Source organism: Streptomyces asoensis, assembly GCF_016860545.1.
Classification (GTDB): domain Bacteria; phylum Actinomycetota; class Actinomycetes; order Streptomycetales; family Streptomycetaceae; genus Streptomyces; species Streptomyces asoensis.
On sequence record NZ_BNEB01000002.1, the window covers coordinates 514,776 to 571,118 of the forward strand.

Here is a 56,343-nt window from a genome sequence, read left to right on the forward strand (position 1 = left end):
GAGGAGGTCGTCGCGCACTACGCCAACATGGCCCGCGTCGAGCTGGAGGCCTTCGACGCCGCGGTCACCGACTGGGAGCTGCGCCGCTCCTTCGAACGTCTCTGAGCCACCCGCGACGCCCCCAGCCGCGAAGCCCTACCCGCGAAGCCCCGCCCGCGAAAGGCCCTTCCTTGTCCGGTCCCGCCCTCCTGGGCCCCTCCCCGTCCGCCGACCCGTACCCGCGCGAGCTGACCGTCCTCAACCCGGCCACCGAGGAGGTCGTCGCCACCGTCCCGGCCGCCGACGCGGCCGACGTGGACCGGGCGGTCGTCCGCGCGAGCGCCGCCCGGCGGACCTGGTCGGCCGCCGCCCCGGCCGACCGGGCCCGCCTGCTGCGCCGGTTCGCCGACGTCGTCGACGCCCACCTCGAGGAACTGGCGCTCCTGGAGGTCCGCGAGGCCGGACACCTCCTCGGCAACGCCCGCTGGGAGGCCGGCAACGCCCGCGACCTGCTGCTGTATGCCGCGGGCGGCGTCGAGCGGCTCCTGGGACGGCAGATCCCCGTGCCCGGCGGCTGGAACGTCACCTTCCACGAGCCGCTCGGCGTGGTCGGCGTGATCGCCCCCTGGAACTTCCCGATGCCGATCGCCGCCTGGGGAGCCTTCCCGGCCCTCGCAGCGGGCAACGCCGTCGTCCTCAAGCCCGCCGAGACCACCCCGCTCACCGCGCTCCGGCTGGCCGAACTCGCCCTGGAGGCAGGGCTGCCCGAGCACCTCTTCCAGGTGCTGCCCGGCCACGGCGCCGTCGCGGGGCGGGCGCTCGTCGACCACCCGGACGTGGCGAAGATCGTGTTCACGGGCTCCACCCGGACCGGCCGCGAGGTCATGGAACGCTGCGCCCGGCAGGTCAAGCCGGTCACCCTGGAACTCGGCGGCAAGAGCCCCAACATCGTCTTCGCGGACGCCGACCTCGCCTCCGCCGTCGACCCCTTCTCGTTCCTCGACAACTCCGGCCAGGACTGCTGCGCCCGCACCCGCATCCTCGTGCAGCAGTCGGTGTACGACGAGGTGGCCGATCACCTGGCGCGCGAGCTGGCCGCCGTGACGGTCGGCGACCCGGCCGACGGCGCGACCCGCATGGGCCCGCTGATCTCCCGGCAACAGGTCGACCGCGTACGGTCGTTCGTGCCGGACGGCGCCCCGGCGCTGCGCGGGACCGCCCCCGAAGGCCCCGGCTTCTGGTTCCCGCCGACCGTCCTGACCGGGGAGCGGCCCGACTCCGCCGCCGCCCGCGAGGAGATCTTCGGCCCCGTCGCGGTGCTGCTCCCCTTCACCGACGAGGCGGACGCCGTCCGGCTCGCCAACGACACCCCCTACGGCCTCTCCGGCTCCGTCTGGACCCGGGACATCGGCCGCGCGCTGCGCGTCTCCCAGGCCGTCCGCGCCGGGAACCTGTCCGTCAACTCCCATTCCAGCGTCCGCTACTGGACCCCCTTCGGCGGCTACAAGCAGTCCGGCGTCGGCCGTGAGCTGGGTCCGGACGCCCTGACCGCCTTCACCGAAACCAAGAACGTCTTCATCAGCACGGAGGGCCCCGCACAGTGACCGCAACGCCTGACGAGATCATCTGCCGCCGGCTGGTCGGCCGCACCGCCGTCATCACCGGAGCGGGCAGCGGCATCGGCCTCGCCACCGCACGCCGGCTCGCCTCCGAGGGCGCGCACGTCGTCTGCGGCGACGTCGACGAGACCCGCGGCAAGGCCGCCGCCGACGAGGTCGGCGGCACGTTCGTGAAGGTCGACGTCACCGACCCCGAACAGGTCGAGGCACTGTTCAGGACCGCCTACGACACCTACGGCAGCGTCGACGTCGCCTTCAACAACGCCGGTATCTCACCGCCCGACGACGACTCCATCCTGGAGACCGGCCTGGAGGCCTGGAAGCGCGTCCAGGAGGTCAACCTGACCTCCGTCTACCTGTGCTGCAAGGCCGCCATTCCGTACATGCGGCGCCAGGGCAGGGGCTCCATCATCAACACGGCGTCCTTCGTGGCCCGGATGGGCGCGGCCACCTCGCAGATCTCGTACACCGCGTCCAAGGGTGGCGTCCTCGCCATGTCCCGTGAGCTGGGCGTGCAGTTCGCACGGGAGGGCATCCGCGTGAACGCCCTGTGCCCCGGCCCGGTCGACACCCCGCTGCTGCGGGAGCTGTTCGCCAAGGACCCGGAGCGGGCCGCCCGCCGGCTCGTGCACATCCCCGTCGGCCGGTTCGCCGCCGCCGAGGAGATCGCCGCCGCCGTCGCCTTCCTGGCCAGCGACGACTCCTCGTTCGTCAACGCCACCGACTTCCTGGTGGACGGCGGGATCTCCGGGGCGTACGTGACCCCGCTGTAGGACGGCTCGCGCCGGCCGGCCTACAGGAAGGTGAGCCCCTCGCCCCGGTAGGTCGGCACGGTCGCCGTCACCGCGTCCCCCTCGACGAGGTGCAGCACGTCGAACCGCTCGCACAGCTCACCGGCCTTGGCGTGCCGGAACCACACCTTGTCGCCGATCAGCAGATCGTCGGCCGGGGAACCGAGCAGCGGCGTCTGCACCTCGCCCGGGCCCTCCTGGGGGTCGTACCGCAGTCCCTCCGGCAGGTAGGGCACCGGCAGCCGGTCGGGCCCCGCCGCCCCGGACGCCGGATACCCGCCGCCGAGGACGGTCACGATGCCCACCCCCGGCCGCCGGACGACGGGCTGCGCGAACAGGGCCGCCGGACGGCCGCTGAACGACGTGTAGTTGTCGAACAGCCGCGGCACGTACAGTCCCGACCCGGCCGCGATCTCCGTGACCGCGTCCTCCGCGGCGGTGTGCTGCACACTGCCCGTGCCACCGCCGTTGACGTACTCCAGGTCCGGTACGACGGCCCGCACCGCGCGCACCACCGCGGCCCGGCGCTCGGCGAGTTCACGCCGGGCGGTGGCCTGCATCAGCCGGATCGCCCGGGACCGGAAGGGCCGGCCGGCGACCGCGTCGCCTACGCCCGCGATGTGCCCCTCGTAGGCCATGATCCCCACGAGCCGGAAACCGGGCCGCCGGGACACCGCCCGTGCCACGTCGGCGACCTGCGCGGGGGAGTGCAGCGGCGAGCGCAGGGCGCCCACCCGCAGCCGCCCGCCGAGCAGCTTCAGCGAGGTGTCCAACTCCAGGCAGACCCGGATGACTTCGCGTCCCTCACCGCGCGCGCCGTCGATGAGGTCCAGCTGTGCGACGTCGTCGACCATGACGGTGACGGCGGCGGCCAGTTTGGGGTCGGCCGCCAGCTCGGCGAAGGCGCCGCGGTCGGCCGAGGGATAGGCCAGCAGGATGTCCTCGAACCCCGAGCGCGCCAGCCACAGGGACTCGGCGAGGGTGAACGACATGATCCCGGCGAAGCCGTCCTTGGCCAGGACCCGCTCCAGCAGGGTCCGGCAGCGGACGGACTTGCTGGCGACGCGGATCGGCTTGCCGCCGGCCCGGCGGACCAAATCCTCGGCGTTCGCGTCGAAGGCGTCCAGGTCCACGAGGGCGAGAGGGGCGTCGAGATGGGCGGTGGCCCGGTCGTAACGGGCCCGGTCGGCGGCGCGCGCAGTCATGAACGAAGCCTGCCAGACAGGATTACCGCAGGGTAGGGGGACGTTCCGGGCAGATGCCCCGGGCGTCACGGACTGGTTCCCGTTCGCGCGGCGACAAGCCGTAGAGTGACGCGCACGCAGGACGGAACGGCTCCGGCCGGGCACCCCCGTCGGGATGCCGGTCCGTCCGTATGGGTATGCGTGCCCGGACGGACCGCCGCGTCCGCACCGGGCGGCCCGGGCACGGGAGCGACCGCCCGCGTACGGAACGACGGCCCGGGGACGAGGAAACGGGGGGGCGCATGAGCACGGAAGCACGCCGCGCCTCCGTCCCGCCGCGTCCGGACGTGCCGCCCCAGCCCGCTGTCCCCCCGCGCCCGGCGGTCCCGCCCCGCCCGCCCCGCCCCCCGGCGGACCCGGACACCGGCGCCCAGGCCCCCGCGGACGCCCCCGGCGCCTCCGACCGCGCCCCCGCCCGCCGCGGCTCCGCCTCCCCGGACCCGGACACCACCGTCACCCGATCCGCCCCCCGCTCCACCGGCTCGCGGGCCCAGCACACGGACGCCATGACCCCGCCCCCGCCGCCCGCGTCGGCCCGCTTCCCCGACATCCCGCCGCAGCCGGCCCAGGCCCCGGGACGGGACGCCGGTACGGCCCCCGCGCCGGCGGAACGGCGTCCCGCGCCGCCCCACGACTTCCGCCGCGCCCCCCGCCCGGTCCGTCCGGCCGCCCGCCCCACGGCCCCGGACGAGCCCCGCCCCGGCGCACCCGCCACGGCCGACGGCATCCCCCCGAGCCGCACGGCCCCCACCCGCACCCCCGAGCCCGACGCCCCCCGCCCCTCGGGACCCGACGGCTCGGCCACCCGCCCCGCACCCCCGCACACCTCACCCCGCGCGGGAACAACGGCCCCCCGCCCGACCGACACCGACGCGTCCCGCACCTCGGGGTCCGGCGGCTCGGCCACCCGCCCCACACCCCCGCAGACCCCGCCCCGTGCGGGTCAGGCGGGAGCGACGGCCTTCCGTGCGGGGGCGGGCGGTCCCCGTCCGGCCGAGGTCGACGGGGACCGGAGCCCGCGGGCCGGCGGTTCGGACGGCCCGTTCGCTCCCTCCGACGTGTCCCGGCCCGTGGCAGGGGAGGACGGTCGTCGTTCCGTTCAGGGGGACGCATCCGTCCGCCCCGCCGGAACGGCCGGCGCCTCCGGGAGCACGTGGTCGCCGCTGCCCCGCGGCTGGGTGCCCGAGCCGAGCATCCGGGACACGGAGACCGAGACGGATGCCGCCGAGGGCGGCGGGCCGCGCGCCCGCTCCCGCACGGTCCCGGCGGCCGACGACGGGCCGGCGTGGAGCCCGGGCGCGCCCCTGCGGCACCCCGAGTTCGCCGCCCCGCCCGCGCCGCCGACCCCGCCCGCCACCCCCGCGCCCCAGGTCCCGCCGCGGCCCGCCACCGCCCCGGACCGGACGGACGGCCCCGATCCGGCCCTGTCCTGGAGCGCCCCCATGACGCCGGGCGGCGCCCCCGGTGCCACCCGGCCCGTGGTGACCTTCGCCCGCCCCGAGGGGTACCGCGACGCGCCCCGCCTCCTCGGCAGGCGGGGGCGCCTCGCCGCGGCCGCCGTCTGCGCCGTCCTGGGCATGGGACTCATCGGCGGCGCCGTCACCGGCAGCTGGCTCGTCGGGGACTCCGCGGACGCCACCGAGCGCAGTGCCTACGTCAGCGCCGGAGACCTGTGGCACAGCGTCCCGGTCGACCAGCTGTTCCCCCTCACCGTCGACGGACAGGGCGCGGGACCCGGCGGCGCCGACCGCACCTGGACCCGGATCGCCGTCGCCCCGGACAGCGGCTGCGCCGGCGCCTTCGACCCGCTGCTGCTCAAGTCCCTCGCCCCGGTCGGCTGCCGACGGCTCCTGCGCGCCACCTACACCGACGCCACGCAGAGCTACGTGACCACCGTCGGCCTGCTGTTCACCACGGCCGACGCGGCCGCCATGCGCGCGCTCGACGCCCGTTTCACCAAGGAGGGACTGGCCGGGCGGGCCGACCTGATGCCCAGGCCGTACGCGGCGAAGGACACCGTCGCGGCCGCCTTCGGCGACAAGCAGCGCGCCGCGTGGACGGTCTCCGTCCTCACCGACGCGCCCGTCGTCGTCTACGCGGTCTCCGGCTGGGCCGACGGCCGCGAGGCCGACGCCCCGCAGCCCGCCCCGGCGGCCACCGCGACCGGCGCGACGACGGCCCCCGCCCAGGCCGGTCTCGGCAACGAGGCCCAGGGCCTGGCCGACCGCATCGAGCGCAGCCTGCGCAAGACCGCCGTCACGCCCTCGGAGCAGCCCTCATGAGCATCCGTACGAGCCGTACGACCCGCAGGGCCGGGCTGCTGTGCTGTCTCCTCGCCGCCACCGTCGCCCTCGTGCCGCCCTCCACCGCGTACGCCGACGGCATCCGCGCCAAGCAGTGGGCCCTGGAGGCCCTGCACACCCAGGACGCCTGGCGGTCCACCAAGGGCGCCGGCATCACCGTCGCCGTGCTGGACACGGGTGTCGAGGCCGACCACCCCGACCTCGCGGGCAACGTGCTCGCCGGCAAGGACATGGTCGGCTTCGGCGCCGGGCCCGGCGACCGCGCGTGGGCCCGGCACGGCACCGCGATGGCCGGCATCATCGCGGGTCACGGCCACGGCTACGGCAACGCGGACGGAGTGCTCGGCATCGCACCCGAGGCGAAGATCCTGCCGGTCCGGGTGATCCTGGAGGACGGCGACCCCCAGCGCACCAAGGCCCGCAACACCCGCGGCAACGCCCTCGCCGAAGGCATCCGCTGGGCGGCCGACCAGGGCGCCGACGTCATCAACCTCTCCCTCGGCGACGACTCGGCCTCCGCCCACCCGGAACCCGCCGAGGACGAGGCCGTCCAGTACGCGCTGAAGAAGGGCTCGGTGGTCGTCGCCTCGGCGGGCAACGGCGGCGAGAAGGGCGACCACATCTCCTACCCGGCCGCCTACCCGGGCGTCATCGCCGCGACCGCGGTCGACCGCTACGGCACCCGCGCCTCCTTCTCCACCCGCCGCTGGTACGCGACGGTCAGCGCACCCGGCGTCGACGTCGTCATCGCCGACCCGGACCACAAGTACTACGAGGGCTGGGGGACGAGCGCGGCCTCCGCCTTCGTCTCGGGGGCCGTGGCGCTCGTCAAGGGCGCCCACCCGGGCCTGACACCGGCCCAGATCAAGCAGCTGCTCGAGGACACCGCCCGCAACGCCCCCACCGGCGGCCGCGACGACTCCCGCGGCTTCGGCTTCATCGACCCGGCCGCCGCGATCAAGGCCGCGGCGGATCTCGAACCCGAGGGCCTCCGGTCAGCGGCCTACGGCGAGCGCTACTTCGGCGCGGGGCCGGACAAGGCGAAGACGGACGACGACACGTCGAGCGGTGCGGGGCTGCTCGCGGGCGCCGCCGGGGGAGTCCTGCTGGCCGCGGCGGTCGTGCTGTGGCGGGGCCGCCGCGAGCGCACCGGGCACGAGCCCTACCAGACGCCCTGACCCGCTGGCCCGCCGACCGCTGGCCCGCCGACCGCCGACCCGCCGACCGCTGACCCGCCGGCCCGCCCGGCGGCCGCGACGGCTATCCGGCGGAGGCTTCCGAGGCGGCTGAGGCGGATACCGGCGCGGACGTGGACACAGTCGCGGGTGCGGACGTCGACGACGGTTCGCCGTCTCCCAGCAGCGCCGGGACCGCCGTCCGGGCCACCTGCTCCACCAGCGAGATGCCGGCCGCCTGCGTCGCGTTGCCGTTCGACAGCACGGCCACCAGGCAGTCGCGCCCGCCGGCGGTCACCCGGCCGATGCTGTTGATGTCCCACAGCCCTGTCGTGCTGCGGGCCAGCCAGCCGTTCTTCAGCGCCCACGAAGACCCGTCGGCCGCCGCCGACACCCCCCAGCGCTGATCCGCGGCGATCTGCCCCATCAGGCCCCGGACGTACGCGCGCGACGCCTCGCTCAGCTCCGAGTCGTCCCCGAAGACCTGCCGCAGCAGGGTCAGCTGGTCGGCGGCCGTGGTCTGCGTCAGCCCCCACAGCATGCCGTCACCGCCCGTGGTGCCCGTCAGCCCCAGCCGCTCGTTCGCGGCGTCGAGCCCGCCGGCCTCGCCGATGATCCGCCACAGCGCCGACGCGGAGTCGTTGTCGCTGTTCTCGATCATCGCCGTGGCGTACGTCTTCTCCGCCGCCGTGAGACGCCGGTCCGCGTCCTGCGCCTGGAGCAGCAGGGCCGCGAGGATGTCCACCTTGACGATGCTCGCCGTGTCGAAGGCGCCGTCGCCGTAGGTGGCCGCGGCGCCGGAGTCCAGGTCGAGCACGGCCACGGACACGGCCGCGCCGTCGGGCACCGTCACCGACTCCAGTGCGGACGCCAGCAGCGCGTCGTCGTCCCTCTCCGGTGCCGCCACCGAATCCACCGTCGCCTCCCCGCTCCCCGCTCCGGACGCCGACGGCGTCACGGACGACGACGATACGGCCCCCGGGCCCGGCCCCGCCTGGGCCCGCACGTAGACGGTGCCGCCCGCGGTCGCGCCGAGGACGGCGACCGTGGTGAGCGCGGTGTACAGCAGGGGGCGGCGCCGGGAGGTGCGCGCGCGACCGCGGCGTGCTCTGGAGGACTCCATGACCGCCGATGGTCGGGGCCGCGACTGTGCACGCCGTGGGACGCGGATGAGAGACCCGTCAGGGATGTCTGAGAATCCCGTGAAAGCCCGGCACCGCCGCGTTCCGGGCCCCGCACGAGCGCGGCGGCCTCCCCCCGATAGGGTCGACGACCGTGGCGAACAAGAACATCCCCGACCCCGGCTTCTCCGACGACGACGGCTCGGCCGACCCGAGGCTGAGCGCGGCGCTCTCCGCCTGGGCCGAGGACCGCACCGCCGTGGGCCCGGTCCTCGCCGCCCTCGAAGGAGCCCGGCTGCTCGTGCCGGTGGTCGCCGTGCTCGGCGAGGTCGAGGAGGACGAGAACGGGCTGCGCCGCGAGAAGACCAGCGACATGGCCGTCCCCACGCTGAAGGCCGGCGCCCGCACCGCGCTGCCCGCCTTCACCTCGACGGAGACCCTGGCCCGCTGGGACCCCGAGGCCCGTCCGGTCGCCGTCCCCCTGCACCAGGCGCTGCGCGCCGCCGCGCACGAGAAGGCGGACACGGTGGTCCTCGACCTGGCCGGACCGGTGACCTTCGAACTGAGCGGACCGGCCCTGCTGGCGCTCGCCGAGGGCCGTACGTCGGCCGACCCCCTCGCCGACCCGGCCGTGGTCGCGGCGGTACGGGCCGCGGTGGCCGCCGAACCGGCGGTGCTCATCGCGCACCTCGGGCCCGGGCAGGCCGACGGCACGCTCGCCCTCGTCCTCGACCCGGCCGCCGTCCCCGCCGAGGCCGTCCGGGCGGTGGCCGGGCGGCTGGCCGCCGACGAGACGCTGAGGGCCCGCCTGGTGCGCGGTCTCGACCTGGCAGTCCTGCCGGCCGGGACGACGCCTCCGGGCGAGCCCCTGTACAGAAAGATCTGAGCACCCGGACCGATGCCGGACCGGTGCCGGCCGCGGCCCGGCCGGATCAGGGCCGGGCCGGGGTGCCCGCGTCAGCCGTAGATCGGGCCCGTGTACTTCTCGCCCGGGCCCTGGCCCGGCTCGTCCGGGACGAGGGAGGCCTCGCGGAAGGCCAGCTGGAGCGACTTCAGGCCGTCGCGCAGCGGGGCCGCGTGGAAGGAGCTGATCTCGGTCGCGCTGCCGTCCAGCAGACCGGCGAGGGCGTGGATCAGCTTGCGGGCCTCGTCGAGGTCCTTGTACTTGTCGCCCTCCTCGGTGAGCCCCAGCTTCACGGCGGCTGCGCTCATCAGGTTGACGGCGACCGTCACGATCACCTCGACCGCGGGGACCTCCGCGATGTCGCGGGTCATCTCGTCGAAGTCGGGGTTGCCGGGCGTCCCGGCGGGGCCGGCGGGGGAGGTCTCACTCATGCCCCACACGATAGGCGCAGCTCGGCCGGGGCCTCCTACCGAGGCTCGATTGGCCGTTCCTGGCGCGGACTGGTAATCTCGTGTAACGACCGGTCGGACACGCGTGCCCCTCAGCAGGCGGTTCCGGCCCACAAGTGGAGGCTCCGAACTCCCACCCGACCGCCCCCAGGGACGGCGGGTCACCCCGGTCAGGCGGCCACCATCGTTCCGTACGGACGATGGAGTCGCCCGGTAGTGCGCCCCGCGATCCTCGCGGCGGTGCTCCGGTAGTGCTTGGAGCCCCGCATGTGATCGTTCGGGGCATTTTTTGTGCTTCGGCGTGGTTGACGAGACTACCGAACACAGACGTTACGCGGCCGTCCGCCAGACCGCCGTGTGGTGCTACCAAGGAGGATCCATCAGCACCGAGCCCCGCATCAACGACCGGATTCGCGTTCCCGAAGTGCGACTTGTCGGTCCCAGTGGCGAGCAGGTCGGCATCGTGCCGCTTGCCAAGGCCCTGGAGCTTGCGCAGGAGTACGACCTCGACCTGGTCGAGGTGGCGGCGAGCGCACGCCCGCCGGTCTGCAAGCTCATGGACTACGGGAAGTTCAAGTACGAGTCGGCCATGAAGGCCCGTGAGGCGCGCAAGAACCAGGCGCACACGGTCATCAAGGAAATGAAGCTCCGGCCGAAGATCGACCCGCACGACTACGACACCAAAAAGGGTCACGTCGTCCGGTTCCTCAAGCAGGGCGACAAGGTCAAGATCACGATCATGTTCCGTGGTCGCGAGCAGTCCCGGCCGGAGCTCGGCTACCGACTGCTTCAGCGTCTCGCGTCGGACGTCGAGGACCTCGGCTTCATCGAGTCGAACCCGAAGCAGGACGGCCGGAACATGATCATGGTTCTCGGCCCGCACAAGAAGAAGACCGAGGCCATGGCCGAGGCGCGCCAGGCGCAGGAGGCCCGCAAGGCCGAGGCGAAGGCCAACCCGGGTCGTTCGCAGAACGCCGCGGACGCCGACGCCGTGAACGCCGAGGGTGACGTGGCCGCGGCCGACGCCGAGGCCCCTGCCGAGGCTTCCGCCGAGGCGTGATCCACGGGGTGCGAGTCCCGCGGACATAACCGATACAAGCGACGTTCCACCGTGCCCGGTTTCACGACCGGGCACCGGAACGCCACCGACGAGGAGAGAACGGCGCTATGCCGAAGAACAAGTCGCACAGCGGTGCCAGCAAGCGCTTCAAGATCACCGGCTCCGGCAAGGTGCTCCGTGAGCGCGCCGGCAAGCGCCACCTGCTCGAGCACAAGTCGTCCCGCGTGACGCGCCGCCTCACCGGCAACGCCGAGATGGCCCCGGGCGACGCCGCGAAGATCAAGAAGCTTCTCGGCAAGTGACGTCGGGCGCGTGTGACACGCGCCTGATGTCGGACCGGGACCCCATCTATTTCCGGGTCGTGTGAGTACCCCCCACGGCCCCGCTACAAGGAGTCAAACAAGTGGCACGCGTCAAGCGGGCAGTCAACGCCCACAAGAAGCGCCGGGCGATCCTCGAGGCGGCCTCCGGCTACCGCGGTCAGCGTTCGCGCCTGTACCGCAAGGCCAAGGAGCAGGTCACCCACTCGCTGGTCTACAACTACAACGACCGCAAGAAGCGCAAGGGCGACTTCCGCCGGCTGTGGATCCAGCGCATCAACGCCGCTGCCCGCGCCAACGGCATCACCTACAACCGCTTCATCCAGGGTCTGAACGCCGCGAACATCGAGGTGGACCGCAAGATCCTCGCCGAGCTCGCCGTGAACGACGCCACCGCCTTCGCCGCGCTGGTCGAGGTCGCGCAGAAGGCCCTCCCGGCGGACGTGAACGCGCCCAAGGCCGCGTGACGCTGCGCCGGCCCAGGCCGACGTGACCGAAGGACCCGCAGGTTTCAGCCTGCGGGTCCTTTGTCGCTGACGCACCCCGAGGCCGTCGTTCGAGTGACGGCCGTCCGTGGCCGGTCGCGCAGTTCCCCGCGCCCCTGAAAAGCCCCTTACCGAAGGTGAACGAGTACATGTCCCCCGCCAGCCCCGAGCTGATCTCCTCCCGTTCCCCCCGTGTCGCGGCCGCCCGTCGGCTCGGGCGGCGGAACTTCCGGGGCAAGGAGCGGCTGTTCCTCGCGGAGGGGCCGCAGGCCGTGCGGGAGGCGGCCGCCCACCGGTCCGCCGGCGGGGCGACCCTCGTGGAGCTGTTCGCCACCACCGAGGCGGCAGAGCGGTACGCCGACATCATCGCCGGGGCCCGGGCCGCCGGCGCCCGGGTGCACCTCGCCGCCGAGCAGGTCATCGAGGACATCTCCACCACCGTCACCCCGCAGGGGCTCGTCGGGGTCTGCCGGTTCCTGGACACGCCCTTCGAGGAGATCCTCGCCGCCCGCCCGCGGCTCGTCGCCGTGCTGGCCCATGTGCGCGACCCCGGCAACGCCGGCACCGTCCTGCGGTGCGCGGACGCCGCCGGCGCCGACGCCGTCGTCCTGACCGACGCCTCCGTCGACGTCTACAACCCCAAGGCCGTGCGCGCCTCCGTCGGCTCCCTCTTCCACCTGCCCGTGGCGGTCGGCGTCCCCGTCGAGCACGCCGTGGCCGGGCTCAAGGACGCCGGGGTCCGGGTCCTCGCCGCCGACGGCGCCGGGGACGACGACCTCGACGACGAGCTGGACAACGGCACGATGGGCACCCCCACGGCATGGGTCTTCGGCAACGAGGCCTGGGGCCTGCCCGAGGAGACGCGCGGCCTCGCGGACGCCGTCGTACGCGTCCCGATCCACGGGAAGGCCGAAAGCCTGAACCTCGCGACCGCCGCCGCCGTATGTCTCTACGCATCGGCCCGTGCACAGCGCGCCTCCGGAGGGTGCCGCTCCGTCACCGAGAGCTAGTAGGGTGACCAGCTCGGGGGCCCCTCAGCCGTCTGAGAGGTGGGGTACGGGGAATGAGCGTCGGCACGAGCGGTACACGGGATGCGCAGGCCGCACCCGACGGCTCCGCGCCCCCGCCGGCCGGTGATTTCACCGGCCTCGGCATCGACCCCGACGATCTGCCCGACGGGCTCGTGGTCGCCGACGAGCAGGGGCTCGTCGTCTGCTTCAACGCCGCCGCCCGGCGCATCACCGCCGTCCGCGCGGAGGACGCCCTCGGCCGGCGGCTCGACAAGGCCCTGCCGCTGGAGGACCTCGAAGGCCGCCGCTGGTGGCAGCTCACCGATCCCTACGGCGGCCTCGCCATCCGGGTCGGCCAGCCCGAGCGCAACCTGCTGCTGCCCGGCGGGCGCGAGGTGCTCGTCTCCGTGCGGTACGTCCGCAGCGAACCCACCGGACCCGTCCGCCGGGTCGTCGTCTCGCTCCGCGACACCGAGGCCCGCCGCCGCACCGAACGCAGCCACGCCGAACTGATCGCCACGGTCGCCCACGAGCTGCGCTCCCCCCTCACCTCGGTCAAGGGCTTCACCGCCACCCTGCTCGCCAAGTGGTCGCGGTTCACCGACGACCAGAAGCGGCTGATGCTGGAGACGGTCGACGCCGACGCGGACCGCGTCACCCGCCTCATCGCCGAGCTGCTCGACATCTCGCGCATCGACTCCGGGCGGCTGGAGGTGCGCCGCCAGCCCGTCGACATGGGCGCGGCCGTGGGACGCCACATCCAGGCGTACGTGGCCGCCGGACAGCCCGCCGACCGCTTCCTGCTGCGCCTCGAACAGCCGCTGCCCGCGCTGTGGGCCGACCCCGACAAGGTCGACCAGGTCCTCAGCAACCTGCTGGAAAATGCGGTGCGCCACGGCGAGGGAACCGTCACCATTGACGTCACGCCCGCCCCCTCTCCCCGCGAGGGGGAGGAGACCGGCACGTCGGTCACCGTCAGCGACGAGGGCGCAGGCATCCCGGAGGAGTCCATGAACCGCGTCTTCACCCGCTTCTGGCGGGGCAGCAAGCGTGGTGGTACCGGCCTCGGGCTGTACATCGTCAAAGGCATCGTGGAAGCCCACGGCGGCGTCATCACGGTCGGCCGCGCCCCGGGCGGCGGCGCCGAGTTCCGATTTACGTTGCCCGTGAGCGTTCCCGCGTATCTCGTCTGAGATCCGCCCGGGCCGCCCGCGGGCGCATACGTCCACCTCCACCCCGTTAGACTCGGCCTCTGGCACCTTTGTGTCCCATGGACGGCCCTCTGACCTCTGAGCGAGTCGGTGACGGGGACCTTCAGCTCGGGGGCACCTCCCAGCGGTAGCTGGGGGACAATCGGAAGCACGGGAAGAGATGTCGGCACCGAATAAGTCGTACGACCCGGTAGAGGTCGAGGCCCTGAAACCGGAAGAGATCGAGCGCATGCGGGACGAGGCGCTCGCCGCCTTCGCCGCCGCGGACTCGCTCGACGCGCTCCAGGAGGCCAAGGTCGCCCACACCGGCGGCACCTCCCCGCTGGCCCTCGCCAACCGCGAGATCGGCGCCCTGCCCCCGCACGCCAAGGCGGCCGCCGGCAAGCTGGTCGGCCAGGCCCGGGGCGCCGTGAACAAGGCCTTCGCCACGCGCCAGGAGGAGCTCGAGGCCGAGCGCGACCAGCGCGTGCTGGTCGAGGAGGCGGTGGACGTCACGCTGCCGTACGACCGTGTACCGGCCGGCGCCCGCCACCCGCTCACCACGCTCTCGGAGCGCATCGAGGACGTCTTCGTGGCCATGGGCTACGAGGTCGCCGAGGGCCCGCAGGTCGAGGCCGAGTGGTTCAACTTCGACGCCCTCAACATCGGCCCGGACCACCCGGCCCGCGGCGAGGCCGACACGTTCTTCGTGCAGGGCCCGCAGGGCGGCACCGAGTCCGGTGTCGTGCTGCGCACCCACACCTCGCCCGTCCAGATCCGTTCGCTGCTCGGCCGTGAGCTGCCGGTGTACGTGATCTGCCCCGGCCGTGTGTACCGCACCGACGAGCTGGACGCCACGCACACCCCGGTCTTCCACCAGGTCGAGCTGCTCGCCGTGGACGAGGGCCTGACCATGGCCGACCTCAAGGGCACCCTGGACCACATGGTCCAGGCGCTGTTCGGCGAGGGCATGAAGACGCGGCTGCGGCCGAACTTCTTCCCCTTCACCGAGCCGTCCGCCGAGATGGACATGGTGTGCTACGTGTGCCGCGGCGAGTCCGTCGGCAACCCCGACCGTCCCTGCCGCACCTGCTCCAGCGAGGGCTGGATCGAGCTCGGCGGCTGCGGCATGGTCAACCCCAAGGTGCTGGCCGCCTGCGGCGTCGACCCGGAGAAGTACAGCGGGTTCGCCTTCGGGTTCGGCATCGAGCGGATGCTGATGTTCCGCCACAACGTCGAAGACATGCGAGACATGGTCGAGGGTGACGTCCGGTTCACCCGGCCGTTCGGGATGGAGATCTGATGCGGGTCCCGCTTTCCTGGCTGCGGGAGTACGTCGACCTGCCGGCCACCGAGACCGGTCGTGACGTGCAGGCCAAGCTGGTGTCGGCCGGCCTCGAGGTCGAGACCGTCGAGCAGCTCGGCGCCGGCCTCAAGGGCCCGCTGGTCGTGGGTCAGGTCCTGACCATCGAGGAGCTGGAGGGCTTCAAGAAGCCGATCCGGTTCTGCACCGTCGACGTCGGCACCGCCAACGGCACCGGTGAGCCCCAGGAGATCGTCTGCGGCGCCCGCAACTTCGCCGTCGGCGACAAGGTCGTCGTGGTCCTCCCGGGCGCCGTCCTGCCCGGTGACTTCGCGATCGCCGCGCGCAAGACGTACGGCAAGACCTCCCACGGCATGATCTGCTCCGGCGACGAGCTGGGCATGGGCGACGACGGCAGCCACGGCATCATCGTGCTGCCGCCGGAGACCGAGGTCGGCAAGGACGCCATCGAGCTCCTCGAACTGGTCGACGAGGTCCTCGACATCGCCGTCACCGCCAACCGCGGCGACTGCCTGTCCATCCGCGGTGTCGCCCGCGAGGCCGCCATCGCCTACGGCCTGGCGCTGCGCGACCCGGCGCTGATCGACGTACCGGCGCCGAACGCCTTCGGCTACCCGGTGCAGGTCTCCGAGCCGATGGGCTGCGACCGCTTCACCGCGCGCACCGTCAGCGGTCTCACGCCCGAGGCGCGCTCGCCGATCTGGCTGAAGCGCCGCCTCCAGAAGGTCGGCATGCGCCCGATCTCGCTCGCCGTCGACATCACCAACTACGTGATGATGGAGCTCGGCCAGCCGCTGCACGCCTATGACCGTTCGCTGGTGCAGGGCACCATCGGGGTGCGCCGTGCCGGTGAGGGCGAGCGGATCGTCACCCTCGACGGGGTGACGCGCGAGCTGCACGCCGAGGACCTGGTGATCACCGACGACCGCGGCCCCATCGGCCTCGCGGGTGTCATGGGCGGCGCCGACACCGAGATCGCCGACCACGACGCCGCCGAGAACGGGGGTGCCTCCACGACCGACGTCGTCATCGAGGCGGCCCACTTCGACGCCGTGTCGATCGCGCGCACGGCCCGCCGGCACAAGCTGTCCTCCGAGGCGTCCCGGCGCTTCGAGCGCGGTGTCGACCCGCAGGCCGCCGCGGCCGCCGCCCAGCGCACGGTCGACCTGCTGGTGCTGCTCGCGGGCGGTACGGCCGACGCGGGCGTCACGGAGATCATCGCCCCGTCCGCCCCGCACACGATCAGCGTCCCGGCGGACCACCCGGACAAGGTCGCGGGTGTCGTGTACGGCCGCGAGACCGTCGTCCGCCGGCTCCAGGAGATCGGCTGCGACGTCTACGGGCAGGACGAGCTGATCGTCACCGTCCCGTCGTGGCGGCCCGACCTCGCCGAGGCCAACGACCTGGCGGAGGAGGTCATCCGGCTGGAGGGCTACGAGAACCTGCCCTCCACGCTGCCCAAGCCGCCTTCCGGCCGCGGGCTCACCCACCGTCAGCGGCTGCACCGCAGGGTCGGCCGCGTCCTCGCCGGGGCCGGCTACGTCGAGGCGCCGAACTACCCGTTCATCGGCGAGCAGGTCTTCGACCAGCTCGGTCTGGACGCGGACGACCCGGCCCGCCGTGTCGTGAAGCTCACCAACCCGCTCAACGACGAGGAGCCCGCGCTCCGTACGTCGCTGCTGCCGGGGCTGCTGGCCGCCCTGCGGCGCAACGACGGCCGCGGGTCGCACGACCTGGCGCTCTTCGAGACCGGGCTGGTGTTCCTGCCGCACGAGGAGCAGCGCGTCGCAGGGCACCTGCCCGTCGACCGCCGCCCCACCGACGAGGAACTCGCTTCGCTGGACGCCGTGCTCCCCGCGCAGCCGCGCCATGTCGCCGTCGTCCTCGCGGGCGCCCGCGAGCAGGCTGGCTGGTGGGGCAAGGGCCGTCCGGCCGACTGGGCCGACGCGGTCGAGGCGGCGCGGTCCGTCGCCCGGGAGGCCGGTGCCGAACTGACCGTCCGCGGCGGGCAGTACGGTCCGTGGCACCCGGGCCGGTGCGCCGAGCTGGTGGTCGTCGTCGACGGCGCCGAGCGCGTCGTCGGCCACGCCGGTGAGCTGCACCCGCGGGTGCTGAAGGCGCTCGGGCTGCCTTCGCGCACCTCCGCGATGGAGCTGGACCTGGATGTCCTGGAGCAGGTCGGCGACGACACGCCCCAGGCGCCGGGCATCTCGGCGTTCCCGGTCGCCACGCAGGACGTCGCGCTCGTCGTCGACGCGTTCGTGCCGCACGCCGAGGTCGAGGCCGCGCTGCGCGAGGGTGCCGGTGAACTGCTGGAGGGCATCCGGCTGTTCGACGTGTACGAGAACGCCGAGCAGCTCGGTGACGGGCGCAAGTCGCTCGCGTACGCGCTGCGCTTCCGGGCGGGCGACCGGACGCTGACGGTCGACGAGGCGTCGGCGGCGCGGGACGCGGCGGTCGCCCTGGCGGGCGAGCGTACGGGAGCGGTGCTGCGCGGCTGATGCAGGGCGCGGCCCCACGCACCTTCGCGTGCGGGCCGCGCACTTCCCTGCGGGGCACTTGAGGGGGATGCGCCAGGCCGGCCACGTCCCGCCGCACCCGTTCGCGCAGTTCCCCGCGCCCCTGAGGGGGTGGGTCCGGCCGTCCGCGTTTTGCCTGCGGGTCCGCTGTGGCTGTTCGCGCAGTTCCCCGCGCCCCTGAGGGGTCACCCTGCCCCCGTCGAGAGCGCCCCTCAGGGGCGCGAGGAACTGCGCGATCAACCCCCGCGTACGCGCGCATGAAGTCCGGGCGGCAGGCCCACCCTCCCCAGGGGCGCGGGGAACTGCGCGTACTTGAAGTCGGGGCGGCAGGCCCACCCCGTCAGGGGCGCGGGGAACTGCGCGAAAGGCAGGGGGGATACCCACCCGCACAGGGCACCCGCCGAACCCGCGGAGCGAAACGCCGGGCCGTCGTTCTTGAGGGGGAGCCGACGGCCCGGCGGACCTCTCGCGAGGCATTCCAGTCAAGCCCCCGCGAACACTGCGCGACAGCGCGCGCACGCTACGGATGCGCGTACTCCGTTCACACCCCGTGTGAAGACGCACCCACTACGCTGACCGGGACCGAGGTACCGGGGGGCACCCATGCAGCCCAACACTCTGCTCGACGCGATCCTGGACGAGGCGGGCGTGTCGCATGCCGGCCTCGCCGCCCACGTCAACCAGGCAGGCCGGGCCCGCGGACTCGCGCTGCGCTACGAGCACACGGCGGTGGCCAGATGGCTCAAGGGCCAGCGCCCCCGGGGCCAGGTGCCCGACCTGATCTGCGAGGTGCTCGCCGCGCGACTGCACCGGCCGGTCACCCTCGACGACATCGGTCTCGGCGTACCGGGCGAGCCGTCCGCCCCGCACGGCACCTCGCTCTCCGGCTTCGTCGAGCGGGCAACCGCCTTGTGGCGTTCCGACGAGCAGCAGCGCCCGCACCTCCTCGGAGCCCCCGCCGTCACCGGCACGCCGGCCGTGATGCCGGTGTGGGAGTGGGAGAACCCGCCCGAGGACGTGGACGTCTCCCGCGGCGGCCGGCACCGCGTCACCCCGTCCGACATAGAGATGCTGCGGGCCGCCCGCGCCCACTACGAGCAGCTGTACCGCAAGGCCGGCGGCATCGCGACCCGCAGCCGTATCGTCGGCTTCCTCAACGCGGAGGCGGCGCCGCTGCTGCGCGGCAGCTACACCGACGAGACGGGACGTCAACTGCACCGCGCCACAGGCGGGTTGGTCGCGGTCGCCGGAATCTGCGCGTACGACTCGGACGCGCACGGCCTGGCGCAGCGCTACTTCCACCAGGCGCTCAGGCTGGCGAAGGCCAGCGGCGACCGGGGACTTGGCGCCTACGTCATCGCGCTGCTCGTCAACCAGTCGCTGTTCATGCGGGAGTACCGGCAGGCCGTCGCCTTCGCGGAGGCCGCGCTCCGGGCGGCGGGCCGGCACATCACCCCCGCGCTCTCCTCGGATCTGTACGCGATGCAGGCCAAGGCGTACGCCCACCTCGGTGACGGTACGAGCGCCCTGTCGTGCATCCGGCGTGCCGAGACCGCCGCCGACCGCATCCGGCCCGGACGGGAGCCCGACGAGACCGGCTATGTCCAGCCGGGCCTGGTCAACGTCCAGGTGGCGGAGGCGCTGCTCAGTCTCGGCGACCTGACCGCCGCCGCCGAGCACGCCGCCGCCGCCGTCGGCACCCCGGCGCACGACCGGGGCCGCGTCCACCGGCTCGCCATGCTGAGCACGATCGAACTGCGCCAGGGCAACACCGACAAGGCGGTGGTCACCGCGGTGCAGATGGCCGAACAGGCCCGGGGCATGGAGTCGCAGCGCCTGCGCGACAGACTCCGGGCCGTGCGCGAGCACCTGGTGCGCAGCGACTGCGCGGGCACGGCCGAGGCCGCCGAACTCATCGACGGGGCCCTGCGCGTACCGCTGTAGCCGGTCCGGCCGGCTGTCCGGCCACCGCACCGAGAACCGGCCGCCGGGCCGACGCTGCATAGTTCCTGCTGCGATATTGCCACTCACTCGACGGAAGGTGGCAGAACCGTGCAGTGGACGAAACAGAACGAACAAACTGTGTATGAAAACCGCTGGTTCAGCGTCAATCTGGCAGATGTGGAGCTGCCCGACGGCCGGCACCTGGACCACTTCCTCATACGGCTGCGGCCGGTGGCGGTGGCGACGGTCGTCAACCAGGCCGACGAGGTCCTGCTGCTGTGGCGGCACCGCTTCATCACCGACAGCTGGGGGTGGGAGCTCGCGGCGGGCGTCGTCGAGGACGGCGAGGACATCGCCCGCGCGGCCGCCAGGGAACTCGAGGAGGAGACCGGCTGGCGGCCGGGGCCGCTGCGCCACCTGATGAGCGTGGAGCCGTCCAACGGGCTCACCGACGCCGTCCACCACATCTACTGGTCGGACGACGGCGAGTACGTGGGACACCCGGTGGACGACTTCGAATCGGACCGCCGGGAGTGGGTCCACCTCGGGCTCGTCCCCGGCATGGTGGCGAGGGGGGAGGTCCCGGCCGCCAACATGGCGGCCGCCCTGATGCTGCTGCACCACCTCAGGCTCGCCTGAACGACGGCCGCCGCACGGCCGCTAGTGGGCCAGCGCCTGCCAGACCGTGGCGACCAGTGCCCCCAGGGCGGTCAGGGCCGCGACCGAGGGCAACGGCCAGCGCGTGTGTTCGAGCGAGATCATGCGGGTGTTCAGCTCGTCGAGTTCCTTGGCGGTCTCCTCGGTGCGGTGCGTCAGCAGGGCGAGTCCGCCCTCGACGCGGGCGTACGCCACGTCGAGCCGACGCCGTAACTCCGCGAGTTCACCATGGACGACGGGATGCTCGGGATCGGCACTCACGGGTCCGCTCCTTTCCGTAGTCGTCTCACATCCCTTGCATGCACATGATGAGTGAACCCGCCCGCCCGGTCCGCAGGGAGAGTGTGCGTGCGGCATATGCGGGCCCGGGGCGCACACGGCGTGTGAACGCCGCGGGCCCGGCGCTCCGAGGAGTGCCGGGCCCGCGGGTGGACAGGCGCGTGCGATCAGTACGCGTAGAAGCCCGAGCCGGTCTTGCGGCCCAGCCGGCCCGCGTCCACCATGCGCTGGAGCAGCGGGGGAGCGGCGTAGAGGGGCTCCTTGTACTCGTCGTACATGCTCTGCGCCACCGAAGCGACGGTGTCCAGGCCGATCAGGTCGGACAGCTTCAGCGGACCCATCGGGTGGGCGCAGCCCATCTCCATGCCGTTGTCGATGTCCTCGCGGCTGGCGATGCCCGTCTCGAACATCCGGATCGCGGAGAGCAGGTAGGGGATCAGCAGGGCGTTGACGACGAAGCCGGACCGGTCCTGGGCGCGGATCGCGTGCTTGCCCAGCACCTTCTCGGCGAAGAGCTGCGCCCGGCTGAGCGTGCCCTCGGAGGTGGTCAGCGCCGGGATCAGCTCGACGAGCTGCTGCACCGGGGCCGGGTTGAAGAAGTGGATGCCGACCACGTGGTCGGGCCGCGAGGTGGCGACCGCCAGCTTCACCAGCGGGATGGAGGAGGTGTTGGAGGCGAGGATGGCGTCCGGGCGGGTCACGACCTGGTCGAGGACCTGGAAGATCTCGGTCTTGACCTGCTCGTTCTCGACCACCGCCTCGATCACCAGATCGCGGTCGGCGAACTCGCCGAGGTCGGTGGTGAAGCTGAGGCGCGCGAGCGCCGCGTCGCGCTCCTCCTCGGAGATCTTGCCCCGCTCGGCGGCCTTGGCCAGGGAGTTCAACAGCCGGGTACGGCCGATCTCCAGAGCCTCGCCGGTGGTCTCGGCGACCTGGACGTCCAGGCCGGCGCGGGCGCAGACCTCGGCGATGCCCGCTCCCATCTGGCCGCAGCCCACCACTCCGACCCGTGAGAGATCTCCCGCTGGGGTGCCCGTCACATCGTCCCTTTCGCCGCGCTGACTCTGATGGCAGGTGCAGGGGCGCCGGGTTCCGGCCGCCCTGCTCCGATCGTGCACGTTACTAGCAAGTATCGATGATCGATCGCCGGGGTGGAGGCATGCTGGAGCCCGAAACGATCCGTGACCGAGCGGATCCGCAGAGTGTGTGGGGATGTGTGCGATGGGGCGACTGACCCGGCGGGCGTTCGCGCTGGCGGCGCTGACGGCGTTCACCACGACGGGCGCGGCGGCCGCTCCCGCGGGGGGCCGGCGGGCGGCAACCGAGATGCGGGGGATGTGGCTGGCCACGGTCGGCAACCGCGACTGGCCGTCACGGTCCGGTCTGAGCGCCGCCGCGCAGCGCGCCGAGCTGATCGACATGCTGGACCTGGCGGTGAGCCGGCGGCTCAACACGGTGGTCTTCCAGGTGCGGCCCACCGCCGACGCGCTGTGGCCCTCGCCGTACGAGCCGTGGTCGCAGGTCCTCACCGGCACGCAGGGCAGGTCGCCGGGGTGGGACCCGCTGGGCACGGCGGTCACCGAGGCCCACGCGCGGGGCCTGCAACTGCACGCCTGGTTCAACCCGTACCGGATCGCCACCCATGACGACCCCACGAAGCTCGTCGCCTCGCATCCGGCGCGCAGGAACCCGCAGTGGGTCGTCCCGTTCGGCGGCAGGCTCTACTACAACCCGGGTCTGCCCGAGGTCCGCGCCTTCGTGCAGGACGCGATCATGGACGCGGTGAAGAAGTACCCGCTGGACGCCGTGCACTTCGACGACTACTTCTACCCGTACCCGGTGGCCGGCCAGACCTTCGACGACGAGGCCGCCTACGACACCTACGGCGGTGCCTTCTCCAGCCGGGCGGCCTGGCGGCGCGACAACATCGACAAGCTGGTGCTGGAGACGGCCGCCCGTATCAAGGCGGTACGGCCCACCACCCAGTTCGGGATCAGTCCGTTCGGAGTGTGGCGCAACGCCTCCACCGACTCGCGCGGCTCGGACACCCGCGCGCTCCAGTCGTACGACGACATCCACGCGGACACCCGTAAGTGGGTCCGCGAGGGCTGGCTCGACTACGTCGTCCCGCAGCTCTACTGGAACATCGGGCTGTCGGCCGCCGACTACGCCGAACTCGTGCCCTGGTGGGCCGAGGTGGCCAAGGGCAGCCGTACCCGCCTCTACATCGGCGAGGCCCTCTACCGGGCGGGCGACCCCACGCAGCCTGCGGCCTGGCAGGACCCGGCCGAACTCACCGCCCATCTGGAGCTGGCCGCGGCTCACCCCCAGGTGCGCGGGCATGTCTTCTTCGCCGCGAAGGACGTGCGCAAGGACCCGATCGGCGCGATGGCCCGGGTGGTCGCCGAGCACTACCGCGAGCCGGCCCAGGCCCCGCGCTGATCGCGTGGTCGGTCCGCTCGATCCACCGCCGTCCTAGCGTTGTTCCTCGGCCATGCGGTGCCGGATCTCCGTGTCCGGGCCGGGCGAGCAGAGGCCCTCGTGCCCGTCCGTGAAGCGGACGCGGTACGGGGGACTGCCTCCCTGGCCGAGTACTTCGACGATCTCGCCGACCTTGTCGTGTTGCCCGACCACCCTGCCGTGCTGGACAAGCTGGTCGCCCGTGGTTGCGCGCATCTGCGAGGCCTCCTCACCGGGTGCCGGAGCGGCGGTGCCGGCGCTAGCCGCGGGCCCGCTGGGTGACGGCGATGCAGACGAGCACGGCAGCAGCCGTCAGCGGGGCTGCGGGCGTGAGGCGCTCGCCCAGCAGCAGCACCGACCACACCAGTGTGAGCAGGGGCTGCGCCAACTGCAACTGGCTGGCCTTGGGAATGCCGATGGCGGCCATGCCCCGGTACCAGACGACCAGGCCGAGGAACTGCGAGCCCGCCGCCACCCACAGCAGCCCGGCGACGCTGTGCGCGGTCAGCCGGACGGGCTCGTGGGCCAGGGCGAGTGCGGCGGCGGGCACGGTGAGCGGCAGGCAGAACACCAGGGCCCAGCCGATGACCTGCCAGCCCGGCATGACCCGGGCCAGCCGACCGCCCTCGGTGTAGCCGGCGGCGCACACCAGCAGCGCCCCGAAGAGGTACAGGTCGGCGCTGGTCAGGGCGCCGCCGCTCTGCTGCACGGTGAACGCCACCACCGCGGCGGCGCCCGCGAGGGCCGCCGCCCAGAAGGTGCGGGAGGGGCGGGTTCCCATGCGCAGGGCGGACAGCAGCGCGGTCGTCAGCGGCAGCAGACCCACCACGACGGCGGCGTGCGCGGTGGTGGACGTCCGCAGCGCGAGCGTGGTGAGCAGGGGGAAGCCGACGACGACACCGGCGGCCACGACGGCGAGCCCCGCCCAGTGCCGGCGGGCGGGCGGCGCGACACGCAGGACGAGCAGACAACCGCCGGCGATCAGGGCGGCCAGGACGCTGCGCACCGAGACCAGCGCCCAGGGGCCGAACCCCTCGAGGCCCCACGCCGTCGCGGGGAAGGTGAGGGAGAAGGCGACGACGCCGAGAGCCGCCAGGAGGGTGCCGAGGCCGCCCGCCCGCGAGCCGCCGCGCGCAGCGGCGTCGTCGGCGGCTTCGGCGGTCGCGCCGGAGGCGGGCCCGGAGGCGGACCCGGAGGCGGACTCCGGGGTGCTGACCGCTATCGCGGATCCGGCGATAGCGCTACTCTGTGTCTTCATGCAAGAGCGTAGCAGTGTGGGTGAGCTGGCGGATCAGCTGCGGGTGGAGTTCGACCGCTACTCCCCGGGTGGAAAGCTGCCGTCGAGCCGGGCACTGGTGGAACGGTTCCGGGTGAGTCCCGTGACCGTCTCGAGGGCGCTGGCGCGGCTCGCCGCCGAGGGGCTGGTGGTCACCCGGCCCGGCGCGGGCGCCTTCCGGGCCCGGCCGTCGTCGGCGCGGCCCGCGCGGGCCGCGGACACCTCCTGGCAGGAGGTCGCCCTGAGCGCGGACGGCGCGGCCGACCTCGTGCCGCGCTCGGTCGAGGCGGCGGGCGTCACGGTCTCGCTGGCGGCCCCGCCGCCCGGCGTGGTCGAGTTCAACGGCGGTTATCTGCACCCCTCGTTGCAGCCGGAGCGGGCGATGGCGGCGGCCCTGGCCCGGGCCGGGCGGCGGCCCGGCGCGTGGGGCCGGCCGCCCATGGAGGGGCTGCCGGAGCTGCGCGAGTGGTTCGCGCGCGCCATCGGCGGCTCCGTCACCGCGGCCGAGGTGCTGGTCAGCGGGGGCGGTCAGGCGTCGCTCACCACCGCCCTGCGCGCCCTGGCCCCGCCCGGAGCGCCCGTCCTCGTCGAGTCGCCCACCTATCCGGGCATGCTCGCGATCGCCCGGGCGGCGGGCCTGCGGCCGGTGCCGGTCCCGGTCGACCCGGACGGGGTCCGGCCGGATCTGCTCGCCGACGCGTTCCGGGCGACGGGTGCCCGGGTCTTCGTCTGCCAGCCGCTGTTCCAGAACCCGACCGGGGCCGTCCTCGCCGCCGACCGGCGCGGGCAGGTCCTGCGGACCGCGCGCGAGGCGGGCGCCTTCGTCGTCGAGGACGACTTCGTGCGGCGGCTCGCGCACGAGGACGCCGGTCGGCTGCCGCGCCCGCTCGTCGCCGACGACCCCGACGGCGTCGTCGTCCACGTCGGCTCGCTGACCAAGGCGACCTCGCCCAGCTTCCGCGTCAGCGCGCTGGCCGCCCGTGGTCCGGTGCTGGAACGCCTGCGTGCCATCCAGGTCGTCGACTCGTTCTTCGTCCCCCGCCCGCTCCAGGAGGCGGCCCTCGAACTGGTCGGCTCACCGGCCTGGCCGCGCCATCTACGGGCCGTCGCGGCCGAGTTGAGGACCCGCCGGGACGCGATGACCTCCGCGTTGCGACTGCGGCTGCCCGAACTGGCCCTGCCGCACGTCCCGTCCGGCGGCTACCACCTGTGGTTGCGGCTGCCCGACGGCGCCGACGAGGGCGCGTTCGCGGCGGCCGCTCTGCGCGCGGGCGTGGCCCTCACCCCGGGCCGGCCCTACTTCAGCGCCGAACCCCCGGCCGCCCACGTACGGGTGAGCTTCGCGGCCGTCGGCGGGACGGAGGAGATCGCTGAGGGGGTGCGCCGGCTGAGGACCGCGTGCGACGAGGTGTTCCCCGCAAACCGTTCGACATGACGACCGACGTCTTGTGAGGATCCGGCCATGAACGCCGTCAACGCCACTCCGCCCCTCGCCGCGGGCTACGAGATATCCGCCGACACCGCCCGGATCGACGTCGACCGGGTCCACCACTGGCTCTCCACGGACGCGTACTGGGCGGCCGGGCGCGAGCGGGAGAAGCAGGAACGGGCGATCGCCGGTTCGCTGAACTTCGGCGTCTACGACACGGCCACGGGGGAGCAGGTCGCCTACGCGCGGGTCGTGACCGACCTCGCGGACTTCGCCTGGCTGTGCGACGTGTACGTGGACCGGTCCGTGCGCGGCAAGGGCGTCGGGACCGCCCTCGTCGCCGCCGTCCGTGACCACCTGCGGCCCTACCGGCTGCGGCGCATCCTGCTCGCCACGCACGACGCGCACGGCGTCTACGCGCAGGTCGGCTTCGAGGCGCTGGAGAAGCCGGAGCAGTGGATGGCGCTGATCTTCGCGAAGGCCGCGCCGGCGTGAGCCGTGGGCGGGGGAGCCGGGACCGAGGCGCGGGTTATCTGGGGACTTGTCCGGCAGATCCTGACCCGTCGGTCAGTTTTCTTCCGGCCGTGACCCGGCACCCCTTGACCCGCCCAGGAGGGCGGCTCACCATCACCGCATGCCACTAAGGGTCACGTTCGTCGCCGCCGCTCGCAGCTCGGGGCTGCTCGCGGAACGCTTCGAGGACGACCGGCCGCTGGACCAGGACGGCTGGGGCGAGGTGTTGCAGGTGGCGGACGCCCTGCTGCCCCTCGCCGCCGCGGAACTGCGCTACTGCTCGCCCACCCCGCGCAGCCGCGCCACCGGGGACGCGCTCGGTTACGCCCCGCTGGTCCAGCTCGCGCTGCGGGACTGCGACATGGGCCGCTGGCGCGGTCTCACCCTGGGCGAGGCGATGGCCCGCGAACCGGAGGCCGTGGACGCCTGGCTCTCCGATCCGCTCGCCACCCCGCACGGCGGGGAGTCGCTGTTCGCGTTCATCACCCGGGTCGCGGGCTGGCTCGACACCCGCCCGGTGGGCGACGGCGGCCGCATCGTCGCCGTCGCCGAGCCGAGCGTGATCCGCGCGGCGCTGGTGTACGCCCTGAAGGCGCCGCCCGCGACGTACTGGAACATCGACGTGCGTCCGCTGTCGACGACCACCGTCACGGGCCGGGCCGGCCGCTGGAACCTCCGCCTCGAAGGCGCCACCGCTCAGCGCAGCCGCGCGTAGTCGGTGGTGAGCAGCAGGTCCTTGGCGGGGCCCGCCACCTGCCAGACCGTCCGCCAGTGGTCCGGGTCCCGGACGGTGAACTCGCCCCGGTAGAGGTCCGCGGAGCAGGGATGCCCGACGACGTGCCGCCCGGTCGTCAGGTCCAGGTCGTGGAAGGGGCGGCCGTCGGCGAACCGTACGTCCGCCGTGCCGGGCGTGGGCCCCGGCAGGAAGCGCAGGGTGCGCTCGGCGGGCCGGGGAACCCCGAGCCAGACGAACGTGCCGGCCTCCTCGTGCAGCAGCCCGCCCGCGTCCGGCAGCCCGCCCGCGTCCAGCGGGCCGAACACCGTGGTGCCGTCGAAGCGGCCCTCGCCGCCGCCCGCCCGGTCCTGGACCGACCGTGTCACCCGCCAGCTCCCCAGGAGGTAGGCCAGGGCGTCCGGCACCGGCCGGAACTCTTCCATGCGTCCTCGCTTCCGACACTTTCGCTGCGGTCCGCCCCATTGACGCGTCCCTGCCCCCTCCCTATCTTGCCGTTCGAAGTGCTGATCATTGTCTGATATTTCGAACAACTCGCCTCACCGAGCCGCGGAGTATTCATGCCACGCAGCACCACCCGCACCCGTTGGAGACTGGGCCTCGCCACCACCGCCCTGCTGACGGCCGCCGCCCTCGTTCCCGTCCCGGCGCACGCCGAGACCGTGACCGACTACGCCCTCACCGTCGATCCCGCAGCTCAGGGCGCGCAGATCGACGACACGATGTACGGCGTCTTCTTCGAGGACATCAACCGGGCGGCCGACGGCGGCCTGTACGCCGAACTCGTGCAGAACCGGTCCTTCGAGTACTCCGCCGTCGACAACAGGGCGTACACCCCGCTGACGTCCTGGACGGTCGACGGCACCGCGCAGGTCCTGGACGACGCCGGCCGGCTCAACGACCGCAACCGCAACTACCTCTCCCTGGGCGCCGGTTCCGCCGTGACCAACGCCGGCTACAACACCGGGGTCCGCGTCGAGCAGGGCAAGCGGTACGACTTCTCGGTGTGGGCCCGCGCCGCGCGCGGCAGCGCGCTCACGGTGAGCCTCCAGGACGCGGGCGGTGTGCTCGCCACGGCCCGCGCGGTGACCGTGCGCAAGGGGGGCTGGGCCCGCTACCGGGCCACCTTCACGGCGACCCGGACCAGCAGCGAGGGCCGGCTGACGGTGGCCTCCTCGGCCGCGACGGCCCTCGACATGGTCTCCCTGTTCCCCCGGGACACCTACCGGCACGAGCCCAACGGCCTGCGCAAGGACCTCGCCGAGAAGATCGCCGCCCTGCACCCGGGCTTCGTGCGCTTCCCCGGCGGCTGCCTGGTCAACACCGGCTCCATGCAGGACTACAGCGAGGCCTCCGGCTGGCAGCGCGCCCGCTCCTACCAGTGGAAGGACACCGTCGGCCCCGTCGAGGAACGGGCCGTCAACTCCAACTTCTGGGGATACAACCAGAGTTACGGGCTCGGCTACTACGAGTACTTCCGCTTCGCCGAGGACGTCGGCGCGATGCCGCTGCCCGTCGTGCCGGCCCTGGTGACCGGCTGCGGCCAGAACCGGGCCGTCGTCGACGACGCGCTCCTGAAGCGCCACATCCAGGACACCCTGGACCTGATCGAGTTCGCCAACGGCCCCGTCACCTCCCCCTGGGGCAAGAAGCGCGCGCAGATGGGCCACCCCGCGCCCTTCCGCCTCACGCACCTGGAGGTCGGCAACGAGGAGAACCTGCCCGCCGAGTTCTTCGCCCGCTTCGAGCAGTTCCGCGCCGCCGTCGAGGCGAAGTACCCGGACGTCACCGTCGTCTCCAACTCGGGTCCGGACGACTCGGGCCAGATCTTCGACACGGCCTGGCAGCTCAACCGGGACGCCGGGGTCGCGATGGTGGACGAGCACTACTACAACAGTCCGCAGTGGTTCCTCCAGAACAACGACCGCTACGACTCCTACGACCGCAGCGGCCCCAAGGTCTTCCTCGGTGAGTACGCCTCCCAGGGCAACGCCTTCAAGAACGGCCTCGCCGAAGCGGCCTACATGACCGGCCTGGAGCGCAACGCCGACGTGGTGAAGCTCGCCTCCTACGCCCCGCTGTTCGCCAACGAGGACTACGTCCAGTGGCGGCCGGACCTGGTGTGGTTCAACAACCACGCCTCCTGGAACTCGGCCAACTACGAGGTCCAGAAACTGTTCATGACCAACGTCGGCGACCGCGTGGTGCCCTCCACGGCCACCGGGACGCCCTCGCTCCAGGGGCCCGTCACCGGCGCCGTCGGCCTGTCGACCTGGGCCACCTCCGCGGCCTACGACGACGTACGGGTGACCGGCGCGAACGGCGACACGCTGCTGAGCGACGACTTCTCCGGCGACGCCTCCCGCTGGACGCACACGGGCGGCGGCAGCTGGTCGCTCCAGGACGGTCAGTACGTACAGACCGACACCGCGGCCGAGAACACCATGGTCTTCGCCGGCGACCCCGCCTGGCACGACTACGACCTGCGGGTGAAGGCCACCAAGAAGTCCGGCAAGGAAGGCTTCCTGGTCGCCTTCGGCGTCAAGGACACCGGCAACTACTACTGGTGGAACCTGGGCGGCTGGAACAACACCCGGTCCGCCGTCGAGCAGGCCGTGGACGGCGGCAAGTCCACGCTGATCTCCAAGGCCGGGTCCGTCGAGACGGGCCGCGCCTACGACATCCACGTCAAGGTGCGGGGCCGCCAGGTCACCCTCTACCTCGACGGCCAGGAGTGGGGCAGCTTCACCGACGACAAGCCCGCGGAGCCGTTCCGCCAGGTCGTCACCGAGGACGACCGGACCGGCGACCTGATCGTCAAGGTCGTCAACGCCCAGTCCACGCAGGCCCGCACGGCGATCGACCTCGGCGGCGCCCGGGTCGCCTCCCGGGCGAGGGTGACGACGCTGGCCGCCGCTCCGGACGCGGTCAACACGGAGACCGGGACCGCGGTCGCCCCGGTGACCTCGACCTTCACCGGGGTCGCGAACCGGTTCACCTACACCTTCCCGGCGAACTCGGTCACCTTCCTGCGGATCAGACAGCGGTAGCGGCCCTCAGGATTCCCCGCGCCGGAACCAGCCCCGCCCCCGCCCCCGTCCCTGCCGCTGCGGCGGGAGCGGGGCCGGGGGCGCCTGCGGGGCGGACGGGCCGCCGAACGGGGGCAGGGCCTTGAACCGGTCGTCGAAGGTGACCGTGGGTGTGATCCGGCGCAGCGCGGCGCGCACGAGGGTGAGCGGATGCCCGGGGAACTGCGCGTCCCACTCCTCGTGATCACCGACGTGGCAGGGCAGACCGCCGGGTTCCCCGTCCGCGTAGGGGTGCGGCCGGAAGTACGCGGCCGGACCCACCCGGGCCATGATCGAGGCCTCCCGTACGCCCGTCGTGGCGCCCTCGGCCGCCTGCACCTTCACGACCACGCTCGACCCGGCCCTGGGCACGGTCCAGGAGGCGAGGAACGCCTGCCCCGGCCTGCTCTCCAGGGGCATCTTGACCAGCTGGCGGACCGCCGGGACGCCGTCCACGGAGCCGGGCTCCGCCTCGATCAGTCCGCCGCCCGCCTGCGCGACGAGCCGCGCCAGACCCGCGCCGAGCCGCCCCGGCTCGTGCAGCCCGGCGGGCAGGTCGGGGACGAGGGGGAAGAAGTGGACCGACAGGACGAGTCCCGCCGCGTCCGTCCACAGCCCGGGCTCACGCTCGGTGAAGCCGGTCAGGTCCAGGCCGGTTATCGGTGTCATGGCGATCATCGGGCCGAGGTTACGCAGCCCACGGCTCCGGGCAAAGATCACTCCGGGGGCCACCCCCCGCGCGGAACGCGGGCCGCCGCCCGCATGGATTGCATAAACGTGCAACGAAACGTATAGTCATGCCATCCAGGAGGAGGAGTCATGGTGGTACGTGCGGCGGTGGCCGGAGCGAGCGGGTACGCGGGCGGAGAGCTGCTGCGCCTGCTCCTGACGCACCCCGGGATCGAGATCGGCGCCCTGACCGGCAATTCCAACGCCGGCCAGAAGCTGGGCGCCCTCCAGCCGCACCTGCTGCCGCTGGCCGACCGCGTGCTCCAGGAGACCACCCCCGAGGTGCTCGCCGGACACGACGTCGTCTTCCTCGCCCTCCCGCACGGCCAGTCCGCCGCCGTCGCCGAACAGCTCGGCCCGGAGGTCCTCGTCGTCGACATGGGCGCCGACTTCCGGCTGCGGGACGCGGCCGACTGGGAGCGGTTCTACGGTTCCCCGCACGCCGGGACCTGGCCCTACGGCCTCCCCGAACTGCCGGGTGGCCGCGCGGCGCTGGAGGGGTCCAGGCGCATCGCGGTCCCCGGTTGCTACCCCACGGCCGTCTCGCTCGCGCTCTTCCCGGCGTACGCGGCGGGCCTGGCCGAGCAGGAGGCCGTGATCGTCGCCGCCTCCGGCACCTCCGGCGCCGGCAAGTCGCCCAAGACGCACCTGCTGGGCTCCGAGGTCATGGGCTCGGTCTCCCCGTACGGGGTCGGCGGCGGCCACCGGCACACGCCCGAGATCGTCCAGAACCTGAGCGCGGCGGCGGGCGCGCCGGTCGCCGTCTCCTTCACGCCCACCCTCGTGCCGATGCCCCGCGGCATCCTCGCCACGTGCAGCGCCAGGGCGAAGCCCGGCGTCACCGCCGAGACCGTCCGCGCCGCCTACGAGAAGGCCTTCGCCGACGAGCCCTTCGTCCACCTGCTGCCCGAGGGCCGGTGGCCCGCCACGGCGTCCGTGCACGGTTCCAACGCCGTTCAGGTGCAGGTCGCGTACGACGCGTCCGTGGGGCGCATCATCGCCATCAGCGCCATCGACAACCTGACCAAGGGCACCGCGGGCGGTGCCCTCCAGAGCATGAACATCGCCCTCGGACTCGACGAGAGCACCGGGCTTTCCACGATCGGAGTCGCACCGTGAGCGTCACGGCAGCCAAGGGATTCACGGCGGCGGGCATCGCCGCCGGGATCAAGCAGACCGGCAACCCGGACCTGGCCCTCGTGGTCAACACCGGGCCCCGCCGCGCGGCCGCCGGCGTCTTCACCTCCAACCGCGTCAAAGCCGCGCCGGTGCTGTGGTCCGAGCAGGTGCTCAAGAGCGGGCAGCTGTCGGCCGTGATCCTCAACTCCGGTGGCGCCAACGCCTGTACCGGGCCGAAGGGCTTCCAGGACACGCACGCGACCGCCGAGAAGGTGGCCGAGGTGCTCGGGACCGGCGCGGGCGAGGTCGCCGTCGCCTCCACCGGCCTGATCGGCGTGCTCCTGCCGATGGACAAGCTGCTCCCGGGCGTCGAGGCGGCCGCGGGCGCGCTCTCCGAGCACGGCGGCGAGAAGGCCGCCATCGCCATCAAGACCACCGACACCGTCCACAAGACGTCCGTCGTCGAAGGCGACGGCTGGACCGTCGGCGGCATGGCCAAGGGCGCGGGCATGCTCGCCCCCGGCCTCGCCACCATGCTGGTCGTCCTCACCACCGACGCGGACGTCGACAGCGAGAGCCTGGACAGGGCGCTGCGCGCCGCCACCAGGGTCACCTTCGACCGCGTCGACTCCGACGGCTGCATGTCGACCAACGACACCGTGCTGCTGCTCGCCTCCGGAGCCTCCGGGACCACCCCGGCGTACGAGGAGTTCGCGGCCGCCGTACGGACCGTGTGCGACGACCTCGGCCAGCAGCTGATCCGGGACGCCGAGGGCGCCAGCAAGGACATCAAGGTCGAGGTGGTCAACGCGGCGAGCGAGGAGGACGCCGTCGAGGTGGGCCGCTCCATCGCCCGCAACAACCTCCTCAAGTGCGCGATCCACGGCGAGGACCCGAACTGGGGACGCGTGCTCTCCGCCATCGGCACCACCCGCGCGGCCTTCGAGCCGGACCGGCTCAACGTCGCCATCAACGGCGTCTGGGTCTGCAAGAACGGCGGCGTCGGCGAGGACCGCGAGAAGGTCGACATGCGCTACCGCGAGGTGCACATCGTCGCCGACCTGGCGGCGGGCTCCGAGGCGGCCACCATCTGGACCAACGACCTCACCGCCGACTACGTCCACGAGAACAGCGCGTACTCGTCATGAGCACCACCCGCAAGCACACCGCCCTGCCCAAGGCGCAGATCCTCATCGAGGCGCTGCCCTGGCTGACCCGGCACAACGGCCGGACCGTCGTCATCAAGTTCGGCGGCAACGCCATGATCGACGAGGACCTGAAGGCCGCCTTCGCCCAGGACGTCGTCTTCCTGCGGCACGCCGGTCTCCATGTCGTCGTCGTGCACGGCGGCGGCCCGCAGATCAGCGCCGCCCTCGACCGGCACGGCATCGTCAGCGAGTTCAAGGCAGGCCTGCGCGTCACCACCGAGGACGCCATGGACGTCGTACGGATGGTGCTCGCCGGGCAGGTCCAGCGCGAGCTGGTCGGGCTGCTCAACCAGCACGGGCCGCTCGCCGTCGGACTGACCGGCGAGGACGCCCACACCATCACCGCCACCAAGCACCAGCCCGAGATCGACGGCGAACTGGTCGACATCGGGCGGGTCGGCGAGATCACCGCGATCGACACCGGTGCCATCGAGGCGCTGCTCGCCGACGGCCGCATCCCGGTCGTCTCGTCGATCGCCCGCTCCCAGGACGACGGACATGTCTACAACGTCAATGCTGATACGGCGGCTGCGGCACTCGCTGCGGCACTTGGCGCCGAAACCCTCATGGTCCTCACGGACGTGGAGGGCCTCTACGAGGACTGGCCGGACAGCGACGAGGTGATCAGCCGCCTCACCGCCTCCCAGCTGGAGAAGCTGCTGCCGGAGCTGAGCTCCGGGATGGTCCCGAAGATGGAGGGCTGTCTGCACGCCGTGCGCAACGGCGTGAACACCGCCCGCGTCATCGACGGCCGGGTCCAGCACTCGATCCTGCTGGAGATCTTCACCGACGAAGGCATCGGCACGATGGTCGTGCCCGACGAGAAGCCGCACGCGCAACCGCACGCAGAGCCGTCCGGGCAGCCGGGCGCACAGGGGGAGCCGTCATGAGCAACCAGGAACTGACCGCGCGGTGGCAGGGCGCGCTCATGAACAACTACGGCACCCCGCTGCTGCCCCTCGTGCGCGGTGCGGGCAGCCGGGTCTGGGACGCCGACGGCAACGAGTACCTCGACTTCGTCGGCGGCATCGCGGTCAACGCCCTCGGACACGCGCACCCGGCCGTCGTCGACGCCGTGAGCCGGCAGATCGCCTCCCTCGGCCACATCTCCAACTTCTTCATGGCCGAGCCGACCGTCGCCCTGGCCGAACGGCTGCTGCGCCACTTCGGCCGGGACGGCAGGGTCTTCTTCTGCAACTCGGGCGCCGAGGCCAACGAGGCCGCCTTCAAGATCGGCCGGCTGACCGGGCGGACCCGTGTCGTCGCCACCGAGGGGGCCTTCCACGGCCGGACGATGGGCGCCCTCGCGCTCACCGGCCAGCACGGCAAGCGGGACCCGTTCCTGCCGCTGCCCGGCGACGTGACACACGTGCCGTTCGGTGACGCGCAGGCGCTGGCCGCCGCGGTCACCGAGGACACGGCGCTCGTCGTCCTCGAGCCGATCCAGGGCGAACTGGGCGTCGTGGTGCCCCCGGCCGGCTACCTCAAGGCAGCCCGCGCGATCACCGCCGCCAGTGGCGCGCTGCTCGTCCTCGACGAGGTGCAGACCGGCGTCGGGCGGACCGGGTCCTGGTTCGAGTACCAGGCCCACGAAGGCGTCCTGCCGGACGTCGTGACGCTGGCCAAGGGCCTCGGCGGCGGGCTGCCGCTGGGCGCGACCGTCGCCTTCGGACGGGCCGCCGACCTGCTCCTGCCCGGCCACCACGGGACCACCTTCGGCGGCAACCCGGTCGCCTGCGCCGCCGGACTCGCCGTTCTCGACACCATCGAGAACGACGGGTTGCTGGAGAACGTCAAGCGGCAGAGCGAGACGTTGCGGGACGGAATCGAGGGTGCGGGCCACCCGTTGATCGATTATGTCCGGGGAGCGGGCCTGCTCCTGGGTATCGTGCTCACCGAGCCCCGCGCGCCCCAGGTGCGGGCGGCGGCTCAGGAGGCCGGATTCCTGGTGAACGTGCCCGCCCCCGACGTCGTACGGCTGATGCCGCCGCTGAACCTCGGCGACGACGAGGTGGCGGCGTTCCTCGGGGCGCTGCCCGGCATCCTCGACGCAGCCGCGGCGAGCGGGGAGTGACGATCCGGAGAACCGGAGAATGAGACGACGATGAGTCACGCGCAGGACCATGAGCAGGCCGGCATCAACGGGCCCGCCGTGCCGCAGACCCGCACCGCGCGTCACCGCCGGATCGTGGACATCCTCAACCGGCAACCGGTGCGGTCGCAGAGCCAGTTGGCGAAGCTGCTGGCCGACGACGGGCTGAGCGTCACCCAGGCGACGCTGTCGCGGGACCTGGACGAGCTCAACGCGGTGAAGATCCGCAACAACGACGGCGACCTGATCTACGCGGTGCCCAGCGAGGGGGGTTTCCGGACTCCCCGGGTGCCGTTGGGGGAGTCGGCGAAGGAGGAGCGGATGCGGCGGCTGTCGCAGGAGCTGCTGATCTCCGCGGAGGCGTCCGCCAACCTCGTGGTCCTGCGTACCCCGCCGGGGGCCGCGCAGTTCCTCGCCTCGGCGATCGACCAGGCCGAGCTGCACGACATTCTCGGCACGATCGCGGGGGACGACACGTTGTTGCTGATCAGCCGGGAGCCTACGGGTGGGCAGGCGCTGGCGGATCATTTGCTGCGGTTGGCGCAGAACGGTCACTAGCCGTGGGGGTTCGGCTTCGCCCTAGCCCTAGCCCTAGCCCTTGCCTCGCCGCGGGCGGGTGCGGGTCGGTGGGGGCTGGTCGCGCAGTTCCCCGCGCCCCTGGGGTGGTGGGTCCTGTTCGCCGGGGGCGGGTGCGGGCTTCGTCGGGGCTGGTCGCGCAGTTCCCCGCGCCCCTGGGGGGCGTGGGTGTGGGCGGGTGCGGGTTTGCTGCGCTCTGGGGGGTGGGGTCAGCCCAGGCGGCGGGCCAGGCCGCCGGTGCAGCGGACCTCGTCGCCCGCCGTGATCAGCAGGGCCTCGACGTCCGGGAGCCCCTCCAGCCACGCCAGCGCGTCCCGTGAGCCCATCGCGAAGGCCGCCGTGGCCCAGCAGTCCGCCCAGGTCAGCCGGGGTGCCACGACGGTCACGGCGACCAGGTCCGTCACCGCGGAGCGGCCCGTGCGCGGGTCGACGATGTGCGCCCCCCGCTCCGCCGTGCCCGACGTGGCCACGGCCAGTTCGTCGGCGCCCGCCGCCGACACCACCGCCGCCAGACCGCCCGGGCGCAGCGGATCCGACACCCCGACCCGCCACGGCCGGTCCGGTCCGGGGACGCCCAGCAGCTGCACGTCCCCGCCGCCGTTGACGCTCACCCCGCTCACGCCCGCCGCCGCGACCAGCCGGGCCACCCGCTCGGCGGCCCAGCCCTTGACGATGCCGGTCGGGTCCAGCCGGCCCTGGTAGCGCATGCTGAACCAGCCCTCGCTCACCCGCTCCGCCTCGGCGCCCAGTTCCAGCACCTCGGCCACTTCCGGGTCGCACTCCTCGACGGTCAGCTCGCCGCGGACCAGCCGGGACACCTGGCTGTCCTCGCGGTAGGTGCTGAACACCTCGTCGACCCGGTGCAGCGAGTCGACCGCCTCCTCCAGCGCGGTGCGCACCGCCCCCGCCTCCCCGCCGCGCACGTCGAAGGAGAAGACGGTCCCCATGACCTCTTCCGCATGACGCACCGCGGCGGGAGCCGCCGCCGACTCGGCCACGGTGTCAGCCACCGGCCTGGTCCAGCGCGGACTGCAACGACTTCTTGTAGCCCTCGCTGGTGTAGGTGGCGCCGGAGACGGAGTCGATGTCGGCGCTGCCCGCGGCGACGGCCTCCTGGTTGAGCTTGGGGACGGCCAGCTCGGTCTTCTGGTCGCTGGTGCCGCCCTTGGGGGCCTGGACGGCCTCCGCCTTGGTGATCTTCTTGCCGGCGACCGTGATCCGCACCTGGACCGGCCCGTACTGCGTCTGCGCGACGGCACCGGTGACCGTCTTGGCCTGCGCCGCCCCCGATCCCGCGTTCCCGGAGCCGGACGAGGCGCCCGCGCCCGCCGTCGCCTTGTCGAGCGCCGACTGGAGCGACTTCTTGTAGCCCTCGCTGGTGTAGGTGGCGCCGGAGACGGAGTCGATGTCGGCGCTGCCCGCGGCGACGGCCTCCTGGTTGAGCTTGGGGACGGAGAGCGCGGTCTTCTGGTCGCTGGTGCCGCCCTTGGGGGCCTGGACGGCCTCCGCCTTGGTGATCTTGCCGCCGGCCACGGTGATCCGGACCTGCACAGCCCCGTACTGCGTCTGGACCGCGTCGCCGGTGAAGGGGCCGGAGGCCTGCGCGCTGCCGGAACCCTGGCCCTGGCCGGAGCCCGCGCTCGCGTTCGCCTTGTCGATCGCCGACTGGAGGGACTTCTTGTAGCCCTCGCTGGTGTAGGTGGCGCCCGAGACCGTGTCGACGTTCGCGCTCTGCTTGGCGACGACGTCGGCGTTGAGTTTCGGGACGGCCAGCGCGGTCTTCTGGTCGCTGGTGCCGCCCTTCGGGGCCTGGACGGCCTCCGCCTTGGTGATCTTGTTGGCGACGACGGTGATCCGGACCTGCACGGCCCCGTACTGCGTCTGCGCCGCGTCGCCGGTCATCGTCCCCGACACGACCGCCCCGGCCCCGCCCTGCGCCGCTTCCTGCGCCTGCGCGCCCGCCCCCGCCGCCTGCGCGGCGCCCGGGTCGGACGCCGGCTTCAGCGACAGCAGCAGCACGATCCCGGACACGGTGGCGGCGGTGGCGAGCACGACGCGCCGAAGAGGGTGGCTCTTCCTCATCTCTTCCTGAGCTCCTGTTTCCCGTTGGTGGCGAGGTTCCCGTGGGTGCGGGTCGCTCACATCTCGAACGACTCGTGGTGGATGCGGCGGGCGGGGACCCCGGCGCCGCGCAGTGCCTCGTACACCCCTTGGGCGAAGCCGTTCGGTCCGCACATGAAGACGTCGTGGCCGTCGATGTCGGGGATCTTCCGCTGGAGGGACTCCGCCGAGATGTCGGGGCGTTCCCCGTCGGGGCTGTTCACGGCGTACATCAGCCGCGCCCCGCGCTCGTCGGCGATCTTCGCCAGCTCGTCCCACAGCGCCAGGTCCTGCGTGCTGTTGGCCCGGTAGAGGAGGGTGATGTCACCGGCCGCGCCCGGCAGCGTCTCGAACAGCGCCCGCATCGGCGTGATGCCCACGCCGCCCGCCACCAGCAGCACCTTGCCGCGGCTGCGCCGGGACGCCGTCATCGCGCCGTAGGGGCCCTCGGCCCACACCTTCGTGCCCGGCCGCAGCTCGCGCAGCGCGGCACTGTGGTCGCCGATCGCCTTGACGGTGATGCGCAGCAGGTCGGGGCGGGGGGCCGCCGACAGCGAGTACGGGTGGGAGCTGAACCGCATCCCCGGAGCCAGGAACCGCCACCGGAAGAACTGTCCGGCCTCCGCGCCCATCCGGTGCAGCTTGCGCCCGCCGATCAGGACCGACACGATGCCCGGCGTCTCCTCGATGACCGCCTCGACGCGCAGCCGGTGGCGCAGGTTCAGCCGCACCGGGGCGATGACGCGGTACCAGACGACCAGCGCGGTGACCGAGCCGTACAGGGCGTACCAGACGGTCTTGGCGGTCGGCTCGATCGCGAAGTCGTTGCCGGTGGTGATCTGGTGCCAGAACGTCAGGAAGACGGCCGCGTACGTCATCAGGTGGATGTGGTACCAGGTGTCGTACGGCATGCGGCGGCGCACGGGTCCGATCGACACCAGTCCGATGAGCAGGAACAGTCCGGTGCCGATGGCGGCCTTGCCCATGTCGGGCAGCTGCTCGACGGAGTCGACGGTCTGCTGGACGATGTCACCCAGCGACTTGCCGGCCTGGAGCGCGTAGCCCCACATGATGAGGAAGACGTGCGCGAAGACCAGGCAGAGCGTGTACCTGCCGCTCATCGCGTGCCAGCGCGCCACCCGGTCCGAGCCCACCCGCCGCTCCAGCGCCGGCACCCTGGCCATCTGGAGCACCACGAGCGCCATCAGGTACCCGGCGAGCAGCCCGGTGATCCGTCCCGCGTTGAGGATCTTGCTGTTGTCGTCCGCGATGTTGGGCGTGTTGGCCCACCACAGCCACAGCACACCCGCCGCGCCCGCCCACACGGCGAGCAGCAACGGGACGGCCGGGGAGCGGCGCGGGCGGATGCGGCGCATCGTCTGGCGGCGGGCGGCGCGGCCGCCGGCGATCGTCGTGGTCACTGTTCCTCCGTGGATACGGACCCTTGGCCCTCAGATACGGGCCGCGGTCGCCGAGCGTTCAGCGTCCGGCCGGGCCGCTCGGCGGAGGCGACCGCCGCGGGGGACTCAGTAGCGGGTGACGGCCGTCGGGCCGCCGGCGGTGCCGATCGCGAGGTGCGGTGAGCCCTGCGGCCGGACCCAGGCGAGGATCCGCCGCATCGCCGCCGACGGCACCGACACGCACCCGGCGGTGGCCCCCCGGCCGTCGACGTGCAGGAAGATGCCCGCCCCGCGGCCCCGTACCGGCTCCCGGTAGTTGAATCCGACGACCAGCGCGTGCGCGTACTGCGTCCGGTAGTCCGCCAGGTGCTCGGACTCGGCGGCCCGGCAGTGCGCGGGCCGGGGCTCGGTCCAGCGGTTGTAGGAGGGGGAGTCGTTGTCCTGGCACCACCAGGAGTCCCGGTGCACCGGCCGGTAGGGGTACGACGTCCCGCGCGGCGCCGCCTCGATGCCGAAGGCGTACGGCAGGCCGTACAGGCCCGTGGGCGTGGTGGAGGTGCCCTGCCGGCGGGCGGCCCCCTCGACCAGGCCCTTCGCGCCGAACCGGGCGGGCGCGGAACCGGTCGGCACCCAGCGGCCGGACCGCAGGTCCCACCAGGTGAGCGTGCCCGTGGTGGACCCGGCCCGCGCGGCCACGGCGGTGATCAGCTGGGTTCCGCCGCCCGTGTCCGCCATCCGCGCGGGCAGCGGGGCGCCCGCCGCGGTGTCCGGGGCCGCCCCGAGCAGGACGAGACAGGCGCAGACGAGGGGGACGACGGCACGAGGGCGCATGCTCAGACGCTAAGCGCGGGTGGCCGCACCGGCAGGCCGGGGTGGGCCGACCGTGCGCGGTGCCGCCGCCCGCGCGGGTCTCAGACCACCGGGCCCAGCGGGTTGAGCTGGTCCGCACGGCCCTCGAAGGCGTGCAGCAGCAGGTCGGTCATCTCGAACACGTGCCGGGCGTTGCGGTCCTGGACGGGGCTGAGGAAGGGCCTCCAGAAGGGGTCGCGCACGATCGAGTGCCGGCTGCCCTCGATGGCCCGGTGGAAGACCTCGGCGACGATGCGTCCGCCGACACCGGTCAGCTTCCCGCCGCCCTTCACCTCGGCCTCGCGCAGGGCGTAGAACCACAGCGGGGCGTGCCTGGCGACCGCGTCCACGAGCGGGGCGGAGAGCTGTGCCCCGCCGCCCTGCGCGAAGTCGGCCCTGGTGAGCGGCTCCACGTCGACCTTGCGGTCGACGAGGTACTCGGCCATCTGCTGTCCGGTGGCGAGGCGCAGCATCGACGCACGGGTGAGGTTGCGGAACGCGAGGTTCAGTTCGATCTCCGGGGGTGCCGCCTGGCCCCGGCCGCCGAAGGAGCCGAGCGGCAGGTCGGCCAGCGGGTTCACGAGCAGGGTGTCGATGCGCTTGGCGAGGTTGAACTGCGCGTCGGGCACCTGGAGGTCGGCCCGGTCGGGTACCGCCTCGCGGAAGGCGAACAGCCGACGGAAGTCCGCGATCCAGTTGGTGGGCAGCCGCTCGAAGTCGCCCGCCTCCGGGTCCGCCGCGTCGGCGGGCGGCGGCGAGAGGATGCCGCTCGTGCCGCTGAACCGGAAGAGCAGCTCCAGCGTGCCGCGGCCCTGGTCGAAGACGCGGTTCCAGTTGTAGCGGCCCCGGACCATGCTGTGGCCGAGCCGGTAGGCGCCGACGGAGAACTCGATGGGCATGGTCGGCAGGTCGTGCTCGCCCGGCCTCGGCTCGAACACCCGCCGGCCGTTGCCGAACACGTCGTCGACGATCTCGGGGTCGACGATCCTCGGCAGGAAGTCGTGGCGCAGCATCCACTGGTAGTGCTTGACGACCGTCTCGCGTGCCGTCTCGAACAGGACCGCGCTGGAGACCCCCTTGCCGACCAGGTCGGCGACCACCCGGTTGTGGAACCGGATGAAGGCGGTGTGGATCTGGGCGACGACCAGGTTCTCGTCGTTGCGCGGGTCCGGTATCAGCGCGCGGCGCCGCTCGGACCTCAGCGAACCCGTGCCCGTGCGGGGCAGGTCGAACCCGGTGAGCGGGCGGCCCACGATCGAGGGGTCGTCGGGCACGCCCTGCGTCGTGCCGGACTTCAGCCGGATCCCGTCCTCCTCGTAGAACCGGCGGTCGAAGCGGTGGTCGGGTCCGAGGCCGTAGAGCGAGTCGAGGTCGAGGGCGGGGCTGCGGCCCTGGAGGAGCTGGCGGACCGTGATCTCGTCCTCCAGGCGCACCGCCGTGGCGTCCAGCGTGAGGTCGTGGTCGACGAACTGACCGAGGTAGGTGAACCCCGACGGGACCCCGGGCTGGTCGGGCTGCTCGCGCTCGGGGTCCGTCATCGCCCGGGCCAGCTCGGTGCGGGCCTCACGGTCGAGCTGCTGGGCCGGCCGGGAGTGCGGACCGAGCCGGGAGAAGCGGAACTTGCGCAGGTCCGCCACGGTGGAGGCGGTCAGTGGCTCGGACGGTCCGCCGTCCCGGGACTCGGCGAGGATCCCCTCGCCGACGACGTAGAAGGACGAGCGGAGGTGGCGTTTGCTCTGTGGTTCGCGTGCGGGTCGGAACATGTGATCCCCCATGTGTTCGCGCCTGCGCGAGAGCGCGCATGCGTGAGTCACGCTAGGGGACGAGAGCGGCGGAAGGGGGAATTCCGTCAAATGCCCCAAGTGGAACAAGTGTTGACGGTCTGTACAGTCATCCCATGCGCGTCAAATCGGGCGCAGGGGCAACGGGAGTCCGGGCAGCCCGTCCATGCTCGTGGCGACGTGCTCCTTCTTCGTGAAGTAGGCGCTGAGCGACTCGTCGTCCTCCCGTGCGAACCGCTTGGCGTGCAGCTCGCGGTCCTCGTCGTACGTCATGAAGGGCACGGCGTAGCCGCAGGTGTCGCGGACGAGTTCGGCGTGCACGACGATGATCGCGCGCAGTCCGTGCGGGGTCGGGTCCAGCCCGGTGAAACGCGCGAGGAGCTCGCGGAAGCGGGGATCGTCGCGGAAGACCGGCTCGCCGCGGCCATGGACCCGCACGATGTTCGGCGGTCCCTGGAAGGCGCACCACATCAGCGTGATCCGGCCGTTCTCCCGCAGGTGCGCGATGGTCTCCGCGTTCGAACCGGCGAAGTCGAGATACGCCACGGTGTGCTCGTCCAGGACGGCGAACGAGCCCTTGAGGCCCTTGGGGGAGAGGTTCACCGTGCCCTCGCCGGACAGCGGGGCGGTCGCGGTGAAGAAGAGGGGCTGCTCCTCGATGAACGTACGGAGTCTGCCGTCGATGCGCTCATAGGTCTTTCCCATGTCTAACGATTATGCGGGAAAGTCTTTCGCGCGTCTAAGGAATACGCCATTCCTCACGACGCCACAGCGGCCGCCCCGGCCGGCGCTTCTCGGGGCGGCCACCGTGCCTGTCACGTCACTTGTTCAACGTGCAGGCGGCCAGGGCGTCGAGGCCCTGCGGCTTGGTGCCCTTGCGGCCGATCGAGATGGCGATGCGGTCGATCGTGGACACGCGCTTGTCCTTCAGCGGGCCGAGGATCGCGTTCTGCACGAAGTTGGCGCCACCCTGGCCCACCGTGTTCTGGAGCCGGGTGTTGGCCTCGTTGATCTGGGTCTGGAGCAGCGCGAGGTTGCGGTCGACCTCGGCCTGCGCGGTGGCGGGGATCGCGGGAAGCTGCGAGGCCACGTCCGGGCAGGTGATCGTGCCGACGGCCCCGGCGTTGCCCGCGTTACCGGCGTTGCCCGCGTTCCCGGCGTTGTTGTTGCCGGTGTTCGCGTTGTTGCCCGCATTACCGGCGTTACCGGCATTGCCCGCGTTGCCGTTCGCCGCGCCGCCCGCGTTCGCCGCGCCGCCCGTGTTGAGGGCGCAGCCGGCCAGCGCGTCGAGGCCCTGCGGCTTGGTGCCCTTGCGGCCGATCGAGATGGCGATGCGGTCGATCGTGGACACGCGCTTGTCCTTCAGCGGGCCGAGGATCGCGTTCTGCACGAAGTTCGCGCCGCCCTGGCCGACCGTGTCGACCAGGCGCTTGTTGGCCTCCGCGATCTGGGTCTGGAGCAGCGCGAGGTTGCGGTCGACCTCGGCCTGCGCGGTGGCGGGGATCGCGGGAAGCTGGGAGGCCACGTCCGGGCACGCGATGGTGCCGGGGCTGGCGAGGGTCTGGGCGTTGGTGGCGCCGCTGCTCTTGGACTCCCCGGCGAGGGCGGAGTTGACGACCACCGCGCCGGTCAGAGCCAGCGCGGCGGCCGCGCCGATGACCACCACACGACGCTTGTTGTACTTAGGAAGAGCCCTGGACATGCGGAAGCCTCACTTGGGTCAGGAGTGGGTTGACAAACGCGGCGCCGGCGTTCAGTGGTGAGTACGGGAAAGCGGTTGCCGTTGTTCAAAGTCCTTTTGAAAACTTCTCGGAACCGGGAACCGGGCGGCACCGGGACGCCGGATTGACGATTCATGCAGTGCCCTGCATAATCATGCAGGTCGGACAGTGCAGTCGTGAGGAGCAACGCAAGTGAGCAGCAACAGCGGTGACGTACGGCTCTGGGGCGGGCGTTTCGCCGACGGTCCCGCCGAGGCCCTGGCGAAGCTGTCCGCCTCCGTCCACTTCGACTGGCGGCTCGCTCCCTACGACATCGCCGGGTCGCGGGCCCACGCGCGTGTGCTGCACAAGGCGGGCCTGCTGACCGAGGACGAGCTGACCCGGATGCTCGACGGTCTCGACCGACTCGAGGCCGACGTGGCCGACGGATCCTTCGTGGGCACCATCGCCGACGAGGACGTCCACACCGCCCTGGAGCGCGGCCTCCTGGAGCGCCTCGGCGCCGACCTGGGCGGCAAACTGCGCGCGGGCCGCTCGCGCAACGACCAGGTCGCCACCCTCTTCCGGATGTACCTGCGTGACCACGCCCGGATCATCGGCGCTCTGATCGCCGATCTCCAGGACGCCCTGATCGGCCTGGCCGAGGCGCACCCGGACGTGGCGATGCCCGGCCGCACCCATCTCCAGCACGCCCAGCCGGTGCTCTTCGCCCACCACGTCCTCGCGCACGTGCAGTCGCTGTCCCGGGACGCGGAGCGCCTGCGGCAGTGGGACGAGCGCACGGCCGTGTCGCCGTACGGTTCCGGCGCCCTGGCCGGCTCCTCCCTCGGCCTGGACCCGGAGGCCGTCGCGAAGGACCTCGGGTTCGAGCACGGCAGCGTCGGCAACTCCATCGACGGCACGGCGTCGCGCGACTTCGTCGCCGAGTTCGCCTTCATCACCGCGATGATCGGCGTGAACCTCTCGCGGATCTCCGAGGAGATCATCATCTGGAACACGAAGGAGTTCTCCTTCGTGACGCTGCACGACGCGTTCTCCACGGGCTCGTCGATCATGCCGCAGAAGAAGAACCCCGACATCGCGGAGCTGGCGCGCGGCAAGTCCGGCCGGCTGATCGGCAACCTCACCGGTCTCATGGCGACCCTCAAGGCCCTCCCGCTCGCGTACAACCGCGACCTCCAGGAGGACAAGGAGCCGGTCTTCGACTCCTGCGACCAGCTCGAGATCCTGCTCCCGGCCTTCACCGGCATGGTCGCCACGCTCACCGTCAACCGCGAGCGCATGGAGGAGCTGGCCCCGGCCGGCTTCTCGCTCGCCACCGACATCGCCGAGTGGCTGGTCAAGCAGGGCGTGCCGTTCCGTGTCGCCCACGAGGTGGCCGGCGAGTGCGTCAAGGTCGCCGAGGCCGACGGCAAGGAGCTGGACGGCCTCACCGACGAGCAGTTCGCGAAGATCTCCCCCCACCTCACCCCCGAGGTGCGCTCCGTCCTCAACGTCCCCGGCGCCCTCGCCTCCCGCGACGGCCGCGGCGGAACGGCGCCCTCCGCCGTCGCCGTCCAGCTCGCCGAGGTCAAGGCGGACGTGGCGGGCCAGCACGCCTGGGCGACCGCCAAGGACAAGAAGTAGGGCGACGGCCGGCATCCGGGTCCACGCGCGCGTGAAGCGCAGGCATCGCGGTTACGTTGGTCGGGAACTGTCAAGGAGCCGACCGAACGGAGCCCGGGATGCCCTTCGCCCGCCTCGCCTCAGCGACGACCCCCACCTGCCACCTCGGCCTGGGTCTCGCCGCCGTCGGCCGCCCCGGCTACATCAACCTCGGCCGGGACCAGGACCTCGGGGCGGACCGCAGCGTCGAGGCGCTGCGCGCCCGCACCCATGAACTCCTGGACGCCGCCTACGCCCAGGGCGTCCGCTACTTCGACGCGGCCCGCTCCTACGGCCGCTCCGAGGAGTTCCTCGCCGGCTGGCTGAAGGCCAGGCCCGACGCCGACGACGTCGTCGTGGGCAGCAAGTGGGGCTACACCTACACCGCCGACTGGACCACGGACGCCGAACGGCACGAGGTCAAGGACCACGGACTCGCGACCTACGAGCGCCAGCGTGCCGAGACGGCGGACCTGCTCGGCACCCGGCTGGACCTCTACCAGATCCACTCGGTGACGCCGGACAGCCCCGCCCTCACGGACAAGGAACTCCACGCCAGGCTGGCCGAATCCGCGGCGCAGGGCCTCACCGTCGGATTCTCGACCAGCGGACCCGCGCAGGCCGACGCGATCCGGGCCGCCCTCGCCGTGACCGTCGACGGCGAACCCCTCTTCCGTACCGTCCAGTCGACGTACAACGCGCTGGAGCCGTCGGCGGGTCCCGCCCTCGCCGAGGCCCATGACGCGGGGCTCACCGTGATCGTGAAGGAGGGCATGGCCAACGGCCGGCTCGCGCAGCCGCACGCGCCGGACGCCCTGAAAGCCGTGGCGGCCGAGACGTCCCTGGGGTGCGACGCGGTCGCCCTCGCGCTGGTCCTGCGGCAGCCCTGGGCCGGAGTCGTCCTGTCGGGTGCGGCGACCGCGGGCCAGCTCGCCTCCAACCTGCACGCGGCGGTCGTGGACCTCGACGACGACCAGGTCGAGCGCCTGTCCGCACTGGCGGAGGAGCCGCGCGCGTACTGGGAGAAGCGCGCCACCCTGCCCTGGCACTGAGGCGACACCCTCCGGTAGCGGTATCTGAGCCGCCCACGCCCCACGTGAGACATGAATGTCTCACGTGGGGTACCCTTGTCTCATGGCTGTCGATCGTGATCACGTGCTGCGCGGTGCCGCGGCCCTGTTGACCCGCAAATCCACCGCGACGATGGACGAGGTCGCCAAGGCGGCCGGGATCAGCCGGGCCACCCTGCACCGTCACTTCGCCGGCCGCGACGCGCTCGTCCGCGCCCTGGAGAGCCTCGGCATCGAGGAGTGCGAGACCGCCCTGGACGCGGCGCGGCTGGACGAGGGTCCGGCGCCCGACGCCGTGCGCCGGCTCGTCCGGGAGATCGAACCGGCCGCGGGTCTGCTCGCCTTCCTCTACACCGAGAACCAGCTGTTCGAGGGCGAGGAGCAGAATCCGGGCTGGACCCGGATCGACGAGCGGATCGCCGCCCTGTTCCGGCGCGGGCAGCTCGACGGTGAGTTCCGCATCGACCTCACGCCCGCCTGGCTCACCGAGGCCCTCTTCGGCCTGCTCGCCTCCGGCGCCTGGATGGTGCAGTGCGGCAGGGGCGCCCCCAAGGACTTCCCGCACATGATCGTCGAGCTGCTGCTCGGCGGCGCCCTGCGGCAGCCGCCCTCCGGGCCCCCCGCGTAGCGGGACCCCGCCCGGCGGCCCGGTCGAGGCCCTCGTCGCGGCCCGCTCGACGGCACCCCGCGGGGGAGCACGCCGCCCCCGCCCACCGCACTCCACGCCCCGGCGCTCCCGCGCCCCGGCACCCACGCACCCCGGCACTCCGGGCATCCCCACACCCGTATCCCGGCACCCACGCACCACAGCACTCCGGGCACCCCACCACCCACGTGGCCCGTCACTCCCCTCACCCACGTATCCCGGCACTTCCGCACCCCCCAGCACACACGCACCACGCGCTCGCACCCCCCGGCGCCGACGCACCACGGAGAGAGGAACCATGACCAGCACCCTGCGGCCGGCGGCCACGACCGAGGCGGTGAAGCGCCCGGACCGCTGGCTCGCGCTCTCCGTCCTCGTGCTCGCCGTGCTGCTGGTGGCCGTCGACGCGACCGTCCTCGGTCTCGCGACCCCCTACATCAGCGAGGACCTCGAACCCTCCGGCACCCAGCTCCTGTGGATCGGCGACGTCTACTCCTTCGTCATCGCCGGCCTGCTCGTCTCCATGGGCAGCCTCGGCGACCGCGTCGGGCGCAAGCGGATCCTGCTCGTCGGAGCCACCGCGTTCGGCCTGATATCGGTCCTGAACGCCTACGCGACGAGCCCGGGGATGATGATCGCCGCCAGGGCCCTGCTCGGCGTCGCCGGCGCGACCCTGATGCCCGCCACCCTCGCCCTGATCCGCAACCTCTTCCACGACCCGCGCGAACGCAGCCTGGCGGTGGGCATCTGGGGCGCGACGGCCTCCGCGGGCACCGCGGTCGGCCCCATCGTGGGCGGCTTCCTGCTCGGGCACTTCTGGTGGGGCTCGGTCTTCCTGATCAACCTGCCCGTGATGGTCGTCCTGGTCGTGGTCGGCATCAGGACGCTCCCCGAGTCGCGCTCGCCGAAGCCCGGACCGTGGGACCTGCCCAGCGTGCTGCTCTCCCTGGTCGGCATGATCGGCGTCGTCTACGCCGTCAAGGAGGCCGCGTCGCACGGCTTCACCTGGGTGGCGCTCGCCACCGGCCTGCTGGGCGCGGCCGCGCTGTACGGCTTCGTCCGCCGCCAGCTGACCCTTCCGGCGCCCCTGCTGGACATGCGGCTGTTCCGCGACCGCGGCTTCAGCGGCGCGGTCCTGGCCGACCTGCTGACCATCCTCGGCCTGTCCGGCCTGGTGTTCTTCCTCTCCCAGTACCTGCAACTCGTCCAGGGCAGGCGGCCCTTCGAGGCCGGTCTGGCCGAACTGCCCGCCGCCGTCGGCGCGGTGGCGGCCGGCCTGATCGCGGGTCGGGCGGCCCGCCGCTTCTCGGTACGGGCCGTGGTCTGCGGCGGTCTCGCGGCGATCGGTCTGGCGCTGGCCTTCCTCACCACGATCGGCCGGTCCACCGGGTACCCCCTGCTGGGGACCGCGCTGCTGGTGGTCGGCGTGGGCGCCGGCCTCTCCTTCACGGTGACCTCGGACGTCATCCTGAGCTCCGTGCCGAAGGACCAGGCGGGCGCCGCGTCGGCGGTCTCCGAGACGGCGTACGAACTGGGCGCGGCCCTGGGCATCGCCGTACTCGGCTCGATCGTGACGGGTGTCTACCGCGACTTCACCGGCCCCGCGGGCACTCCCGCGAGCGCCCACGAGTCACTCGGCGGCGCGGTGGAGGCGGCCGGCCACCTGCCGGCGTCCACGGCCGCGGAGATGCTGTCGTCGGCCCGCGAGGCGTTCGTCGACGGCCTGGGCACGGCGGTCGGAGTGGGCGCGGCGGTGCTCCTGGCGACGGCGGCGGCCGCCTGGTTCCTGCTCAGGGGGCAGCGGCTGGACCACTCCGGGTAGGCGCACCCGCCCCCACAGGGGGACAGCCGCAGGTCGGCCGCACGGGCGGCACGGGCGCGAGGTGTCCCGCAGGTCGACCGAAGGGCTACGCGGCCTTCGCCTTCGTGGCGTACATGTCGACGTACTCCTGGCCCGACAGCCGCATGACCTCGGTCATCACCGAGTCGGTCACGGCCCGCAGCACATAGCGGTCCCGGTCCATCCCCTCGTACCGGGAGAACTCCATCGCCTCGCCGAACCGGACGGTGACCCGCCCGGGCCGGGGCATGCCCGCACCGCCGGGCTGGAGCTTGTCCGTGCCGATCATCGCGAAGGGGACGACCGGCGCACCGGTCATCAGCGTCAGCCGGGCGATGCCGGTGCGGCCCCGGTACAGCCGGCCGTCGGGGGAGCGCGTGCCCTCGGGGTAGATCCCGAAGACCTTCCCCTCCTCCAGGACCCGGCGACCGGTCATCAGCGCCGCCACACCGCCCCGGCCGCCGTCGCGGTCGACCGGGATCATGCCGACCCCGGTGAAGAACCAGGCCATGAGCCGGCCCTTGAGGCTCTTGCCGGTGACGTACTCGTCCTTGCCGATGAAGAACACCTGCCGGTCGCACACGAGCGGCAGGATCATCGAGTCGATGAACGTGAGGTGGTTGCCGGCCAGGATGACGGGGCCGTCGCCGGGGATGTGCTCCGCGCCCTCGACCCGAGGGCGGAACATCAGGCGCATGACCGGGCCGAGCACTGCCTTGATGAGCACGAAGCGGGACAACGAGCCCTCCGATGTCAAGGGAAAACGGTATGAGTCTGTGCAGGTGAGGACGATACTCGCGGGCCCGGGGGTGACGCACATCGGGTCACCCAGGTCTTACGTACTGTTGACGTACGTTTACCTGTGCGGGCGTATCGCCGCCGCCGCGGAACACGGCCGGAACACGATCGGCGGCGGTGTCGCTCGTGTCCTGCGACGACCGGCTTCCCCGGTCGGCCCCACCCAATCAGCCGAGTCCGACGACCCGTCACATGTGCGTACGGTACAAGCCATCCGGCGTCCCCCGCGTGTTGGCGCCGAGGTCTCCCGACGGTCATGTCCACGCCCCTACGATCGGCGCGCACGGACGAGCCGACGGCAGGAGGCCCCACATGGGAACGCAGGGCACGCAGGAGTCGAACCAGCAGACGGGCGCGGGCGGCACCGGACGGCGGGCGCTCCTCGGCGCCGCCGTGCTCGGTGCCACCGGGTCGGTCCTCGGACTGGCGGGCACGGCGAACGCCGCCGAGCGGTCCCGTTCCGGCAAGGGCCTCGGGAGTCTGCCGGTGCCGACGATCATCGGCCACCGCGGGGCCAGCGGCTACCGTCCGGAGCACACCCTCGGCTCGTACCAGCTCGCCCTCGACCTCGGCGCCGACATCGTCGAGGCGGGGGACCTCGTCCCCACCCGGGACGGCCACCTGGTCTGCCGTCACGAGCCGGAGATAGGCGGCACGACGGACGTCGCCTCCCGTCCGGAGTTCGCGGGCCGCCGGACCACGAAGGTGCTCGACGGCGTCTCCACGACCGGTTGGTTCACCGAGGACTTCACCCTCGCCGAGCTGAAGACCCTGCGCGCCGTCGAGCGCATCCCGGCCAACCGCCCGCACAACACGCTCTACGACGGCCGCTGGGAGATCCCCACCTTCGAGGAAGTCCTGAAGTGGCAGGACGAGCAGACCCGCAAGCGCGGCAAGCAGGTCTGGATCTACCCCGAGACCAAGCACCCCACGTACTTCCGCAAGCTGGGCCTGGGCCTGGAGGAACGGGTCGCCAAGCTGCTGCACAAGCACGGCAAGGACCGGAAGAACTCGCCGGTCGTCCTTCAGTCCTTCGAGCCGAGCAGCATCCAGCGCCTGAACAAGCTCGTCGACAACCCCCTCGTCGTACTGCTGTCCGGCGCGGCCACGCGCCCCTGGGACTTCGTCGAGGCGGGCGACCCGCGCACCGTCGCCGACCTGATCACGCGGGCCGGCCTCCGGGAGATCGCGGGCTACGCCCAGGGCATCGGCCCCACCCTCGACCTGGTGATCCCCAAGGACGCGGCGGGCAACCTCACCACCCCGACCACCCTGGTGAAGGACGCCCACGCGGTCGGTCTCATCCTGCACCCGTACACCATGCGCAACGAGAACCCCTTCCTGCCCGCGAACTTCCGCAAGGGGACGGACGCGGACGCCTACGGCGACTCCTTCGGCGCGTTCCGCACCTACTTCGCGACCGGTATCGACGGTGTGTTCACGGACAACCCGGACACCGGACTGCTGGCCCGCGCGGACTTCGTCAACGGCTGAGTCCCCGTTGGAGTGACAGTCGGCCGCCCGTGCAACCGCCGGCCCGGGCGGCCGCATCGTCCGGCACATGACGCACGACCTGCTCACCACCCTGCGCCCGCTCCTCGCCGCGGAGGCCTCGGCCGAGGCCCACGCCACCGGTACCGAACCCGGCGACCTGGAACAGGCGGTCTGGCTCCGTCTGCTGGAGCGGCTCGCCGGCGACGGACCGCCCTCCGACCCGCCCGCGTGGCTGCGCAGGGCCGTGCGCGCCGAGGCCCGCCGCACCCGCCGTACGACCCGCCGTGAGCGGCCCTACGACGGCGACCCCGCCGACGACACCGACCGCGGCCCCGAGCAACTCGCCCTCGCCGCCGCCCGGCACCGGGCCCTGCGCGAGGCGGTGCACCGGCTGCCCGGCCGCTGCTCCGGTCTGCTCCAGGCGCTCCTCTCGCCGAGGGACCTCACCTACCGCGAGATCGCGGGCGAGTTGGGTATCTCACAGGGCAGTCTCGGACCGGAACGTTCCAGATGTCTGGGATGTCTGCGGCGTTTGCTGGCCCCGGAGGTTGCGGCCCGCGAAGTGCGGGGATAGGAGTGAGGGACCACAGGCGATCAGGTGAGCGGGAGGCGTGCGCACATGGGCATGAGCGTGACCATCTCGGTGGCGACCGAGCAGGATGCCGAGCAGATCTTCAGATTGCAGTACCTGTGCTTCCAGAGTGAAGCCGCGCTGTACGCCAACTACCGCATCGCCCCGCTCGTCCAGAGCCTCGACTCGGTCCGGCAGGAACTCGCGACGGACTGCGTCTACGTGGCCCGGCTCGGCGACGAGGTGGTCGGCTCGGTACGGGGCAACCTCACCGAGGACGGCGCCGCCGCCATCGGCAAGCTCTGTGTCCACCCGCGCCTGCAAGGTCACGGCATCGGAGCGCGGCTGCTGCGCGCCGCCGAGGCGGCGCTGGCCGAGGAGCGCGGCGCCAAGAAGTTCCGCCTGTTCACCGGCCACCGCAGCGAGGGCAACCTCCGCCTCTACCGCCGCGTCGGCTACGAGACGGTCGGCACCTCCCAGGGCGCGGACGGCGTGCCCATGATCGTCCTGGAGAAGCCGGCCGGGGAGTACGCGGCCACCGCGTGACGCCCCCCGTCGGCGCCCCGGCCCCTAGGCCGTCGCCGTGCGGGACCTGCGCAGCCAGTACAGGGCCGACAGCGGCAGCAGCACCGGGATGAACACGTAGCCCATGCCGTACTGCGACCACACCGTGGAGTCAGGGAAGGCCGACGGCTCCACCAGGGTCCAGGTGCCCACGACGAGCACGCCCGCCAGTTCGGCGGCGCAGCACACCTGCGCCGCCCTGCGGGCCTTCTCGCCGCCCCGCACCAGCGAGTACGTGATGAAGCCGTACACCACGCCCGCCACCGCCGACAGCGTGTACGCCAGCGGCGCCCGGTCGAACTCGGTCGCGATCTGGTACGCCGACCGCGACACGGCCCCGACCACCATCACGCCGTAGAACCACACCAGCAGGATCCCGGGCCCGCTGATGAGCCGGTCCGGCTTGCCCTCCACCGATGTCATCTCAGCTTCCCCAGATGTCGAAGAGACGGACTTCGAGCACGGCGAGCACCACACCGCCCGCGGCGGCCGTCACCGAACCCCAGCGGGACCGCTCGGACAGCGACATGATCCCCGCCGCGGGGATGCACGCGAACGCCCCCAGCAGATAGGCCACGAAGATCGTCGTGCCCTGCTCCGGCTTCTCGCCCCGCGTCAGCTGCACGATCCCGACCACCAGCTGGATCAGGGTCAGCAGGAAGACCACGGCCATCCCGATGAAGTGCCAGTCCTTCGTCGGCTGGTCGCGGTAGGCGGCCCAGCCGCACCAGGCGGCCAGCAGCAACGCGGCGACGCCGGTCACCAGCGTCAGGGCATCAAGCATGCAGCGACCTTATTACGGGGCGGTGGACCGCCTTCGCGGGGGCCCGTACGAAGGTTCGCGCACCGGGGCCGGGTACGAGTGGAGCGCGGGCGGAGCCCGGACGGAGCCCCGGCGGAGCGCCGACCGGCCGCGCGAGGGTGTGCGCCCGCCGCGCGGGGTGCGCTGTCCGTGGTCGTGGCGTTGGCCACAGGCGGTCGGGTGCGGCGGCGCGGCGGGGCCGGCGCGCGCGGACGTCGTCCGCCGTGCGGGGGCTGGTCAGGAGCGGGGGAGCGGCGGTGCCCGCACGGTCCCGGCGCGGTCCGGGGTCGCGTCCACGGGTGTCCGGCATGCGGACAGCGGGGTCTTGGTCAGGACCGTACTTCTGCTTTACTGATGCTCATGACCACGACGAGCAGCCGCACCCTTGCGACCGAGGCGACCATGACGCCCGGTGCTCGCTGTATGTGTCGAATGTGCGCCTTCTAGAGGGCCCCCGCACCACCCCCGAGCTCGCGCCCCGAAGCGAGACGCCGTGGCACGTCCGTACGCCGCACGCCCGCCGTACGTGACGCACGCCGCGCCCCGCGCACATGTTTCTCCCGGTTCCCCGCCACAGCGAGAGCCGTGTCGCGTCCTGACAGCCTGCACCCGTGCGCCCGGGCCCACCCACGCCCGCGCACTCGACAGTGACGGAATCCCACGTGATCACCACCACGGGCCTCACCAAGGTCTACCGCTCACGCGGCCGTGAGGTCACCGCCCTCGACGGCGTCGACCTGCACGTCCGCGAAGGCGAGGTGTACGGCGTCATCGGCCAGTCCGGCGCCGGCAAGTCCTCGCTCATCCGCTGCATCAACCTCCTGGAGCGCCCCACCGCCGGCACGGTCACCGTCGCCGGACAGGACCTCACCGCGCTCGCCGGGCGCGGACCGCGCGCCGGCAAGGAGCTGCGGCAGGCGCGCAGCCGTATCGGCATGGTCTTCCAGCACTTCAACCTGCTGTCCGGCCGGACCGTGCGGGACAACGTCGAACTGCCCCTGGAGATCCTCGGCGTCTCGGGGAAGGAACGTTCCCGCAAGGCGCTGGAGCTGCTCGACCTGGTCGGACTCGCCGACAAGGCGAAGGCCTTCCCGGCCCAGCTCTCCGGCGGCCAGAAGCAGCGCGTCGGCATCGCCCGGGCACTCGCCGGCGACCCCAAGGTGCTGCTCTCCGACGAGGCGACCAGCGCCCTCGACCCGGAGACCACCCGTTCCATCCTCCAGCTGCTGCGCGACCTCAACCGGCAGCTCGGCCTGACCGTCCTGCTCATCACCCACGAGATGGACGTGGTGAAGTCGATCTGCGACTCCGCCGCACTGATGGAGAACGGCCGGGTCGTCGAGTCCGGCACGGTGAGCGAACTGCTCGCGACCCCCGGCTCCGAGCTGGCCGACGCGCTCTTCCCGGTCGGCGGCGAGGCCACCGGCGAGGACCGCACCGTCGTCGACGTCACCTTCCACGGCGAGGCCGCGACCCGCCCCGTCATCTCCCGGCTGTCGCGCACCTACAACATCGACATCTCGATCCTCGGCGCCGCCATCGACACCGTCGGCGGACTCCAGGTGGGCCGCATGCGCATCGAACTGCCCGGCCGCTACGAGGACAACGTGGTGCCGATCGGCTTCCTGCGCGAACAGGGGCTCCAGATCGACGTCGTGGACGACGCGGACCGTGCCGCCGTCCTGCTGAAGGAAGGTGCCGAGTGACCTGGTCCGAGATGCAGCCCCTGCTGTCCCAGGCGTGTTGGGACACCCTCTACATGGTCGGCTGGTCCACGCTCATCGCCGTCGTCGGCGGCCTTCCGCTCGGCGTCCTGCTGGTCCTCACCGACCGCGGCGGCCTGTTGCAGAACCTGGTGGCCAACCGGGTGCTCGGACAGGTGGTGAACGTGGCCCGCTCGCTGCCGTTCATCATTCTCATGGTCGCGCTGATGAACTTCACGCGCACGATCACCGGGACCACCATCGGCCGTGAGGCCGCGATCGTGCCGCTCGCCGTCGGGGCCGTCCCGTTCTTCGCCCGCCTGGTCGAGACGGCCGTCCGCGAGGTGGACGGCGGACTCGTCGAGGCCGTGCAGGCGATGGGCGGCAACACCTGGACCATCGTGCGCAAGGTCCTGGTGCCGGAGTCGCTGCCCTCGCTCATCGCGAGCACCACGACCACGATCGTCGCGCTCATCGGCTACTCGGCGATGGCCGGCACGGTCGGCGCCGGCGGTCTCGGCGACATCGCCATCCGCTACGGCTACCAGCGTTTCGAGACCGAGCTGATGTGGGTCACGGTGGCGATCCTCGCCGTCGTCATCTCGCTCATCCAGTTCGCCGGCGACTTCGCGGCACGCTCCCTGCACCGCCGCGGCGGCCGCTCGGGCCCCGCGCCCAGGCTCCGCCTGCTGAAGGCCAAGGAGCCCGCGGCCGCCGACGTCGGCAAGGTCGCCTGAGCCCCGGACGGGGCACTCCCACAGACTCCCGCACACCCCACGCGGGCCGCTACACCCTCAGGAAAGGCACTTTTCGTGCGTAACACCGCAAAGCTCACCACCGCAGTCCTCGCCGTCGGCACCCTCACCCTGGGGCTCACCGCCTGCGGTTCGGACAAGGACTCCGCCTCCGACACGAGCGGCCCGCTGGTCGTCGCCGCGAGCCCGACCCCGCACGCCGAGATCCTGAACTTCGTCAAGGACAAGCTGGCGAAGAAGGCGGGACTCGACCTGGAGGTCAAGGAGTTCACCGACTACGTCACGCCGAACACGGCGACGGAGGACGGTTCGGTCGACGCCAACTACTTCCAGAACCAGCCGTACCTCGACGACTTCAACAAGAAGAACGGCACCCACATCGTGCCCGTCGTCACGGTCCACCTGGAACCGCTCGGCCTGTACTCCCACAAGGTCAAGAGCGCCGACGCCCTCAAGAGCGGCGCGACGGTCGCCGTGCCGAACGACAGCGTCAACGAGGCCCGCGCCCTCAAGCTGCTCGCCGCGAACAAGCTCATCACGCTCAAGGACGGCGTGGGCAACGACGCGACGCCCGCGGACATCACCGCCAACCCGAAGAAGCTCAAGTTCAAGGAGCTGGAGGCGGCCCAGACCCCGCGCTCCCTGGACGACGTGGACGCCGCCGTCATCAACGGCAACTACGCCATCGAGGCCGACCTGAAGCCCGCGTCGGACGCCCTGGTCCTGGAGTCCGCCACGGACAACCCCTACGGGAACTTCCTCGCGGTGAAGGACGGCAACGAGGACGACCCGCGGGTGAAGAAGCTCGCGAAGCTCCTCACCTCCGCCGAGGTCAAGAAGTTCATCGAGGACACCTACGACGGTTCCGTCATCGCCTCGTTCTGAACGGCCGGACCGGCCGGGTGACCGGCGCTCACGCGCGGGGTCCGCACCGTCACCCGGTGCGGACCCCGTGGTGTGGTTCCCGGCCCCCATGCTGCATGCTGGGCAGTTCAGCGGGCCCTGACGGGTCGGCAGGTCACACCCCGA

The 56,343-nt window shown here is 72.5% G+C and carries 54 protein-coding genes (1 of these 54 cut by a window edge); 35 read left to right on the forward strand and 19 right to left on the reverse strand.

What is annotated here, in order from left to right:
- The 3 genes from Saso_RS05420 to Saso_RS05430 form a co-directional block, all read left to right on the forward strand.
- Positions 1–105, forward strand: the end of a protein-coding gene (locus Saso_RS05420; RefSeq protein ID WP_189926354.1) for a glutamine synthetase family protein. It extends 1,278 nt beyond the left edge of the window; the window shows 105 of its 1,383 coding nt (coding positions 1,279–1,383); the start codon falls outside the window, past its left edge; the stop codon is at positions 103–105.
- Between the two features lie 65 nt (positions 106–170).
- Positions 171–1,583, forward strand: a complete 1,413-nt coding sequence (locus tag Saso_RS05425) for an aldehyde dehydrogenase family protein (RefSeq protein WP_372442405.1) — start codon at positions 171–173, stop codon at positions 1,581–1,583.
- A complete protein-coding gene (locus tag Saso_RS05430) occupies positions 1,580–2,371 on the forward strand; it encodes a 3-oxoacyl-ACP reductase (protein ID WP_189926353.1) in 792 nt (263 codons plus the stop codon). Before Saso_RS05425 ends, Saso_RS05430 begins: the two co-directional genes overlap by 4 nt.
- Before the next feature lie 20 nt (positions 2,372–2,391).
- On the opposite strand, the gene Saso_RS05435 is transcribed toward Saso_RS05430, so the two are convergent.
- Positions 2,392–3,594 carry an amino acid deaminase/aldolase gene (locus Saso_RS05435; RefSeq protein WP_189926352.1) on the reverse strand — a complete coding sequence of 401 codons (1,203 nt, stop codon included), beginning with the start codon at positions 3,592–3,594 and terminating at the stop codon, positions 2,392–2,394.
- Positions 3,595–5,114: 1,520 nt separating this feature from the next.
- On the opposite strand from Saso_RS05435, the gene Saso_RS05440 reads away from it, so the two are divergent.
- Together Saso_RS05440 and mycP are read left to right on the forward strand one after the other, a co-directional pair.
- Entirely contained in the window at positions 5,115–5,915 is an 801-nt protein-coding gene (locus tag Saso_RS05440; RefSeq protein ID WP_189926477.1) for a hypothetical protein, read from the forward strand.
- Positions 5,912–7,114: a type VII secretion-associated serine protease mycosin gene (gene mycP / locus Saso_RS05445; protein ID WP_189926351.1), complete on the forward strand. Its 1,203-nt coding sequence runs from the start codon at positions 5,912–5,914 to the stop codon at positions 7,112–7,114. The genes Saso_RS05440 and mycP overlap by 4 nt, the downstream gene beginning before the upstream one ends.
- An 82-nt stretch (positions 7,115–7,196) precedes the next feature.
- On the opposite strand, the gene Saso_RS05450 is transcribed toward mycP, so the two are convergent.
- Positions 7,197–8,234: a serine hydrolase gene (locus tag Saso_RS05450; protein ID WP_189926350.1), complete on the reverse strand. Its 1,038-nt coding sequence runs from the start codon at positions 8,232–8,234 to the stop codon at positions 7,197–7,199.
- A gap of 152 nt (positions 8,235–8,386) precedes the next feature.
- On the opposite strand from Saso_RS05450, the gene Saso_RS05455 reads away from it, so the two are divergent.
- The gene (locus tag Saso_RS05455; RefSeq protein ID WP_189926349.1) at positions 8,387–9,118 is read left to right on the forward strand and encodes an SseB family protein; all 732 of its coding nucleotides are present in this window, start codon (positions 8,387–8,389) and stop codon (positions 9,116–9,118) included.
- Between the two features lie 71 nt (positions 9,119–9,189).
- Here the strand turns inward: Saso_RS05455 and Saso_RS05460 are convergent, their stop codons facing one another.
- Positions 9,190–9,567 (reverse strand): DUF1844 domain-containing protein, encoded by a 378-nt coding sequence (locus Saso_RS05460; protein ID WP_189926348.1) that lies wholly within the window; start codon positions 9,565–9,567, stop codon positions 9,190–9,192.
- Between the two features lie 373 nt (positions 9,568–9,940).
- Between Saso_RS05460 and infC the strand changes: the two genes are divergently transcribed.
- The 9 genes from infC (at position 9,941) to Saso_RS05505 (ending at position 20,076) form a co-directional block, all read left to right on the forward strand.
- A complete protein-coding gene (gene infC, locus Saso_RS05465) occupies positions 9,941–10,645 on the forward strand; it encodes a translation initiation factor IF-3 (RefSeq protein WP_189926475.1) in 705 nt (234 codons plus the stop codon).
- Positions 10,646–10,752: 107 nt separating this feature from the next.
- Complete coding sequence (gene rpmI / locus Saso_RS05470; RefSeq protein ID WP_003977225.1) at positions 10,753–10,947, forward strand: 50S ribosomal protein L35; 195 nt, start codon at positions 10,753–10,755, stop codon at positions 10,945–10,947.
- Between the two features lie 101 nt (positions 10,948–11,048).
- Positions 11,049–11,432 carry a 50S ribosomal protein L20 gene (rplT, locus tag Saso_RS05475; protein WP_020132316.1) on the forward strand — a complete coding sequence of 128 codons (384 nt, stop codon included), beginning with the start codon at positions 11,049–11,051 and terminating at the stop codon, positions 11,430–11,432.
- Positions 11,433–11,599: 167 nt separating this feature from the next.
- Positions 11,600–12,460 carry a TrmH family RNA methyltransferase gene (locus Saso_RS05480; RefSeq protein WP_189926347.1) on the forward strand — a complete coding sequence of 287 codons (861 nt, stop codon included), beginning with the start codon at positions 11,600–11,602 and terminating at the stop codon, positions 12,458–12,460.
- 53 nt (positions 12,461–12,513) lie between these two features.
- A complete protein-coding gene (locus Saso_RS05485) occupies positions 12,514–13,653 on the forward strand; it encodes a sensor histidine kinase (protein WP_189926345.1) in 1,140 nt (379 codons plus the stop codon).
- A gap of 178 nt (positions 13,654–13,831) precedes the next feature.
- Positions 13,832–14,953 (forward strand): phenylalanine--tRNA ligase subunit alpha, encoded by a 1,122-nt coding sequence (gene pheS, locus Saso_RS05490; RefSeq protein WP_189926343.1) that lies wholly within the window; start codon positions 13,832–13,834, stop codon positions 14,951–14,953.
- Positions 14,953–17,475 (forward strand): phenylalanine--tRNA ligase subunit beta, encoded by a 2,523-nt coding sequence (gene pheT / locus Saso_RS05495; RefSeq protein WP_189926341.1) that lies wholly within the window; start codon positions 14,953–14,955, stop codon positions 17,473–17,475. The genes pheS and pheT overlap by 1 nt, the downstream gene beginning before the upstream one ends.
- Before the next feature lie 621 nt (positions 17,476–18,096).
- The gene (locus Saso_RS05500; protein WP_189926340.1) at positions 18,097–19,437 is read left to right on the forward strand and encodes a transcriptional regulator; all 1,341 of its coding nucleotides are present in this window, start codon (positions 18,097–18,099) and stop codon (positions 19,435–19,437) included.
- A gap of 108 nt (positions 19,438–19,545) precedes the next feature.
- Complete coding sequence (locus Saso_RS05505) at positions 19,546–20,076, forward strand: NUDIX hydrolase (RefSeq protein ID WP_189926338.1); 531 nt, start codon at positions 19,546–19,548, stop codon at positions 20,074–20,076.
- A 21-nt stretch (positions 20,077–20,097) separates the two neighbouring features.
- On the opposite strand, the gene Saso_RS05510 is transcribed toward Saso_RS05505, so the two are convergent.
- Both Saso_RS05510 and Saso_RS05515 read right to left on the reverse strand, forming a co-directional pair.
- Entirely contained in the window at positions 20,098–20,355 is a 258-nt protein-coding gene (locus Saso_RS05510; RefSeq protein WP_189926336.1) for a hypothetical protein, read from the reverse strand.
- Positions 20,356–20,540: 185 nt separating this feature from the next.
- Complete coding sequence (locus Saso_RS05515) at positions 20,541–21,413, reverse strand: 3-hydroxybutyryl-CoA dehydrogenase (protein ID WP_189926334.1); 873 nt, start codon at positions 21,411–21,413, stop codon at positions 20,541–20,543.
- 181 nt (positions 21,414–21,594) lie between these two features.
- On the opposite strand from Saso_RS05515, the gene Saso_RS05520 reads away from it, so the two are divergent.
- Positions 21,595–22,815, forward strand: a complete 1,221-nt coding sequence (locus tag Saso_RS05520; protein ID WP_189926332.1) for a glycoside hydrolase family 10 protein — start codon at positions 21,595–21,597, stop codon at positions 22,813–22,815.
- A 33-nt stretch (positions 22,816–22,848) separates the two neighbouring features.
- On the opposite strand, the gene Saso_RS05525 is transcribed toward Saso_RS05520, so the two are convergent.
- Entirely contained in the window at positions 22,849–23,049 is a 201-nt protein-coding gene (locus tag Saso_RS05525) for a DUF1918 domain-containing protein (RefSeq protein WP_189926330.1), read from the reverse strand.
- 43 nt (positions 23,050–23,092) lie between these two features.
- Positions 23,093–24,091 (reverse strand): DMT family transporter, encoded by a 999-nt coding sequence (locus tag Saso_RS05530; RefSeq protein WP_189926328.1) that lies wholly within the window; start codon positions 24,089–24,091, stop codon positions 23,093–23,095.
- Here Saso_RS05530 and Saso_RS05535 point away from each other — a divergent pair.
- From Saso_RS05535 to Saso_RS05545, 3 genes are all read left to right on the forward strand, one after another.
- Positions 24,090–25,544, forward strand: coding sequence for an aminotransferase-like domain-containing protein (locus tag Saso_RS05535; RefSeq protein WP_189926326.1), 1,455 nt, complete (start codon positions 24,090–24,092; stop codon positions 25,542–25,544). The genes Saso_RS05530 and Saso_RS05535 overlap by 2 nt on opposite strands.
- Before the next feature lie 27 nt (positions 25,545–25,571).
- Positions 25,572–26,033 (forward strand): GNAT family N-acetyltransferase, encoded by a 462-nt coding sequence (locus tag Saso_RS05540; RefSeq protein ID WP_189926325.1) that lies wholly within the window; start codon positions 25,572–25,574, stop codon positions 26,031–26,033.
- 139 nt (positions 26,034–26,172) lie between these two features.
- Complete coding sequence (locus Saso_RS05545) at positions 26,173–26,766, forward strand: histidine phosphatase family protein (RefSeq protein WP_189926323.1); 594 nt, start codon at positions 26,173–26,175, stop codon at positions 26,764–26,766.
- Here the strand turns inward: Saso_RS05545 and Saso_RS05550 are convergent.
- Entirely contained in the window at positions 26,748–27,209 is a 462-nt protein-coding gene (locus tag Saso_RS05550) for a DUF6314 family protein (RefSeq protein ID WP_189926321.1), read from the reverse strand. The two genes, Saso_RS05545 and Saso_RS05550, sit on opposite strands and share 19 nt — an antisense overlap.
- Before the next feature lie 135 nt (positions 27,210–27,344).
- Between Saso_RS05550 and Saso_RS05555 the strand changes: the two genes are divergently transcribed.
- Positions 27,345–29,834: an alpha-L-arabinofuranosidase C-terminal domain-containing protein gene (locus tag Saso_RS05555; RefSeq protein ID WP_189926319.1), complete on the forward strand. Its 2,490-nt coding sequence runs from the start codon at positions 27,345–27,347 to the stop codon at positions 29,832–29,834.
- A gap of 6 nt (positions 29,835–29,840) precedes the next feature.
- Here the strand turns inward: Saso_RS05555 and Saso_RS05560 are convergent, their stop codons facing one another.
- On the reverse strand, positions 29,841–30,521 hold the full coding sequence (locus Saso_RS05560; RefSeq protein ID WP_189926473.1) for a hypothetical protein: 681 nt from the start codon (positions 30,519–30,521) through the stop codon (positions 29,841–29,843).
- 150 nt (positions 30,522–30,671) lie between these two features.
- Here Saso_RS05560 and argC point away from each other — a divergent pair, with 150 nt between their 5' ends.
- The 5 genes from argC to Saso_RS05585 are packed head-to-tail and all read left to right on the forward strand — an operon-like array spanning position 30,672 to position 35,558.
- On the forward strand, positions 30,672–31,700 hold the full coding sequence (gene argC / locus Saso_RS05565; RefSeq protein WP_189926317.1) for an N-acetyl-gamma-glutamyl-phosphate reductase: 1,029 nt from the start codon (positions 30,672–30,674) through the stop codon (positions 31,698–31,700).
- Positions 31,697–32,848: a bifunctional glutamate N-acetyltransferase/amino-acid acetyltransferase ArgJ gene (gene argJ / locus Saso_RS05570; RefSeq protein ID WP_189926315.1), complete on the forward strand. Its 1,152-nt coding sequence runs from the start codon at positions 31,697–31,699 to the stop codon at positions 32,846–32,848. The genes argC and argJ overlap by 4 nt, the downstream gene beginning before the upstream one ends.
- The gene (gene argB / locus Saso_RS05575) at positions 32,845–33,798 is read left to right on the forward strand and encodes an acetylglutamate kinase (protein ID WP_189926313.1); all 954 of its coding nucleotides are present in this window, start codon (positions 32,845–32,847) and stop codon (positions 33,796–33,798) included. Before argJ ends, argB begins: the two co-directional genes overlap by 4 nt.
- Positions 33,795–34,982: an acetylornithine transaminase gene (locus Saso_RS05580; protein WP_189926311.1), complete on the forward strand. Its 1,188-nt coding sequence runs from the start codon at positions 33,795–33,797 to the stop codon at positions 34,980–34,982. Before argB ends, Saso_RS05580 begins: the two co-directional genes overlap by 4 nt.
- A 30-nt stretch (positions 34,983–35,012) precedes the next feature.
- Positions 35,013–35,558, forward strand: a complete 546-nt coding sequence (locus tag Saso_RS05585; protein WP_189926309.1) for an arginine repressor — start codon at positions 35,013–35,015, stop codon at positions 35,556–35,558.
- Between the two features lie 227 nt (positions 35,559–35,785).
- Here the strand turns inward: Saso_RS05585 and Saso_RS05590 are convergent, their stop codons facing one another.
- From Saso_RS05590 to Saso_RS05620, 7 genes are all read right to left on the reverse strand, one after another.
- A complete protein-coding gene (locus tag Saso_RS05590) occupies positions 35,786–36,523 on the reverse strand; it encodes an FAD:protein FMN transferase (RefSeq protein ID WP_229901469.1) in 738 nt (245 codons plus the stop codon).
- 55 nt (positions 36,524–36,578) lie between these two features.
- Positions 36,579–37,658, reverse strand: a complete 1,080-nt coding sequence (locus Saso_RS05595) for an FMN-binding protein (protein WP_189926307.1) — start codon at positions 37,656–37,658, stop codon at positions 36,579–36,581.
- A 56-nt stretch (positions 37,659–37,714) separates the two neighbouring features.
- Positions 37,715–39,097, reverse strand: a complete 1,383-nt coding sequence (locus tag Saso_RS05600) for a ferredoxin reductase family protein (RefSeq protein ID WP_189926305.1) — start codon at positions 39,095–39,097, stop codon at positions 37,715–37,717.
- A gap of 105 nt (positions 39,098–39,202) precedes the next feature.
- A complete protein-coding gene (locus Saso_RS05605; RefSeq protein WP_189926304.1) occupies positions 39,203–39,907 on the reverse strand; it encodes a L,D-transpeptidase family protein in 705 nt (234 codons plus the stop codon).
- Positions 39,908–39,987: 80 nt separating this feature from the next.
- Positions 39,988–41,688, reverse strand: a complete 1,701-nt coding sequence (locus Saso_RS05610; RefSeq protein WP_189926303.1) for a peroxidase family protein — start codon at positions 41,686–41,688, stop codon at positions 39,988–39,990.
- Between the two features lie 141 nt (positions 41,689–41,829).
- The gene (locus Saso_RS05615) at positions 41,830–42,411 is read right to left on the reverse strand and encodes a pyridoxamine 5'-phosphate oxidase family protein (RefSeq protein WP_189926302.1); all 582 of its coding nucleotides are present in this window, start codon (positions 42,409–42,411) and stop codon (positions 41,830–41,832) included.
- 115 nt (positions 42,412–42,526) lie between these two features.
- The gene (locus Saso_RS05620) at positions 42,527–43,408 is read right to left on the reverse strand and encodes a hypothetical protein (RefSeq protein ID WP_189926301.1); all 882 of its coding nucleotides are present in this window, start codon (positions 43,406–43,408) and stop codon (positions 42,527–42,529) included.
- A gap of 211 nt (positions 43,409–43,619) precedes the next feature.
- Here Saso_RS05620 and argH point away from each other — a divergent pair, with 211 nt between their 5' ends.
- The 4 genes from argH to Saso_RS05640 all read left to right on the forward strand — a co-directional run bounded on the left by argH (position 43,620) and on the right by Saso_RS05640 (position 48,609).
- Positions 43,620–45,053 carry an argininosuccinate lyase gene (gene argH, locus Saso_RS05625; RefSeq protein WP_189926300.1) on the forward strand — a complete coding sequence of 478 codons (1,434 nt, stop codon included), beginning with the start codon at positions 43,620–43,622 and terminating at the stop codon, positions 45,051–45,053.
- Positions 45,054–45,151: 98 nt separating this feature from the next.
- On the forward strand, positions 45,152–46,123 hold the full coding sequence (locus Saso_RS05630) for an aldo/keto reductase (protein WP_189926299.1): 972 nt from the start codon (positions 45,152–45,154) through the stop codon (positions 46,121–46,123).
- Positions 46,124–46,205: 82 nt separating this feature from the next.
- Positions 46,206–46,769, forward strand: coding sequence for a TetR/AcrR family transcriptional regulator (locus Saso_RS05635; RefSeq protein ID WP_189926297.1), 564 nt, complete (start codon positions 46,206–46,208; stop codon positions 46,767–46,769).
- A gap of 316 nt (positions 46,770–47,085) precedes the next feature.
- Positions 47,086–48,609, forward strand: a complete 1,524-nt coding sequence (locus Saso_RS05640) for an MFS transporter (protein ID WP_189926295.1) — start codon at positions 47,086–47,088, stop codon at positions 48,607–48,609.
- Positions 48,610–48,694: 85 nt separating this feature from the next.
- Here Saso_RS05640 and Saso_RS05645 read toward each other — a convergent pair whose 3' ends face one another.
- Positions 48,695–49,366 carry a lysophospholipid acyltransferase family protein gene (locus tag Saso_RS05645; protein ID WP_189926469.1) on the reverse strand — a complete coding sequence of 224 codons (672 nt, stop codon included), beginning with the start codon at positions 49,364–49,366 and terminating at the stop codon, positions 48,695–48,697.
- Positions 49,367–49,737: 371 nt separating this feature from the next.
- Here Saso_RS05645 and Saso_RS05650 point away from each other — a divergent pair, with 371 nt between their 5' ends.
- The 3 genes from Saso_RS05650 to Saso_RS05660 all read left to right on the forward strand — a co-directional run bounded on the left by Saso_RS05650 (position 49,738) and on the right by Saso_RS05660 (position 52,036).
- The gene (locus Saso_RS05650) at positions 49,738–50,919 is read left to right on the forward strand and encodes a glycerophosphodiester phosphodiesterase (RefSeq protein ID WP_189926292.1); all 1,182 of its coding nucleotides are present in this window, start codon (positions 49,738–49,740) and stop codon (positions 50,917–50,919) included.
- Positions 50,920–50,986: 67 nt separating this feature from the next.
- A complete protein-coding gene (locus tag Saso_RS05655; protein WP_189926290.1) occupies positions 50,987–51,493 on the forward strand; it encodes a sigma-70 family RNA polymerase sigma factor in 507 nt (168 codons plus the stop codon).
- Between the two features lie 45 nt (positions 51,494–51,538).
- On the forward strand, positions 51,539–52,036 hold the full coding sequence (locus Saso_RS05660) for a GNAT family N-acetyltransferase (RefSeq protein ID WP_189926288.1): 498 nt from the start codon (positions 51,539–51,541) through the stop codon (positions 52,034–52,036).
- 24 nt (positions 52,037–52,060) lie between these two features.
- Here Saso_RS05660 and Saso_RS05665 read toward each other — a convergent pair whose 3' ends face one another.
- Both Saso_RS05665 and Saso_RS05670 read right to left on the reverse strand, forming a co-directional pair.
- On the reverse strand, positions 52,061–52,477 hold the full coding sequence (locus Saso_RS05665) for a hypothetical protein (RefSeq protein WP_189926286.1): 417 nt from the start codon (positions 52,475–52,477) through the stop codon (positions 52,061–52,063).
- Between the two features lies 1 nt (position 52,478).
- Complete coding sequence (locus tag Saso_RS05670; protein ID WP_189926285.1) at positions 52,479–52,838, reverse strand: hypothetical protein; 360 nt, start codon at positions 52,836–52,838, stop codon at positions 52,479–52,481.
- Between the two features lie 680 nt (positions 52,839–53,518).
- Here Saso_RS05670 and Saso_RS05675 point away from each other — a divergent pair.
- From Saso_RS05675 to Saso_RS05685, 3 genes are all read left to right on the forward strand, one after another.
- Positions 53,519–54,562, forward strand: coding sequence for a methionine ABC transporter ATP-binding protein (locus Saso_RS05675; protein ID WP_189926283.1), 1,044 nt, complete (start codon positions 53,519–53,521; stop codon positions 54,560–54,562).
- Positions 54,559–55,296, forward strand: coding sequence for a methionine ABC transporter permease (locus tag Saso_RS05680; protein ID WP_189926281.1), 738 nt, complete (start codon positions 54,559–54,561; stop codon positions 55,294–55,296). The genes Saso_RS05675 and Saso_RS05680 overlap by 4 nt, the downstream gene beginning before the upstream one ends.
- A 75-nt stretch (positions 55,297–55,371) precedes the next feature.
- Positions 55,372–56,199, forward strand: coding sequence for a MetQ/NlpA family ABC transporter substrate-binding protein (locus Saso_RS05685; protein WP_189926279.1), 828 nt, complete (start codon positions 55,372–55,374; stop codon positions 56,197–56,199).
- Positions 56,200–56,343: the final 144 nt, after the last annotated feature.

Coding starts and splice junctions, on each gene's coding strand:
- Saso_RS05435 (WP_189926352.1), bottom strand. CDS start 3,594: ATGACTGCGCGCGCCGCCGACCGGGCCCGTTACGACCGGGCCACCGCC.
- mycP (WP_189926351.1), top strand. CDS start 5,912: ATGAGCATCCGTACGAGCCGTACGACCCGCAGGGCCGGGCTGCTGTGC.
- Saso_RS05450 (WP_189926350.1), bottom strand. CDS start 8,234: ATGGAGTCCTCCAGAGCACGCCGCGGTCGCGCGCGCACCTCCCGGCGC.
- Saso_RS05460 (WP_189926348.1), bottom strand. CDS start 9,567: ATGAGTGAGACCTCCCCCGCCGGCCCCGCCGGGACGCCCGGCAACCCC.
- rpmI (WP_003977225.1), top strand. CDS start 10,753: ATGCCGAAGAACAAGTCGCACAGCGGTGCCAGCAAGCGCTTCAAGATC.
- Saso_RS05480 (WP_189926347.1), top strand. CDS start 11,600: ATGTCCCCCGCCAGCCCCGAGCTGATCTCCTCCCGTTCCCCCCGTGTC.
- Saso_RS05485 (WP_189926345.1), top strand. CDS start 12,514: ATGAGCGTCGGCACGAGCGGTACACGGGATGCGCAGGCCGCACCCGAC.
- pheS (WP_189926343.1), top strand. CDS start 13,832: ATGTCGGCACCGAATAAGTCGTACGACCCGGTAGAGGTCGAGGCCCTG.
- pheT (WP_189926341.1), top strand. CDS start 14,953: ATGCGGGTCCCGCTTTCCTGGCTGCGGGAGTACGTCGACCTGCCGGCC.
- Saso_RS05500 (WP_189926340.1), top strand. CDS start 18,097: ATGCAGCCCAACACTCTGCTCGACGCGATCCTGGACGAGGCGGGCGTG.
- Saso_RS05520 (WP_189926332.1), top strand. CDS start 21,595: ATGGGGCGACTGACCCGGCGGGCGTTCGCGCTGGCGGCGCTGACGGCG.
- Saso_RS05525 (WP_189926330.1), bottom strand. CDS start 23,049: ATGCGCGCAACCACGGGCGACCAGCTTGTCCAGCACGGCAGGGTGGTC.
- Saso_RS05535 (WP_189926326.1), top strand. CDS start 24,090: ATGCAAGAGCGTAGCAGTGTGGGTGAGCTGGCGGATCAGCTGCGGGTG.
- Saso_RS05530 (WP_189926328.1), bottom strand. CDS start 24,091: ATGAAGACACAGAGTAGCGCTATCGCCGGATCCGCGATAGCGGTCAGC.
- Saso_RS05540 (WP_189926325.1), top strand. CDS start 25,572: ATGAACGCCGTCAACGCCACTCCGCCCCTCGCCGCGGGCTACGAGATA.
- Saso_RS05545 (WP_189926323.1), top strand. CDS start 26,173: ATGCCACTAAGGGTCACGTTCGTCGCCGCCGCTCGCAGCTCGGGGCTG.
- Saso_RS05550 (WP_189926321.1), bottom strand. CDS start 27,209: ATGGAAGAGTTCCGGCCGGTGCCGGACGCCCTGGCCTACCTCCTGGGG.
- Saso_RS05555 (WP_189926319.1), top strand. CDS start 27,345: ATGCCACGCAGCACCACCCGCACCCGTTGGAGACTGGGCCTCGCCACC.
- Saso_RS05560 (WP_189926473.1), bottom strand. CDS start 30,521: ATGACACCGATAACCGGCCTGGACCTGACCGGCTTCACCGAGCGTGAG.
- argC (WP_189926317.1), top strand. CDS start 30,672: ATGGTGGTACGTGCGGCGGTGGCCGGAGCGAGCGGGTACGCGGGCGGA.
- argB (WP_189926313.1), top strand. CDS start 32,845: ATGAGCACCACCCGCAAGCACACCGCCCTGCCCAAGGCGCAGATCCTC.
- Saso_RS05580 (WP_189926311.1), top strand. CDS start 33,795: ATGAGCAACCAGGAACTGACCGCGCGGTGGCAGGGCGCGCTCATGAAC.
- Saso_RS05585 (WP_189926309.1), top strand. CDS start 35,013: ATGAGTCACGCGCAGGACCATGAGCAGGCCGGCATCAACGGGCCCGCC.
- Saso_RS05590 (WP_229901469.1), bottom strand. CDS start 36,523: ATGGGGACCGTCTTCTCCTTCGACGTGCGCGGCGGGGAGGCGGGGGCG.
- Saso_RS05595 (WP_189926307.1), bottom strand. CDS start 37,658: ATGAGGAAGAGCCACCCTCTTCGGCGCGTCGTGCTCGCCACCGCCGCC.
- Saso_RS05605 (WP_189926304.1), bottom strand. CDS start 39,907: ATGCGCCCTCGTGCCGTCGTCCCCCTCGTCTGCGCCTGTCTCGTCCTG.
- Saso_RS05610 (WP_189926303.1), bottom strand. CDS start 41,688: ATGTTCCGACCCGCACGCGAACCACAGAGCAAACGCCACCTCCGCTCG.
- Saso_RS05615 (WP_189926302.1), bottom strand. CDS start 42,411: ATGGGAAAGACCTATGAGCGCATCGACGGCAGACTCCGTACGTTCATC.
- Saso_RS05620 (WP_189926301.1), bottom strand. CDS start 43,408: ATGTCCAGGGCTCTTCCTAAGTACAACAAGCGTCGTGTGGTGGTCATC.
- Saso_RS05630 (WP_189926299.1), top strand. CDS start 45,152: ATGCCCTTCGCCCGCCTCGCCTCAGCGACGACCCCCACCTGCCACCTC.
- Saso_RS05635 (WP_189926297.1), top strand. CDS start 46,206: ATGGCTGTCGATCGTGATCACGTGCTGCGCGGTGCCGCGGCCCTGTTG.
- Saso_RS05640 (WP_189926295.1), top strand. CDS start 47,086: ATGACCAGCACCCTGCGGCCGGCGGCCACGACCGAGGCGGTGAAGCGC.
- Saso_RS05650 (WP_189926292.1), top strand. CDS start 49,738: ATGGGAACGCAGGGCACGCAGGAGTCGAACCAGCAGACGGGCGCGGGC.
- Saso_RS05655 (WP_189926290.1), top strand. CDS start 50,987: ATGACGCACGACCTGCTCACCACCCTGCGCCCGCTCCTCGCCGCGGAG.
- Saso_RS05660 (WP_189926288.1), top strand. CDS start 51,539: ATGGGCATGAGCGTGACCATCTCGGTGGCGACCGAGCAGGATGCCGAG.
- Saso_RS05665 (WP_189926286.1), bottom strand. CDS start 52,477: ATGACATCGGTGGAGGGCAAGCCGGACCGGCTCATCAGCGGGCCCGGG.
- Saso_RS05670 (WP_189926285.1), bottom strand. CDS start 52,838: ATGCTTGATGCCCTGACGCTGGTGACCGGCGTCGCCGCGTTGCTGCTG.